We start from the raw sequence: 57,671 nt of genomic DNA on the forward strand, positions 1-57,671 counted from the left end.
AAAGAGCTATTTCCTGAGTCAGAGAACTCTTTCTACCTGAACTACGAAAACGTTCAGTTTGAATTTATTAAGAACGGTTTGAAAGTCGTCACTTTGAATATCTATGCAAATAGTGAACTCGTAGAAAAAGCTCAAAGAGAACAATAGAAACAGTGTGGTAACAGGCACTAGCGCGAATATGCCTATGTGCTTTCTGCCACTTTCTGAGCATCTTGACCGCTTCACTGCCCATTCTGTTACTTGTCTTAAATGTTCTTTCCGAAATATCTAAAGAGCAAGAAAAAATTCTGATACTCATTCAAAATCACAAAAACGATTTAAGAAACTTTTTTAGAGAGAATATTGAAGATGAATTATTATCTGCTCACATTTATTTACTTTTTGAAAGTTCTATTATAGAAAGTCAAGTGTATAAAATGAATTAATTGAAAAATCATACTATCATTTATTTAGCGTTTTCCACAACCTGTTGACTCTTTGTATACATTGTATTATAGTACAGCGTTGTTGGTAAGAGGTAGCTTTGCTACCTTAGATCATAGCTAATTTAGGAGATTCGTCCAAAGACATTTGATCAGTGCTTATTTAGCTAACTAACCTGAATATTTTTAAAATGAAGCTACTTCAAAACCTGTTATTTGTTTTTGCGCTAACCGCAATGGTATGTTCTTGCAACACTTCAAAAGAGAATTCTGAATACGGTAAAGCAACTACAGAATTGATAAGCTTGGTGGAAAGCAATCCTGAACTAAAATCAATGCTGATTACATCCATTCAAAAAACTAAGGAAATTAACCCGGATAGGCGCACAAATCCTGTACAAAATCTTGAAGAATATTATGAATTTATCAACTGGGCTGAAACATCCATGCCCTGGTCAATGTTAAAAAAAGAAGACTACCCGGAGATTTATAATAACATTCTACAAAGTGTCATTTACTTTTATTTTCTGATTGATCAACCATTAGCTGAATTAGAGGGGAAAGCTCAATTCAGAAATTCTTTGCAGTATTATGATCCATTTGCTTCTTGGGTTACAGCGTTTTGTAAGACTTGGGGGAATTACCTAGACTCAGAAATTTCATGGAACGAAGAGTACTATCAAATGGCTTTGGCAGACGTAAAATTTGGACTTCAAAATGACTGGTACGAAAGTCCGAAAAATTGGAAAACATTTAATCAGTTCTTTGCGAGAAAACTAAAATCTGCTGAGAGTAGACCAATATCATCGCCAAATTTAGATTCTATTGTTGTCTCTTATGCAGATTCAGAGCCACAAGGTCAATGGCCTATAGACAGCAGCTCACTCATAATACAAAATGGAGGAGTCAAGGTAAAGTCCGCCACTTTAAGTTCTGTAGCATCCCTTATTGGTGATGATAGTGAATATGAAGATGAGTTTGCAAACGGAACTTTTACACATTCATTCTTAAATGTTAATGATTATCATAGGTATCATTTCCCAATTGGAGGAATAGTGAAGGAGGTTCGAATCATTCCAGGAATAAATCCGATTGGAGCTTCAATTTTTTGGGATGCTAAAAATCGCAGGTATGCATTTGATCCTTCTTTGGTGGGATGGCAAACGGTTGAAACTCGGGGATGTGTAATTTTAGAAACTGATGAATACGGCCTTGTTGCCTTACTTCCAATTGGAATGGCAGTAGTAGGATCCGTTAATTTTGAGGAAAATTTAAAAATTGGAACCAAAGTAAATAAAGGGGATATGCTAGGCTTTTTTCTTTTTGGCGGCTCTGATTTTATAATGATTTTCCAAGAAAATGTGGCTTTTACTTTAGACTCACCAATGCAAGAAGACAGTAACTCTTATAAGCATATTTTGATGGGTGAACGACTAGGTTATCTTACAAAGAAGAAGTAATAACACCATTAAATACTAGAAATGAATATGCGAACAAGATTATTAAAGAGGTCTATGCAGTTATTCAACTGCAGCAGTTCTTAAAACATGACATCATACTCATTTTGCATAGGTACTATCCTACCTTCTCGTCCAACTCCTTATACCAATCTTCCCCATACTTTCGTATAAGTGCGTCTTTCAGAAACTTGTATACAGGGACTTTCAGCTCTTTACCCAGGTCGCATGCAGGGGAGCATATTTGCCAACGGTCGTAATTTAGTGCTTCAAACTCAGGAAGCTTAGAGATACGTATCGGATAGAGGTGACAGGAAATTGGTTTCTTGAAGTCGGTCTTCCCGTCTTTGTGTGCCTGCTCTATGCTGCACTTGAGCGTCTTACTTTCATCGTAGAATGCAAAGGCACATTCCTTACCATTGATAGTTGTGGTGGATAGATCTCCGTCCTCATCTAACAAGTAACCTCCCTCCTTCTCCAATACATCTATAGCTTCTTGTGTGAGATAGGGTTTTACCAACTCGATGGCCTTATCTACTTCTTCCAACTCTTCCTCTAAAAGCGGTGCGCCCAGGTCTCCCTCTACACAGCAAGCTCCTTTGCACTTGGCCAGGTCGCATACAAAAGCTTCCTCTATCACATCATCAGAAACCAGCGTCTTTCCTACCTCAATCATGTTTTTCAAATTTTCTTCAAAATTATGGAACAATTTTCGACTTTAGGCGTTATTTGCCTATACATTATATGTACATACATTTATTTTGAATAAACGAAAACTTAACAAACACGACCATGATTAAAGCATTATTAATTTTCTCAGCATTGCTGAGTACAGAAGCTAAGGAAAATTACAAGGTAAGTACTGAAGAAAGTACCGTAGAATGGGTTGGTAAGAAGGTGACCGGCCAGCACAATGGGGTGATTTCATTGCAAGGTGGAAGACTGGAAATGGAAGGCGGCATGCTTGTAGGAGGAATCTTTACCATAGATATGACCACCATTACAGACCTAGACCTATCAAGAGGATCGAAAGGAAAATTGGAAGGTCATTTGAAGTCTGATGATTTCTTTGGAGTGGAGAAGTACCCTACTTCAACTTTCACAATCACGAAAGCAGTTCCTCAAGGACCTGGAAAATATAAGATTGTAGGAAACATTACGATCAAAGGCAAAACCGAGGAAATTCAGTTTCCTGCAACTGTCGAGGAAAAAGATGGAAAGATCGTGGCATCAGCAACTTTATCGATTGACCGATCGAAGTTTGATGTGAGATATGGATCGGGGAGTTTCTTCGACAACCTGGGCGACAAAACAATTTATGACAATTTCGACTTATCTATAAGTCTGGTTGCTAGCAAGTAAAGGATAGTAGTAGTGATAGGTGATTGGGCCGTTCCGAATATTTGAACGGCCCTTTTTATGACCAAAAGAATCGCTGCTTAGTCTTAGCTACTGCTCCCAACTTTTTGTAGAAATCAATGGCCTGTTTATTGAAGTCAGGTGTTTGCCATTGTATCTGAAAACAGTCTTCCTGCTCTGCGTATGATTTCACCATCTGCATGAGTTTTGAGCCAACTCCTTGTCCTCTGAGTTCTTCTTTCAGATAGATACAATCAAGATACACATAGTAGTCAGCATCCCAGGTCGAGTACTGCTTGATGAAAGTAACATAGCCATTCAGTTTCCCTTGATTCTCAACTACTATGCATTGTAGGTTTTTTGGATTTTCGAAGAGTTGCACTAGCAAATTTTCCTTCTTCCCTCGAACATCATACGTACACTTTTCATATGCAGCATGTAACGCACAAAGCGCCAGAAGCTGATTAATGTCTCGCTCTTCCGCTCGACGTATCAGCATGCACACTGAACAGCAGCCCCTTCGGAAGCCATTACACCTTCCGTAGCATAGCCGTCAAATTTCCACCACTCAATGCCTCCAATCAATTCTTTAACCTGAAATCCGAGCTGTGCCAACTTAAGAGCACCCTTGGTTGAGGCATTGCAGCCAATTCCATCACAATAACAAACATATGTTTTTGACTTGTCCAGATGCTTTGTGCTTTCAACTGTCATTTCGCGATGTGGCAAATTAATAGCTGTAGGAATGTGCTCCTTTTCATAACCAAATGGTTGTCTGGTGTCTACTATAATCAGATTGGTATCCGTTTCTAAAGATGCGAACAGGTCAGATGGATCCATTTCGAACGCAAGTTTGCTTTCATAGTACTTGATTTGCTCATTCATAGTGATATTCATTTATGGTTTAGCAAACCTACCATGCAGAAGCAGCCAATGATAACTATTTGGATGAGAAGAATTTTGAAGTAGAATGAATGTTTTTCATCCTTGATCAGCTGTCAATTTCCAGATTTTTTTGACTTAAATTTCATCACTTCTTCCTTTGTCATTTTCCTAATATATTTTTTATGTGCTAACCCTCGATGAAATCCATCCAGTTGCTTCACATAATACTTTTTCATACTTTTCTTACCGACGATTTTAGCAGCTGTTTCTGACCCGTCCTTTAAAGTGACATAGACATATTGTCCATATTTAAAGTCATCATCCTCTTGCTCTATTCCGCTCGAATTATCAAAAGCGCTGAATCCTAATATGGTTGGATTTGCATTGCTCTCAGAAAACGCTATAGCTAGGCTTAACGCCATAATAAATTTTAGTTTGGTAGTTTCCATAATTATTAATGTTTGATGGTTATTTAACCTTGCAAAGGTCAGAGGGCCATCGTCTCACCAACAAATTATGGATGTGTACATTTGGGCAACAAAATGCCTTTTTTAGGAAATTATGCGCTCAGCGTTTTAGTCAAGCGCTTATTATGGGTCGTTTTCTTGACAGCAATCTAAAAGTGCTTCCAGCCTTGTGCCTGAAGCTCTACTACATTTTGACTTCTGGTCACAAACGTTCGCCCTTTAGACTTAGCTTGCATATATCCGATCGTATGGATATCAGCGTGATTTTTAATCTTTTCAAAATCATCCTGGCCAATGGTGAAAAGTAGCTCATAATCTTCGCCGCCATTTAGTGCGCATGAGTTTGGATCGATACTGAACTCTGCTGCTGTTTCGTAGGCTTGCTTTTCTATCGGGAGTTTATCTTCATAGATAGCAACACCAAGACCGGACTGCTTGCATAAATGGAATGCTTCAGAGGCAAGTCCGTCAGATACATCAATCATTGAAGTAGGTTGGATGCCCAGATCTTTAAACTCATGAATAATGTCCATACGTGCTTTAGGTTTTAGCTGGCGCCCAACCACATAATCGTACGTATCCAGCTTCGGCTGCATGTCTGGATTGGCCATGTACTCTGCCTTTTCACGCTCCAAAATCTGAAGGCCAACAAAGGCACCACCTAAATCGCCTGTCACACACAAAATATCGCCTTCCATCGCTCCGTTGCGGTACACAATTTTATCTCTATCCACCTCGCCAAGTGCGGTTACAGATATAATTAACCCTGACGAGGAAGAGGTAGTGTCTCCACCTACCAGATCGACATTATATTCATCGCAGGCCGCTTTTATTCCCTCGTATAGCGCCTCAACAGCCTCCACCGAGAATCGGTTGCTCAACCCCAGGTTTACCGTAATCTGAGTTGGTGTGCCATTCATAGCTGCTATATCTGAAATATTGACAGCTACAGCTTTGAATCCCAAATGTGGCAGCGGCATATACGAAAGGTCAAAATGAACGCCTTCTAAAAGCATGTCCGTGGTTGTCAGCAAATACTTATCGCCCAGATCATACACAGCTGTATCATCTCCAATACCTTTTACCGTTTTTTGATTCTTAGGCGTAAACTTCTCTGCAATTCTGTCGATAAGACCGAACTCTCCTATTTCACCTATTTCTGTTCTTTTTTCTTCACTCATGTTATTATTTTATCTCTTGACACAATTCTACCAATACACCGTTGGCAGACTTTGGATGTACAAAGCAAACCAGCTTATTGTCTGCTCCTTTCTTTGGTACTTCATTCAAGATTTGAAACCCTTCCTTTCGTAATCGATCCATTTCAGCATGAATATCGTTCACTTCAAATGCGATGTGATGAATCCCCTCTCCCCTCTTCTCAATGAATTTTGCAATTGCACTATCCGAACCACCTTCCAGCAACTCAATTTTGGTTTCGCCTAATTGAAAAAAGGAAGTTGTCACTGACTCAGAATCCACCACTTCTTCTTTGTAGCTCCCCTTATTGAAAAGGGTTTTGAATAATTGATTGGCTGACGAAAGATCTTTAACTGCTATGCCTATATGCTCAACGTTTTTCCACATTTGAATTTACCATTCTAAAATTTACAAAATGAGCTCTTTGGTACAACTTCAATCATGAAAAAACATGAATGTCTCAATGATTGGGTTGAGCTTCAAGCTCAATTATTAGTAAGTTTGCAAAAATGCAGGAACTTTCAGTCGATCTGAAAAGTTTACCCATTAATTGAAAAGAAATGGAGTTACGATCTGATATTCATGTTGAATCTGCAAAGATTCAAAACGAGATAAAAAACTTCCTTGGTCTAAGAAGTGACGAGGTGATATTTGAATTTGCGAATCTCGACGGCAAAGTTAAATTAGATCTTATAACTATTAACCCGCGTCACAATCAGTCATTCTTGTTTAAATCCATCAATGGATTTGATAAAACTGATGTACTACACAAGATGCTGGAGTATGTGCGTACTCACAAGGACAAAGAAAGCTCTTTTACCATTCAATGGATGATGAAAGGAATGAATGAATTGCAGACGTCCTATTTTCGAGCAAAAAATATGTATGATGCCATGGACAAACTTTACTATGGTCGTGATATAAATAATTTGACAGTATTTAGTATTGTATTAAACCCGGTGGCCTGATGATTAATGTGACGGATAAAGCGAGAGAAGAAATAGAGACCCTACTTAATAGTGAGGGGAAATCATTGGAACATAATATTCGTGTCTCTGTAAAGGGCGGTGGCTGCTCTGGATTGATGTATGATCTTTCGTTTGATCCTAAGATTCAAGATGCTGATGAGGTATTCGAAGATAAAGGTGTGAAGATACTCGTTGACAAAAAAAGCCTGCTATATCTTTTGGGCACTACATTGGACTTTTCTGGTGGCCTCAATGGCAAAGGATTTCAGTTTGTGAATCCGAATGCATCCAGAACTTGCGGATGTGGAGAGAGCTTCTCTGTTTAAACGTTTCAAATGATGTGACTATTTTAGTCACATGAAAAAATGGTCTTCTGATCGATGGTTGAGTATCGTTGCCATCATTGCGTCTCTTGGCACCTTATTCACTATCGTTTATCAAACAAATCTTATTCGAAAGCAGCAATATGCTTCTGTATTACCATACCTGGAGATGTGGAATTCTAATCCTGGACGTGAAGGTGAATCCTACAAGTACGTATTAATGAATAATGGCATAGGACCAGCTTTCATCAGAGAAGTCAAAATTCATTGTGGAGATTCTGTTTATCAGGATGATCCGGCAAGTTTTACTCATCGTGTGATCAAGCCAAGGGACGCAATTACAAACTTCTACTATACGAATATCAAGAAAGGAAGGCTTATACCAGCTGGTGATAGATTAGAGCTTGTGGGAGTTTTAAATGACAGTATAAATGCTCCTATATTAAGAAAGTGGCTTTCGATGACAGATTCCATTGAAGTAGAGATTATCTATGAATCTGTCTATGGGGAGCGCTGGAGCTCGCGTGGAATAGCAAACGAACCACGGAGATTAAACTAATGCTAAAGGTAAATTTAGCAGCTATTATAGCTTTTCTTGGTGCCGCCCAAGCTATGCTCACATTTTTGTACATGATTGCCAATATATCAGGCATACAGGAGGGTTTCTTTATTACGTCCTTGATTCTAATGGTCGGTGGCGTCCTGCTTGGTGGTTATCTATTTGTTAGAAAGCAGAGTCAATAATCAATTCATAATTCTTTCTACCACATTGAAACTAAAATGAATTGGTTTTCGTATATTAGTTGTATATACAACCAAAATGAACTTCAAACACCTAGATAGCATTGACCCCTCTACTTGTATCAATGGAAAGATGAATAGAATTAATAGGCTTACAGGGAATATTTTTCGTAGGCACCTGAAGGATTTTGATGTGACCAGCAGTCAGTTGACGCTGTTATTTGTCTTATACAAACGTGGCGGCCTCACGCAAAAAGAACTTACTGACATCCTCTTTATGGAGAAATCTTCTGTAAATCGAAACCTCAGAAGACTTTTTGAAAATGGATACGCTACCAAAAAAAGCTTTCCTATCATTGAAATAACTGATGACGGTAAGATGCTTCTTGAAAAAGTAGTTCCTTCCTGGCAAGCTGCTATGAAAGAAATAAGAGAATCTCTTCAGCAGGATGGGGAATCCGCTGTGGATACGATACTATCAAAACTAAAAACCACACACTCATGACACTACAACTTGGATACATAGGACTTACCATAGCTATTTGCGTATGGTTAATTGTTATTGGATTTAATACCATCGATAAATCGTTTGCGCCAGATCGAGCAAAAAAGAAGAAATTGCTTTTAGTAGCTTCGCTGATCATCTGGCAATTGTATATCTATCTGGTGTCAGTTTCTGGTTTCATTAAAACACTTGAATTTCCACCACGATTTGTTTTGATGATGATATTGCCATCCTTCGTTTTCACTGGAATATTTATCTATCAAAACAGAAAAAATGACTGGATCTTAAACATCATTCCTTCCAGGCTTTTCTTTTTTCAATCTTTTAGAATTCTAGTAGAAACATTGTTCGCAGCATCTGTTGCAGCGGGGATTTTGCATAAAGAGGCTTCCATTCACGGTTACAATTATGACATGATTTACGCTTTTACAATTCCAGCGATAGGTGTTCTTATTTTTGTATTGAATTATCTGAACTTGAAGGTAGCCCGTGCCTGGAATTATCTCGGTTTGTTAGTCATCGCAAGTATCATATTTGTTTTCCAGACGACTGTGTATGCGCCACATCTTTATGGAGCAAGTGAGCCTTTGATGCCATTAGAAGCACTTACATATCCATATGTACTAATTGCAGGATTCTTAATGCCTGTTGCTGTTTTTATTCACGTTCTTTCGATCGTGCAACTCAACAGAATTATTAAAATGAATCAATGATTTACGGAGCCTATGGTTTTAATAGGCTCTTACTTCTACGCCTTTCATGTAGTTTACAAAAGCGCGATTCACCACTTTATTTCCTCCTGATGTTGGGTAGTCTCCTGTAAAGTACCAATCACCGAGATGGTTAGGACAAGCTTTGTGTAAATTATCCACCGTTTGATATACCACTTCCACCTCTGCTTTCATACCTTTCGGCTTCACTATTTCAGTGATTTTCTCTGAAACCTGGTCATACGTGAATGGTTCATATAATTCATTCACATGATTTGCAGGATGCTCTTCAGACTGGCTGGCGAGGCATTTATCAAAGACTACATCTAAAAGATCCTCCTTGTTGTGATCCTTTAACAGTTCAAGCACCGCTCTGAAGGCAAGGAAGTCTTTCATCTTGCTCATATCAATCCCATAGCAATCAGGAAATCGAATTTGTGGCGCAGATGATACAATTACAATCTTTTTGGGCTCAAGGCGGTCTAATAAAGTCAGAATACTTTTCTCTAGAGTCGTACCTCTCACGATGCTGTCATCGATGACTACCAGTGTATCGGTACGTTTGTTAATCACCTCGTATGTGGTATCATACACATGCGAAACAAGCTCATCTCTGCTGCTATCGTCGGTAATGAACGTCCTGAGTTTAGCATCTTTCAAAACCAATTTTTCTACTCGTGGCTGAAAGTTCAGCATTTCTTCTATTGAATCTGCAGAAGGCTTACCTTCAAGAATCACTTCTTTTCTTTTTGCGATCAGGTATTTCTCTACTCCTCGCATCAAGCCTAAAAATGAAGTTTCAGCTGTATTCGGTATGTACGAGAACACGGTGTTTTTTAAATCAAAATTGATCGATTTCAAAACCTGAGGAACCAGTAGTTCACCAAGGGTTCTCCGTTCGTTATATATATCTGGATCGGTACCACGTGAGAAGTAAATTCTTTCGAAGCTGCATGACTTGCGCTCAATAGGTTCAATGAATTGCTTCTGAGCATAACTTCCATCTTTGCCTATGATGAGCGCATGTCCAGGTTTGATTTCTTCAATATCTGTATACTCACAACCAAATGCTGTCTTGATAGCCTGCTTTTCTGATGTTACTACCACTACCTCATCATCTGCATAGTAATAAGCTGGCCTGATACCTGCAGGATCTCGTGCAACAAATGAAGCACCATAGCCAATTATTCCCGCCATAGCATATCCTCCATCAAAATCCCTACATGATCTATGAAGTACTCGCTGCAGATCTATCTCTTCTTCAATTTTGTAGGTAATTTCTTCATTGGAGAGTTGATCATTATACTTATCAAAGATTCGTTGATTCTCTTCATCGAGAAAGTGGCCGATCTTTTCCATCACGGTTACTGTGTCCACTTTATCTTTCGGGAACTGTCCCAGACCTACCAAAATATCGAAAAGCTCCTCAACATTGGTCATATTGAAGTTTCCTGCCATTACAAGGTTGCGACTTCTCCAGTTATTTTGTCTTAAAAAAGGATGGCAATTTTCAATGCTATTCTTTCCGTGAGTGCCATATCTTAAGTGTCCAAGCCACGATTCACCAGTGAATGCATAATTCTCTTTCAGCCACTCAGCGTTCGTCTCATCCCCACTTGGATCGCGCTTTGCCTTTGAATATTTTTTGCTGATCTTCCCGAAGATTTCTTCGATCGGATTCGAATTTATCGTTCTATAGCGAGAGATGTATCTATGTCCAGGTGGTAAATCAACTTTAATACTAGCAACTCCTACTCCATCTTGCCCTCGATTGCTTTGCTTCTTCATGAGCAAGTACATCTTCTTAGCTGCATAAGCAGGCGTACCGTATTTGTCAATATAATATTGGAGGGGCTTTCTAAGGCGGAGGTGGGCTATGCCACATTCGTGTTTGATCGGGTCACTCATGGACGTTGTTAAGCAAATGTTGCATGACTATTACCAGCTTCGGTACAAAGAACAACAATAACAGGCCAATTGTAAAAAGAGTTGCAATAATTTTCGCCCATAAACTGAAATTGATCGACTGATTTTGTTGACCCTTGGCAAGGAAAATATGTTTTGGAATTTGTAAGTAATAAAACAAAGAGCCTACTGTAGCTAATACCGCGATAATCAAATACCATAAAACAGTTATAGAATCAGCAGTAAGGTAATATTCCCATAAGGTTGTAAAAAGGAAAAACTTAGCCATGAAACCTGCAAATGGTGGTAGACCCACAAGAGAGATTAAAATGAATGTGTAGCTCGTACCCATCCATGTGGATTTGCTTGTTGACTTATGATCCGCAAGCGTGTTAACTCCCTTTCTTTCATATTGATCAAGCATGTAGAATACGGCCAGATTCATAAATGCATAAGCTACTGCATACCACCAGAAAGCCTGGACAGCAGTGCCCGTATTAATCAAGGCAAATGGAAGTAAAAATCCAGAGTGTGCAATTGCACCAAAGCTGATCATCCTTCGTGCATGGGTTTGACGGAAAGCACCGAGAGTACCGCTGGTAATTGTCAGCATTCCCAGGATCAAAACTATTTCAAAAATCCAGTGATGAGCATTCAGAGATTCAATGGATAAGACTCTTTGAAGCAAGATCAAACCAGCCAACTTAGGAACAATAGACATAAAAGCAGTTGCATCGGCAGGAGCAGATTGATAGGTTGCCGGAACCCAGAGATGTGAAGGAACGATTGAAATTTTGAAGAATACCCCCATCAACATCATTCCCAATCCCACCTGAGTAATTAGTTCAATAGAATTGATTTCACCCAAACTTGAGATTGTAAACGCTCCGGTAGTTCCATAAATCAGTCCAAGACCAAATAGCATTACGGCAGAACTAATTGCACCAAATAGTAAGTACTTTATACCAGCTTCAAAGCTTTTCTTTTTAAAAGAAAAATTGGTAAGTATATATGCTGAAAATGATACTAGCTCTATGGACAAATAGATGATAAGTAAACTATTAGCTTTCATCATAAACAAGCTTCCTGCTAGCATTGCTAAAATGAAAAAATAGAATTCAGTCGCGTGCTTTTTATCTCTGGGAAAGAGAAGAATCATTAACGCTATTATCAAAAATAGTGATCCGAAATAGATAGAAGGTTTGGATATGAAAATGCTATCCATCAAAAGCAATCCTATCGATTGATTAGAAACATTAAGCCCAATGGCTACAATAATTATAATTGTCATTAAGAGCTTAGTTACTACTCCATTTGATCCGATAAGGCCTATAAGTAGTAAAATGATGGCACCAAGTATCAAAGTAGTTTCTGTCCATACACCTTGCAGGTCATTGAGAATACCATTTAGCTGCTCGGTCAAATTCATGGAGTGGAGTTACTTATCTGCTGAATGAAGAAGTTGATGGATTCATTGCTATAATCCAATACCAGGCGCGGGTAGATGCCTAAGAGAATTACCAAAATCGCAAGCGGAATAAGCATCAGTTTCTCTCTTGTAGTTAAGTCAAACATATTGACCTCCCAGGAAGAATCTCTTACAAAGTACTTACCATAAAACATGCGTTGGATTGTCCATAAGAAATAGGCCGCTGATACCGCAATACCAAGAGTGGCCAGAATCCCAATCCACATTGAGAGCTGTGAACTTCCGAATGCTCCCATCAACACCATCAGTTCGCCAACGAATCCTGAAAGTCCTGGAAGCCCTAACCCTGCGAAAAAGAAGATAGCCATAAAGAAAGTGTACACGGGCATTTTATTTGCTAAACCGCTAAAATTCTCCATCATCCTATTGCCAGTTCTGTCATACACTACACCTGCAATGAGAAACAAGGCCGGAGAAATCAATCCGTGCGAGATCATGTGAAACAAGGCACCTGAAAAACCTATCGCTGTAAGTGAGGCCAATCCAACTAATACAAACCCCATGTGTGAAACAGATGAATATGCAACCATTCGTTTCAAGTCTCTTTGAGCCAATGCATTTAATCCTCCATATAAAATGGATACTACTCCTATTATGGCTACCAATAAGGCATAATCAACCGCAGCGTCTGGAAATATTCCATATGCAATTCGAAGCAATCCATAGGCACCTACTTTTAACAACAATCCGGCAAGAACCACAGAAATAGCTGTTGGAGCTTCTACGTGTGCATCTGGCAGCCAAGTGTGTACAGGTACGGCTGGAAGCTTAATGCCAAAGCCTATTATTAAGAATATAAAAGCTATAGCTCTGGCAGAGTAACCAAAAATGAGTTGCGGAGAGTTCGGATCAAGTACAGAACCTGATGAATAATTACCGTCAAGCATTTGTACCAAGCTGAAGGTATTAGCCCCAACATCAACTACGCTCAGGTACAACCCTATCATTACTACAAGGATGAACAGTGAACCTAACAAAGTATAAAGGAAGAATTTAATAGAAGCATATGATCTTCGATCTCCTCCCCAAATTCCAATGAGGAAAAACATGGGCAGTAGCATGAACTCGAAACACAAATAGAAAAGGAAGAAATCCAAAGCGATGAAGCAACCAATGATGCTCGAGCTAAGAACTAGATACAGAATGAAATAACCTTTTGCTTTCTCTTCGATATTCCAGGATGATATGACTCCTATTAATAGCACAAACGATGAAAGCATCACTAAAGGCAAACTAATGCCATCAATGCCAAGAAAGTAGTCAATACTAATTGAGCCAATAGAACCTAGGGAGATTGTAATCCAATCTGCTTTTTCAACAAACTGAAAAGCGCCCGACCAAGTATCAGCCTTTAATGATTGATCAAAGTTGATCGCAAGGAGTATCGACATGATAAATTGGACTCCTATAGCAGCTAGCGATAGTCTTCTAAATACCTTCCAGCGATCTGCGGGAATGAAAATCATTGCAAAGGCAACGAGCAACGGCAAAAGGAATATGTAGGTTAGGGAGTTTTGCATGCGGTGCTAAAAAAACAGTATCCAACTTAAAATCAAAATGATACCCACTAGCAACCAAGCAAATTGGGTTTGTATATCTCGAGCGCTAAATGAGGCGAGTAGTTTTCCGGTAACTCCTGAAATGTATCCAATCAGGTTAATCGGACCATCTATGATGAATCGATCTACCAAGGCAAATACTTTCGAGATCACTACCCCACCTATACCAGCCAGATGAACCGCGCCATCAACCACTTTACGGTCCATTTGAAAGGTAAGCACTGATAACCTTTCAATTCCAATACCAAACAACTGATATAATGAAGTCAGATGAAAACCATTTAGAAGAATAGGAAATCGATTGTCAGCCATATGAACATAAGACTGACTATATGCTGAGTTTGGCTTAAAAAAGGAAAATCCAAGTACTAAACCAGTTGCAGTCATAAGTAAGGATAAGAATGTGACCATCAATGAGACAATATCTGAAGAAGGTATCGCTTCATTTCCTAAAAAGGAGTCAAACCATGTTACATGGGCGATTGGATTCCAATTGTAAAAGAACCAAAGAGATCCAACTGAAAGAACGATCAGCGGTATCTTTAAAGTAAAAGTTTCCGAGAACTTACTAATTAAGTCTTTCACCCTATTTTCTCCCCAAAAGACCAGCATCACCATTCTGCCAACATATAGTGCAGTCAAGAATACCGTAATCAATGCAATGTCAGGAACTAGATATGCCCAGGTACCAATGTTGCTTGCCCAAATCCATCCTGCAATTATGATTCCTTCCTTTGACATGAAACCGCTAAATAATGGAATTCCGGCTAGCGCCATAGCGCACATTATGAAGGTCAAATATGTCCAGGGAAGTTGCTTTCTAAGTCCACCCATTTTACGCATATCCTGAGTATCTTCTTTTGTGGCTTGATGCATGAAATGGATAATGGCTCCTGCCCCCAGGAATAATCCCGCCTTGAAGAATGCATGTGTAAACAAATGAAACAATGATGCGGTCTGTGCTCCAACACCTATACCCATAACCATGTATCCCAATTGAGAGACTGTGGAATAGGCCAGTATTTTCTTTAGGTCGTGCTGCATCAAAGCACAGACTCCTCCATAAAGTGCTGTAAAGGTTCCAACCAGAGCCACCACCATCAATGCGCTTGGATGTATAAAAGGTGAAACTCGAAACAAGAGATAAACTCCAGCAGCCACCATTGTGGCTGCGTGAATCAGCGCAGAAACTGGCGTTGGCCCCACCATTGCTTTGGTTAGCCAGCCAGAAAAAGGAAGTTGTGCTGATTTACCAAAGGCTCCAATGGCAATTAGAATTGATGGGAGAAACAGCCAGACACTTTTGAATTCAGAGATATTCAAAATATTATTACTCAATAATAAAATACCAGCCAAAAGCGCAACGTCAGCAATTCGATTGACCATGAAAGCCATTCTTGCTGCTGATGGTACTCCTTTCTTGCGATACCAGAAACCGATAAGAAGATAAGAAGCTAGACCAACCAACTCCCAAAAAATAAAGAGTAGAATTAAGTGATCAGCCAACAATAGACCAATCATCGAGAAGGTGAAAAAACCAAGCTTAAGAAAGTAGCGATTTTTTCCATCATCCCCTTTCATGTATTCTAACGAAAAGATGTGGACTAACATCGAAACCAACGCAACAAGTGTTATAAGAACTAGAGCAACACGATCGGCCAGCATATTTAAGGGATAGTTTGGCAGCCAGTGAAAGGATCTTTCGATTGTACCTCCAGAAATACATAAGTAGAGTGAAACAACAAATGAGATTGCCACGCCAGCAACCGAAAGTAAAATGCCTTTATGCCTTAATAAATAGGCTGCCAGACCTCCAACTAACGGTGCAAATAGAACAACAATGATCATCAACATTTCCATCAGTTTCCAACCTTAGTTAGTTCATCCAGATTGGATGCTTTAGTTTTTCTATAAATATTTAGCAGAATAGCTAATGCTATAGAAACCTCACAAACAGTAAGCACTATAGCGAAAATGGCTAAAACCTGACCTCTTAAATTTGGATCATATTGCGAGAATACGGCCAAAACAATGTTGGCTCCATTTAGCATTAATTCAACACCCATCAAAACGAAAATTGAGGCACGCTTTGTCAGAACAACGAAAACACCTGAACTAAAAAGTAAGGCTGCAAAGTAGAGATAATATGGTAATTGCTCCTCACTCATCTCCTGCCGTTTTTGCGAGATATCCTGCGCCTACTAAAGCAACTAGCAATATGAAGGCAACCAACTCAAAAGCAACTGCATGTTCAGTAAGAAAGGAAATGCCAATTTGACGTATCTGATCTTGTTTTTCAACTTCGGAAGTTGAAAAAGTGCTACCTGAAATAAGATAGGCCAACAGACAGAATAGGCCTAAGGAAATGATCGCACCTATAACGGTATTTTCGGATTTCGACAGCACTTTGTCTCCTCTCAGTCTGTTAGTCATCATTACGCCAAAGGCGAGCAAAATAACTACTCCGCCAGCATACAGCATAATTTGTACGACAGCTAAAAGGTCGGACATTAGAATCACATATATTCCTGCTATACCAATTAATGCAAGGCACAATGCGTAAGCTGCATGTACAATATTCTTGGTGAATATGATGATTCCAACTCCAAGCAGAGTTGCTAATAAAAGTGATATTTGTATAAAAATAATCACTATTTTTTCTTTGGAATACGTGGTTTAAATACAGGTTTAGTAGAAGGCTTTTTCGTAACATCTCCTTCTTTTTTGATTGTAGGAAGCTCTGGTTTTGCCTTTATTTTATCTGCCTGATACTCTTCAAACTCTTTCTTCTTTTCAGCAATTTCCTTATTGTTCATTTTACTAAAAGAGAAGTTATGATCCAGAATATCGGTAGTACTAAAATCAAATTCTTTTGTCATGGTAAGGCATTCTGTAGGGCACACAACTGTACACAAGCCACAAAAGCAACATTTAGACATATCGATATCAAATTTGGCAGCATAAATCCTAAGTGGTGTTCCATCAGAAGTTTGACCGAATACTTCAGGTGAACGCACAGGTTCTATGTCGATGCAATCAACTGGACAAATTTTCGCGCATTTATCACATACTATACAGTCATCTATTTCATTATGCAATTGATAACGACCATGGTCAGGAATTGGGATTTCTTCGTGCGGATATTGCACGGTAAACGTTCCGTTTGCTTTCTCGAAATAATTATCCTCTCCAACCCACTCCTTTTTACGGCTCTTTCGAGCTTGAAAAAAATATTGAATGGATAGTAACATCCCTTTCCAGGTGGTCTTCACAGCAGATGATATGTTACCGAAATAGCTCATTGCTTAGCTCATTATCCAAAGTTTCCAAAGTGCACAAACGAATAGCATCACAATAGCTAAAGGTGTTAAGTATTTCCAAGATAAGCTCATGAGCTGATCTACTCTTAATCTGGGTAGTGTCCATCTCACCCACATTTGCACAAAAATCAAAAGCATTGCTTTTGATAGCAACCATACTGCGCCCCAAATAGGTCCTTGACCAAAAATTGCTAGCGGTGAACTCCATCCACCAAAGAATAGAATTGTGCCAAGAATTGATAGCAATAACATCATTCCATATTCGGAAAGCATGAACATGCCCCAGCGAAAACCGGAATACTCCGTGCTATATCCACCTATCAACTCTGATTCAGATTCCGGAAGATCAAACGGGGCACGATTGGATTCAGCAAGAGTTGCAATAAAAAAGATGAAAAAAGGAATAATTAAAACCGGATGGGTAATAATATTCCAGGTAAACATCCCATCCCTACTTTGTATCAGACTCATTTGATTCAGATCTAGGGTGCCTGCTATTATGACGACACATAGCACACTCAATCCTAGTGGTACCTCATACGATACTATCTGAGCTACAGAGCGCATGGCTCCATAAAGACTATATTTATTGTTTGATGCCCAGCCTGCCATTAAAATTCCCAATACATCTAGCGATACAATCGCCAATAAGAAAAATACGCCACTTGATATACCTGATCCCTCCAAATCTGAATTAATGGGCAATACAGAAAACCCGGTGAAAACGGCAGCAAAAACAATCAAGGGTGCAATTAAGAAAGGGATCAAATCTACGGCATTTGCTCTAATATCTTCCTTTTGAAGCATCTTTAGCAAATCAGCTATCGTTTGGAGAATTCCTTTTGGCCCAACCTCCATTGGGCCTAATCTATTTTGAATAAATGCTGCAGTTTTTCGCTCTGCATATACAGCGAAAACTACAAAAATCAACAGAAAGGCCAGGTAGAAGACGAACGAAATCACACTCGAATTTACGCCTCGAAAGCTTTTAAGAAAATGTTCCCATGAAAATTGTCAGGGCCTATCCTGGAAGCCACCCAACATTTATATTGTCCAGACGGAGATAATCTATTGATATAGACTCAAAAACCACATTTTTAAGAATAATGGTGGCCTTATATGGCTCATTATTATTTGCTTTTTCTTGTTCCACTTCGCTGACAATTAGATCCACTACTCCATCCGTAGCCACCTCTTCGAGTAGCTCCTTTGGTTTTTTAGCAATCATAACATCGTTGCAAAGTGTTTCATTGATGGCTCCCTCATATTTCTTTCTCGTCACTTTAATTATCTCAGACTTTCCAATTCCGTAGGATTGTCTTGCCTCCAACTCTATTGAAGAAACATCTACTATTATCGAAACAAACTCTTTGTTGTCTTCAGTTAATTTATAGACAATGAAATTTCCACAGCCGACACTATCACCAGAAAATGGATGCATAGTCTTAGTGCTTTTAGAAACAGAACAACTTGCGATTAAGAAAATCAAGGTGATATAAGAAAGTTTTTTCATGATGTAAAGCTAAGTTAATTCATCCCAAATGGGAATTTGCTCAAGATGAACTTTCTCACCAAAAAATGTTTTCGTTGTACGTTCAAACGAATCAGTGAAATCAGAAACATAAAATTTATCATCCGTGACTTCTGATCTATTGCAAAGCTGATTGTATTCTAAGAAGGACCTTAATGCTTTAGCTACAGTATCCGCTGAATCTATGATTTCGACTGCCTCATTCAAATCATTATAGTAGTCCTTAATTTCTTTCTGAATAATCGGATAATGAGTACATCCTAAAATTAGAGATTTGATGCCAACCAATACAGAATCATTCAGGTATTTACTAATGATATTTTTGCTAATCTCATCTTCATAGATTCCTTCTTCAATCATTGGAACCAGTAAAGGTGTCGCTAATGCCTTAAAGTCAATATTTTGATCTAATTCAGCTATTTTTTTAGCATATACTCCCGCACTAACTGTTTGTTTTGTTCCAATCAATCCAACAATATCATTGTGATGATTTTCTCGAATAAAATCCACCGTAGGATTTATTACGTCAAACACTTTTGCACGTTTGCCAACATATTCTGTAACTAATTCATACGCCGCTGAAGAAGCCGAATTACACGCTATTAAAATAACTTTGCATCTATGCTTTAGCAGCATCTCAGCAATCCTCACAGAATACGCTTGAATGGCCGCAGTGGACTTATCACCATAAGGCAGGTGTGCTGTATCACCAAAATAGATAACTGACTCTTGTGGTAATATTTTTTTTACAGCCTTAGCTACTGTAAGGCCGCCTATTCCACTATCAAAAATCCCTATTGGTTGATTCGACTTCATTTATACAATTAAAAAATCCCGACGATTTACGCCGGGACTGCAAGTAAAGAGTTAAAGTTTAATTGTGCTATTCAAATTTAATCAATTCGTCATTGCAACCAAAAGGTCACTTTGAGTTATAATATGCACATTATTTTTATCGTCTCTTACAAGAAGTGCTTTCGTTTGCTTACCAAGCATCGAAGACATCACATCCAAGGTATCATGTGGAGAAACAAACTGAAAAGCTCCATCCATTACTTCGGATACTGGCTTGTCTTTCATTTCTGGATTTTCAATTAAGCTTCCCAAAATCTTACTATCAGATATGCTTCCTACAAAGTGATCTCCGTTGATTACCGGAGCTTGATCTATCCCTTTTTGGCTCATAAGTTTTATAGCCTCTCCTACTTTCAAATCCTGACCAATTGTCACTAGCTCAGATTGCCCGTTCTTATTTGTAATAATGTCTTTAGCAGTAGCGAACTTTCGCTCCTCCAGAAATCCATGATCCTTCATCCAATCGTCATTATAAACTTTACCGAGATATCTGGTTCCATGATCCGGTAAAATAATAACCATTACATCGTCTTCTTTAAGATTTTCTTTAGCATACTCAAGTGCGCCGTGCACAGCAGATCCGCAAGACCATCCCACAAATAAACCCTCTTCTCTTGCTAGTTTACGCGTCATAATTGCAGCATCCTTATCTGTTACTTTCACAATGTGATCCACCATATCGAAATTGACATTTTTTGGTAGAATATCCTCTCCAATACCTTCGGTCAAATATGGATAAATCTCTTTCTCATCGAAGACACCTGTCTCCTTATACTTCTTAAAAACAGATCCATACGAGTCTAAACCGACAGTTATAACACCCGGGTTCTGCTCTTTGAGATATTTTGATGTTCCACTGATTGTACCTCCTGTACCCATACCAGCTGCATAATGTGTGATTTTTCCATCTGTATCCTTCCAGATTTCTGGTCCGGTAGTTTCATAATGCGCCAAAGTATTTGACTCATTGTCGTATTGGTTGGGATAAAATGAATTTGGAATGTCTTCATTGAGTTTTTTTGCCACAGAATAGTACGATTTTGGATCTTCAGGAGAGACATTTGTAGGGCATACAATTACTTCAGCTCCCATTGCTCTTAAAACATCCATTTTTTCCTTACTCTGCTTGTCTGCCAACGTGAAAATGCACTTATAACCCTTTGCAATGGCTACAAGAGCAAGCCCCATTCCAGTATTTCCAGAAGTACCTTCAATGATAGTTCCCCCAGGCTTTAAAACACCATCCTTTTCAGCGTCCTCGATCATTTTCAAAGCGATTCGATCTTTGATTGAGTTTCCAGGATTGAAATACTCAACTTTGACCAAAATGGTCCCTTTTATTCCTTCATTAACGTTGTTTAGCTTCAGTAAGGGTGTATTACCAATTCCTTCAGTAAGGTTATTTAAATAATTCATTTGTGGGTTATAAGATTGAAGTACAAAGGTAGAAAAAAGCATTTCAACAAGCCAAAAGAAAGTTATGTCGAATAATGGCATCTAACCAATGAATTTAATGGTTAATTAAAATCTTTAGATACTCTTTACTGCGTAATTTCGCATGTTATCCAAAACAAATATGAAAACTAGATTCATCTGTTTACTTGCTTTAATTGCAAGCTTTTATGTTTCTGCTCAAACAACCACCGCTGACGGGTCATGGCAAGTCAATGGAAACTGGGATGCATCCTACCCTGGAAATGGAACTGATGGAGACGGGACGTTAAACCTCGATGGTGAAACGATCGATATAAATGATTACATCACTCTTGGCTCGAATATTAGCGATGTAAATGTGAACGTAGCCAATAGCAATTTTGCCGGTGAGTTCACGGTAAATGATACACTTGTAATTTTCGGTGATGTAGTATTTGAAAATAAGTCCATGGAGCTAACTGTTACCTCCAATGGCGTATTGATCATTTTCGGCGACCTCACGATGAATAACAAAATCTCTGTTGATTCAGACGGTTTGATAGTAGTAACAGGCACTTTTACTATGTCTGGTTCAACAGGAAATAATGATTACTCTGGAGATGGGAATGTTTACGCAGGAAGCTATGGAGGAAATGCTGAATCTGAGATTGACGATAGTGGAGATGGGTCAGGAGATTCATCATTTCTGCTGGATGATTTATCCGATGATGGGTTCGGTCCTATCGAAGAGTATGTTAATGGAGGTGGAGCTACCCCTTTGCCCGTAGACTTGCTCTATTTCAATATAGATGCTACTAATGGTATAAAGCTAACATGGGCAACTGCGTCAGAAATAAATAACGACTTTTTTACAATTGAACGATCTGAAGATGGCATCTACTTTTATGAAGTAGGGAAAGTGGAGGGTAACGGAAATACAAATGAATTAATAGCTTATGAATTTTCAGACAATTTTGCCTTTGCTCCGATTGAATTTTACAGGTTAAAACAAGTCGATTTTGACGGTCAATATGAATATTTTGAAGTAAAGCGAGTGAGTACAGGCCTCATAAAAGAAAAGAGAGAAATTGTAGCATATCCTACAATTGTCAAAAATGGAGCATTAATACTCTCCTCGACCAAACCAATCCTTATTAAAGAAGTAATGTTTTATAGCATATCTGGCGGTACTGCAAAAAGGTTAACTCAGCAAGTCGTGCAACAAGATATGCTTAGTTATCATGTGAACCTTTCAAAACTTAAAAAAGGAATCTATTTAATGAAGGTTCAGTCAACGGAAGGCGATGAGCACACTTCTAGAATTATAGTGGAATAAAAAAGGGCGTCCAAAGGACGCCCCTACCACCAAAATTACTCCGCTTTCAGAGTAACGTCTTCATAATCAAAACCTAATATTATTTAATAGAAGACTTGCAAATATCAATTGGTGGCTCCTCGTGTCCTAGCTTTACAGGTGTACAAGAGGTTGACTTCAACGTCATTCAGGTTTACGAGAGGTCTACTTAGCGATGGGACCGCAAAAAGAGGCTGCCAAGCGTATCATTTCCGTCGGACTATTCTCCACGATTTGTAATTCGAGATCTTGACGCAAATCCTCATCGATACGAGAGAACTTTAAAATTATATCTGAAAAAGACCAAGCAATTTCTAACTGTTGCCTTACTTTTTTTGCTTCTGCATGTCTATTTTGAGCAACCAAACTGTGATATAGACCATTTAATGCAAACCCATTTTTGGGGAAATTTTTAAGGTCTTGCTTGTATACAATCTCAGCATCATTGAACCGATTTTGTCTCATATAAAGCTCACCAAGAAGATGCCTAACTGAAAAGAACCAATCGGGTGGTTCATTATAGCTCATACTATCTTCGATTTCAACAGCTTCTGTGAGCAGTAATTCTGCTTTTTCAAAATCAAGTGTTTTTTGAGCTATTTCAGCCTCCAATACCTTACTGGCTATATTCACTACTGTTTGACCAGAATTGATTCCAAAAATCAAAAATTCATCAAACCCGGCACCATTCTGCACATCATTAAGGTTTTGCAGTTCTTTACTAGCACTTGAAAGCTGATTTAAATTAGCATAGGCCATACCTCTGGCATAGTGCCAAAGAGTTGTTAAATAAGGAAATCTTACATCCGGAGCGCTCAATATTAATATTCTTTCCCATTGAGCAAATTTTACTAATACATTATATGGAATGGTCATAAAATGCTGAGTTGTTTCAAAACCTGGTACTCCAAGTAATGATTGATCGATGGTTTGTACCATTTTAAAAGAAGATTCAATGGCTAGCGCTCCTCTTCCTTCCAACGCAGCGCAAGCAGCCAGGAAGTGGTAATTATGATAATAGTATAATGGGAATGCTCCCTGAGCTACACACTGAGCACTATAGATACTATCAGCTTCAACGGCATCAAGATTAACCAAGGTTCCAAGGTGATAATCTCCTGTGTTTATATATGTATGAGATGGCATATGAACCAAATGGCCAGCACCTGGAATAATCAAACTTCGTAATTCTCCTGCTGACTTCATACCTAACTCAGGCCAGCTAGCCGCCTCTGTGGCATGAATATTCAAATGATTCGCAAGTGGATGTTTTGGATTGATGTTCAAAGCCTGATCAAGTGCTCTCTTGATTTCAGGGGTCCAATCTCTGGCAGGGCCACCTTTGTATTCATACAAATCCCACGGATGCTGTAGCATCAATGCTTCAGCGTATAAAGTTGCAACATCTGCATTTTCCGGATATGCCATGCTTAGATCTTTCATAGAGTTGGCAAATGAAACTAATTGTGGCTCCTCAATATCTGCTGAATATTTAACAGCCGATGCTTCTACTAATCTTCTTTCAAGATCTGCAACGGTGTGCTTAAGCGAGAGAGACTTATTTACAGCCCACATTATTTCTTTTCTGGAAGCTATATCCAATGGCGCATTATAATTTGGTCCCAAAGTGTACGCAAGCCCCCAGTATGCCATTACAAAGTTACTATCCAGACGTATAGCTTCTCTAAATGATCTTGCTGCTTCACCGTGATTAAAGCCATAGGTGAAAATCATTCCTTGATCAAAGAAACGTTTGGCGTCCTCGGATGCGGTTGTTGCATTCATTCGATAGTCACCAATGGTTTCGAATAAAGGAGCCTGAAATGTTGTTTTTTGCTCAGCGCAAGAGGATAGTAGTAAAACTGCGGTTGCAATTCCTAAGCAGACAATCAACCGGTTGAAAAGCGGGATATTAATTGATTTTTCCATGGTATAGTGTGATTTTAAAACCATCACAAAAATGGATATCTAAAAGTCAACACTCTTTATATAACCGTGTACTAAAAGTGACGCTTCCATTCTCACCAGTAGACAAAAGGTCACAAGCAAACGAAAGAAACTAGCTCACAGTATTTAAAAAGTCGTTTATCGACATCTCGCCCGGTAGATTCAGTTTCTTTTTAAGGCGATACCTGGCAGTTTTTACACTCTCTGTTGAAATGCCCATCATCTCGGAAATCTCCTTGATAGAAAAATTCATTTTCACCAGTGCACACAGTTTTAAATCATTACCCGTTAGTGATGATTCACGATCCAAAATTTTATCAAAAAAACCAGTGTGCAAATTTTCGAATCTCATTTTAAAATCTTCCCAATCTCTATCGATTTGTAGATGTCTTTTTATGGTACGCTCCATCCCAATTAAATTTTGCCTTGCATCATCTACTGAGGTCTTTTTCATTTCTGAAACAGAATCCATTAGTTCTTCAAAAAGTCGATTTTTTTGAACAAAATTTACTGTGTACGATACCAATTCTCTGTTTTTAAATTCCAGTTCTTGCTTTGCTTCGTCTGCTTCTTTCTTAGCCAATTGTTCATTTCGCTGAGCGGCCAGCTGTCTGTTTCGAATAATAAGTGCTGCAAAAACAATCACAGTAACCATAAGAATGATAAGAACAAAAATTCGTGTGTTCTGGATTTCAGACTTTTGCTCTAAGATTACAATCTCATTTTCTTTTGCTATCAATTGTCTTTTTTGTTCGGCTGTTGCTAACTCTGCTTCAAGCCTGGAAATATTATTTAAAGTTTGTTCGTTGAAAATGCTATCCTTCTGCTGAACGTACCTATCGTAATAAATTATCGCTCTTTCAAGATTCCCTTTTTCTCTGGCAATTTGCTGCAGTCTATCATATATCTCTTTTAATAGCTTATGTGATTGGACTTTTCTGGCGGCGACAAGAGCTTTATTTAGAAAATCTTCAGCTTTGTTAATCCTATTGGTAAGTATTGCTACATCAGCCAGATAGAGATAGTTACGTGTGACACCATCAATGTCTTGAATTTTTTCACTCACCTCTAGCGAATGATTCAGATATAAAGCTGCACTATCATACTCTTCCGTTTTTGTTTTTAGAAGTCCGTATCTATTCAGTATTTCTGACATCCCATACATAAATTGATCGCTACCATGGATGTATTCAGCACGTTGCAAAAAGTCATATGCTGCATTAAAATTTTCTTGACGAATGAATATAGTAGCCACTTTTACATATGTAGTTGCAGATCGGTTGGTTGCTCCAACCTTTTCAAAAAGTTTGAGTGCATCAAAATAGTACTCAAGTGCCAATTCATCATCTGTACGATCTGAATAGATCAATCCAATATTCATCAAACAGTTAGCCTCACCTAGCGTATCACTCATGTTACGGTACAGCGATAATCCATCCAATAGGTATTCGAGCCCACGATCATAACTACCTCGTGCCCAATGTGCTACACCTATTACCCTATTAGAAAATGCCAGACCGTTTGAATCGTTTAAAATTTCTGCAAGTGCTTTGGCTTGCTGACCATATATAATCGATTGCACTGGATTGATGATCCAATATTCATAGCCTAGACTGTTAAGTAGTTGAACCTTTACGACATCTTCGGAGGTATGATTAAATAGCTCGTACTTTAAACTATCAATCCTAGGATTCGCTAGCATATAAAGCGATAGAACAGTTAGTAACGATGCAGATATCAGCCTCATAATTAGGTATTGGTGACAAACTAATTTCGTAAAAACGCATCAAAACCCAGTTGTGTTTCCCATTTCTCGTATCTTAGACGGGTATAAGATTTTAACCCATGAAAAAAATTTTTATAGTCATTTTCATCCTGTTTTCATCTTTTATTAATGCGCAAAATCCGTATACACCGAAAGTTCTTTCTATGCAAGAACGAGCAGAGGTGATCGATCAATGGTTGAAAGAGCGAGTAGAGACAGTACTTCCACCAATCATGCGCCGTTCTGGAATTGACATGTGGGTAATCATTGCCCGTGAGTACAATGAAGATCCAGTGATAAAAACATTACTTCCTGCTACATGGCAATCCGCCAGGAGGACGACCATGCTTATCGCTTATGATCCAGGCGAAGGCAAGCCTCTAGAAACATTTGGAATGTCCAGATACAATACTGGTGAATTATTTAAGACTATATGGAACAAGGAAGAGCAGCCAGACCAATGGAAAGCTTTGGCAGAAATGATTGTAGCTAAAAATCCCAAAAAAATTGGAATTAACAAATCTGAAACTTTTGCATTAGCTGACGGAATTTCATCTACTCACTATGATCAGCTAATGAGGGTACTTCCCAAAAACTATCAGTCTCGGGTTGTAGGAGCTGAAAATGTTTCCATTGGCTGGTTAGAGACACGGACAGAAAGTGAGATGATTGTTTATCAAAACATTGTCCGAATAGCGCATCAAATCATTGCTGAGGGTTTTTCTGAAAAAGTAATTCAACCCGGAATCACAACCACCAATGATATCGTTTGGTGGTATCGTGATAGAATAAGGAAATTAGGATTTACGGCATGGTTTCATCCCTCGGTTTCTATCCAACGAAAGGATCCCGAGTCGTTTGACCACCTGCGATCATTTTCAGAAAGACCTGAACAACAAGTGATCTACCCTGGTGACCTTTTACATGTGGATTTTGGAATTACCTACTTAAGATTAAATACGGATACTCAGCAGCACGCGTATGTGCTAAAGTCTGATGAAAGGGAGGTACCAAATTTTCTGATAGAGGCATTTAAGAAAGGTAATCGAGTGCAGGATATCCTCACATCTAATTTCAAGGTCGGGAGAAGTGGAAATGAGATATTGAAAGCTACACTAGATCAGTGTAAAACTGAAGGTCTGAAAGGTGTAATCTATACTCATCCAATCGGATTTCATGGGCATGCAGCAGGCCCAACAATCGGACTTTGGGATCAACAAGGAGGCGTTCCTGGAAAAGGTGACTATCCGCTTTATCCAAATACCGCCCATTCCATTGAATTAAATGCAGGAGTTTATCTCAAAGAATGGGACAAAGAAATTCGAATCATGCTCGAGGAAGATGCATTTTTCGATGGCCAGAATGTCAAATATATTGATGGTAGGCAAACCGAGATAATGACAATTCCACGTTCACTCTTCCCTAATGAATAGATGAATTTTCACCTACATCAGCCATCAGGTTTTCTTGCCCAATTTATTGAGTCAATAGTCTATTTTGACAAATACTCTCCCACTCACGATGTGGAACAGATGCTGCCAGATGGCTATCAGGACTTAGTCATCGACTTAACAGATCAGCCGAAATACATATTCGATAATCATTCGTTGCTAGTGAAACAGAAATGCTCTGAGGCATGGTTGTCAGGAACACGTACTAGCTTAATTACGATTGATGCCGGAGGTACAGATTCTTCAATGATGGTGGTACGCTTCAAGCACGGCGCAGCTTTTCACTTCACCCAATTTCCAATAACAGAAGTGAAAGATCAAGTACTTGATTCAGACCTGATATTCGGTGATAAAATCAAAATACTACGCTCGGATATCAAGACTGCTTCTCTAGTTTCAGACAAAATTGACACGGTTGAGCGATTTCTTGAACAGCAACTCCTCCCTGAAGAAATACCATCAGCTGTCACCTTTGCTGTGGAGGCTATAAAATCAAATCCTTCTACTCAAACCATTGAGTGGGTGGCCAGCAAGACCGGCTACAGTCAGAAGCACTTTATCAATTTATTTAAGAAACACCTTGGAATTACACCAAAGGGGTTTCAAAAAATACAGAGATTTCAAAAGGTAGTATTGGAAATAGATTCCACTTGTCAAATCAATTGGACTCAATTATCACTTGATTGTGGCTATTATGACCAAGCGCATTTTATCAATGAGTTTAAAGCCTTTTCGGGTTACAGTCCCAAGCAGTATTTGACAGTAAAAGGGCCTTTAATCAACTACATTCCGGTTAGGTAAATTTTTTCCAATATTTCTTTTAAGAAGGCCAATACATTTGAAAGAAAAAATTATGGAAGAAATATATATTAATCATTGGGCTGTTATTGCAGCCGCTGTTTCTAATTTAATTGTAGGTGCTATCTGGTACTCACCTGTCTTATTTTACAAAGGCTGGAAAGAAGCTAACAACAAGACCGATGACGACTTTAAGAATGTTAATGTTGGGAAACTGTATGGGATATCTACACTGCTCTCATTAGCCATTTGTTACAATATGGCTTTTTTTCTTGGTGACGTTGATACAGATTGGGTTTGGGGTACGACAGCAGGTTTTCTGGCTGGCTTTGGATGGGCAGCATTAATATTCATCATAATTGCCATGTATGAGCAAAAGCCCATTAAATATATGCTTATTAATGGAGGGTATATCACTCTCTATTTTACATTAATAGGCTTTATCTTAGGTATTTGGAGATGACACTATGAAACACCTTACCTATATACTAATAACTACTGGTTTACTCTTTGCTTGTGCTACGGAAGTTAAAGATGACAATGCAAAATCAAAGATCTATCGTGCAGCATATAATGTTCTCACCGATCAGGAGAATGACAATTACGAAGTATTTTCTGCAAACTTGGATGGAACTGACGTAATTAACATTACAAATCTTGATGGAGTTGAATGGACTTACCGCTCAATGAATGATAAGGTTCTTTACATATCAGATCGTGACACGTGCTACAGATGCTATTTCCTCTACGAGACAGATGCATTAGGCCAAGAACATAGGCGAATTGGGGGGCCTCAGCTCAAAGATAGTTGGATGGATTTTCGAAAAGGTGGAGATGAAATAATAGTGAATCCGAAGGTAGAAAATGATAGTGCTTTTTACATCATTAATCGCAATGGTGAGCTCATCCAAAAAGTATATACAGGTATGGCTTATTTCAGTGATCCTTCTTTTTCACCTGATGGATCGAAGATTGTATTCCGTGGATCTAACAAGCGCTTCAAGGCGAATATTGGTTATCAAGATGAACTATACATTATTGGAGTAGACGGTCATAATTTACGGCAGTTGACAAATTACCCAGAGAGTGACACCACAGCAAAATGGTGGCAATATCATGCGGGACCTCCATACTGGGAGCCTACAAGAGATCTTATTACTTTTCATTCCGTTCAACAAGGAGGCTCTTTCTTGTTTCAAATCAATCCTGACGGTTCTCAGTTAAAAAAACTAACACCAGATTCTTTAAAAGTTGGATGGCACAACTGGTCGTCGGATGGAAGTTTGATAACCTTTGACGTAAATACTACAGGATCGGATGGTAAAATGAATTTTGATATTTTCGTCATGAACTATAACACCGGCGAAATTACCCAAGTAACAAATGAAACTCTTTTTGCTCAATCAGCAGTTTTAGTAGAAATGAAAAACCCCGATTAAATCGGGGTTAATTCTTTTGTGTCACATGATTGTCAAAATCACACCCATCAATGTCAAGAGTACCACAAAGTAAAATGCATTGATAAACCATAGTTTAAGTGAAGCCCGTGAAAATAGTGCGTTTACGCCCATTGCAGCTGCTATAAAGAACAGCCCAATATGCAATCCGTAAGCTGCACCCTGTCCTACTGACGGATCTGTGTTGCCATGACCAAGAAAGAAAGCTAGTTGAAGTGCGATGATAAACTCAAGAATGAAAGCAGTTCCATAAACCTTTGCCATATTGGCCTCTTTAAGATCATCTTCCGTAAATCCCATTTCAGCCATCCAAGCCTTGCCAAAAATGGGGCCATACCAAAGACCTCCAACGATGAATGCTGATACCGTAGCTACCAAAACAGCTAACCAATTAATTGATGAAAAATCCATAAGTGTTGTAGTTAAGTTAGTTTTTGAAGAAAACAAGATAAAAATTTTCATCCATTAATTTGCAATTACTTCTCCATCTCCAAGGTCTGATATTACCTTTCATTGACATTTGGCTAATGTTGTTAATTTTATCACTTATAAAGCAGGAAAAGAAACCACCATCACTGTTGTGAAAAAGTCATTCTTCAAAGCCAACAACTTTATACTTATTATTGAGGTGATTTTGTTTGTAAGTTTTTTAGCATTCGTTGTGCTCAACAAGTTTTTTCATTTTGTCGGCTGATTTAGCCTCTCGTCAAAATTTATTCTTCTTCAAATCAAATAGATTTGCCACATGGCAGAAGCGAAGGCAGATTACCTTGATCAACTCAATCCCCCACAAAAAGAAGGTGTAGTAAATGTAGAAGGACCATGCATGATCATTGCTGGAGCAGGGTCTGGTAAGACACGTGTTCTCACTTACAGAATTGCCCATTTAATCAAGGCACATAATGTTGACCCTTTCAATATTATGGCGTTAACCTTTACCAACAAGGCAGCGCGAGAAATGCAGAAACGGATAGAAGAGTTGGTTGGTAGTGAAGCTAAAAATCTGTGGATGGGGACTTTCCATTCTGTTTTTGCGAGAATACTGCGAGCTGAAGCGGGTAAGATTGGTTATCCGAGCAATTTCACGATTTACGATACAGATGATTCAAAGTCGCTTATAAAACTCATCGTCAAAGAATTCAACCTGGATGACAAAGTATACAAACCTAACATTGTATACAATCGGATTTCTAGTGCAAAGAATAGGCTCGTCTCCTGGCATGAATACCAAAACAACCCGATCTATCAAGAAGATGACGCGCAGAATATGCGACCTGAAATGGGACGTATCTACAGAGCCTATTCCGAGCGATGCTTTGCAGCAGATGCCATGGATTTCGATGATCTGCTGTTTAACACCAACATTCTATTTCAGAATCACAATGATGTACTGAATAAGTACCAGCAGCGGTTCCATTATGTGATGATTGATGAGTTTCAGGATACAAACATCTCGCAGTACCTGATTGCAAAAAGGCTAGCAGCAGTCCGTCAAAATATTTGCGTGGTAGGTGATGACGCCCAAAGCATCTACGCCTTTCGTGGGGCGGACATTCAAAATATTCTAAACTTTGAACGAGACTACCCAGACATAAAAACCATAAGATTGGAGCAAAACTATCGATCGACTCAAACGATAGTGAACGCAGCAAACTCCGTCATCAATAAAAACACAGCTCAACTGAAAAAAAGTGTCTGGACTGCCAATCAGGAGGGTGATTTAATTGAGTTGATTAAATCTACCTCAGACAATGAAGAAGGAAAGTTGGTGGCTTCTGCCATCTTCGAAACCAAGATGCATAATCATTCTTCTGAGAAAGAGTTTGCAGTATTATACAGAACCAACAGTCAATCAAGAGCCATTGAGGAGGCACTTAGAAGGAACAACATCAAGTATCGAATCGTGGGTGGACTTTCATTTTACCAACGAAAAGAAATCAAAGACCTTCTCGCCTATTTCCGATATACAGTAAACCCAAATGATGAAACTGCTATGCGTAGAATCATCAATTTGCCAAAGCGAGGTATTGGACCGGGTACTATTGACAAGATGGTAGTTGCTTCAAATGAAGAAGATAAAACACTGTGGGAGATTATGGAAAAAGCCAGCTCCTATGTAGGTGGCAAAGGAGGAATTCAAGTTGAAAATTTTTCTACACTCATTAAATCATTCCGATTAACCAATGAGAAGAAAGATGCATATGATACAGCCTCTCAAATAGCTAAAACTTCTGGGCTATTGAAAGAGCTCTATGAAGACAAGACCATTGAAGGGATGAACCGCTATGAGAATACGCAAGAGCTTCTTAATGCGATAAAGGAGTTTACCGATGATGCTGACCGTGAAGATAAAAGTCTCGGCGCTTTTCTTCAGGATGTAGCACTTCTCACGGATGAAGATCGAAATCAGAAGTCTGATGACGCGGTAACTTTGATGACCATTCACATGGCCAAAGGTCTGGAGTTTCCTTATGTCTTTATCGTTGGCCTGGAAGAAGAGCTCTTTCCATCGCAAATGATGCTGAGTAGTCGTGCTGACCTTGAGGAAGAAAGAAGATTGTTCTATGTGGCAATAACTAGAGCAGAAAAGAAATTGTATTTGAGCTACGCGCTCAACAGGTATAGGTATGGTAGGCTTAAAAACTGTGAGCCAAGTAGATTTTTAGAGGAAGTAGATCCTCAGTTTATAAAAGTAAATCGTAAGTTTTCATCCAATGATCCAGTCTCCCCTGGCATCAACTATGTGACTAAAAACTTTGTGAACAACATAAAGAAAGAAAATACTACGAAACGATTTGCTACAAAGGTCAATCACAAGCCAAGTGCTGATTTTGAACCCAGTGATACATCCAATTTAGCTGAAGGAATGAAAGTGGAACACCCTAAGTTTGGTTTCGGTGTGGTAACCAACATCGATGAGCAAGGCGCCAATAAAAAAGCAAAGGTAGATTTCGAAAAGGCAGGGGAGAAAACTCTCTTACTAAGCTTTGCCAAGTTGCGCATTCTTTAATCTATTCTTTATAAGAACTACTGCAACTAAAACCAGAAATAGCAATACAACGACTCCAGAAATCAATGCTAGGTTATTGCTAGGAGCCTTGTTTACTGAGATTATTCCTTGACCAGTAAATTTCAAATTTGCAGAAAAATCATTATCTGTGCTGAGGAAGAATTTGGAGAATTTATCTCCTCCTCGATAAATTCTAAACAAGTTGGTTTGGTTATAAATGTGCTCAAACATGGGTAAGTACACACTCATGTTTTGAGGATGTCCCGAGATTTCAGGCAGGATGTATTTCACATCCGTTTGATGACTTCCAAGCAAAATGCCCCCGCTCACGAATTTGATTTTCTTTCCATCTACTCTCAAATGGATGTTCTCTGTCAAGTACTTCAGAAAAGACTTTTTGTAGTCATCCTTATTCATTTTTGAAAGTACTTCTTTGTCATGCATCTTGAGCATTTGAGCATCAACGGCAGCCTGGGCAAAGTTCATCTCGATAAACCAGCCAGCTCCTGTATCTCTTAATGTATACGTAGCAATCTTAGCATTGTGAGCCATGGTTTGAAATGCTATAGCTCCAGATAAAACAACTACCAGAAATAACCTAGTCATTTTTTACATTGGTTTGTCAAACGAATCAATAGACTGCTTACCCAAGATACATGGAGGCACATTGGTAATATCGGTAGACGCATGGTAATGATAGATTCCATCTGGGTAGTCCGCTGTAACGGCTGTGTGACCGTTGCATCCATCTAGACCTGTTGGTGTTACATCGCCATCATCATTTCCGGAATATATTGGATAGCCATCTCTGGCATAACCGACCAACGCTGTTGAGCTCTGAGTCTTATTTGAGCATTGGATGCCATTATCAGTATCTAACAACCCATTTGCGTCGAGTGTCGCATCCATATGAGCAGCCAAAAAGTGCCAATGATAATATCCTGCTGGATCATGATGCCCACCACAGCGATCTAATGATGGAATTTTTCCACTATTTCCAACCACGGATGGAGGTGCTCCATTTATAGGCACTCCATCTAACGCTAAACCAACATATTCAACACTTTCTATATTGTCTGGGCTTCCTATCAATGTGGGGATAACTGGAATTTGGAATGTCAAAGTGAGACCATCGTCTGGTGTTGGTTCCAGACATGCAGCGGTAGATCCTCCACCACCCATATTGGCTATACCTCCGCCAGGAACCACTGTTTCAATATTGATGTCGAAGCTTCCATCCATGTTGGCTACATCAGCTATAATATCGTATCCATCCATTTCCATTGCTTCAAAAAGTGCTGCTTTCATAACTTGGAATCCGGGATTTGTATCTCCATCGTAGTTTCCAAACCCTCCAACATCAAAAGTTGTCTCAGGACAAAATGGTCCATCATCATTTACAGGATTACTGTTAAAAGTGATTTCATAGCATTTACCAGAACCTCCCTCTGAATAACTGCAATCAACTAAGCTGTGAGTTACGTATCCAGGCATGCTTGTATATTGAGTTATATCTACCACATATGATGTGAAGTCAAATGCTGCTTCAGCGGTGCCGCCGTTACCATCATCTGCGATTACTTTACCTCCGAAGCTGACTCCAGAAGCAAGGCTTGTGAGCGAGTAAGTAGTGCCTGTTTCTCCTGTGGAAATTTCCTCAGAATTTAATTCAATTGTGTATGTAACATCATCACCATCTGCATCAACAGATGCAGTCCAGGAAATATTCGCTGCGTTGTGTGATATTGTTTCAACAGTAACCGTAAAAGATTCTGGATTCTGATTTTCCCCTACTGTCGTTGTTGTGAATGAAAAATTGGCAGTCGCTGTTCCTCCATTTCCATCTTTGGCCACTACACTCCCACTATAATCTGTGCTTGAATCTAAGTCAGTGAAGTCATACATGCGTATGCTCTGACCTTCGGAAACCAGGCTTGTACCAAGTTGTACATCATAGGTGATTTCATCACCATCTCCATCATTTGAAGCTGTCCAGCTTATTGTGGCTGATGTACTTCCTGTGGAATTTACTGTAACTGTAAACGATTCAGGATTTGAATTGGATGCTCCTGCTTCATCATCTCCTCCACAGGAAATACATAAAAGCATAGCGGTAACCAGCAATGTGGAAGGAATATTTTTCGTAATCATCATCTAATTAATTTCTATTTAGATGACAGAAGGGTCAACAGACTTGCGGCTTGCATTTAATTCATCCTCCAGCAAGCTGAAGCAATTTTTCATATTCTTTAATTCGGTCTGCGTCACCCAATCGTTTAGCTATTGTAAGCAAATCTTCGATGATTTCCTTGGAGAACGGATCGTCATATCGCGCCACTTCATAATATTCAAGGGATTTCTCATAATATTTCCTGGCTTTTTGCAACTCTATTAAATCTGAGGAATTATCGAATATTAAATCACCGGCCTGCTTATTGGTTTGGCCTAAATACAACACAGGCATAGATGATACCTCAAGATCTTTAGCCATCTCTAAATAGTTGATCCTGGCATCTAGCAATGTTAATTTGGAATTCAACTCATCCTCTTTCTTTTCAAGTTTTAAATAGAGATCTGCCTCCTTGGCTATTAGCGAATAAAGTATGTCATAGGCTTCTTCAATATGTGGCTTCCAACTTTTATCTAAGTAAGTGACTTTAGTCAAGTCTTGATAACTTAATTGTAATGGATCTTCTTCAGCAAATTTACCAGACGACTTTTGAGCTTTTTTAAGCCAGATCATCCCGCGGTAATAGTATAGTTTGGCTTTGGAAGATTCAGTTATCATACTTACTATTTCTTCCGCGTTTTTAAAATCAATCATAGCTTCATCATACTCTCCTACAGCAAAGTGTCTAATGCCTAAATCGACGTAACTTTGAGTAAATACTAATGACGAGTATAGAAGAAAAAATACAACTAGCAGTTGCTTCATAAAAAGTTAACAAGCGGTGTAATGTAAATACTTTGAAAACCCATCGAGTAACCAAAAACATCCCAACTATTGTAAATGTCTAAAAATGATCCAATCATACTACCTGAAAAATACTATTTAGACTACTTCAATTACGTATTAGAATTTGTAGAACGCCAATATGACCATATTTTGGATCAGCCAGAGCATTTGTTTTATCAATCTTTTCGCAGTCTTTCTGAACAGGCGCAGTGCCTTTATTTACGATTCTCTAATCGTAGAGGAGATTTCTTTCGAATCAGCAAAATAGCTTATGCTGAAATACCAAACCTTCATGATGCAAAAGATGAATTGATCCATCAAGGGTTTATTCAAATCAATGAAAGCAATGATCTATTACAGTTTCGACTTTTTACAAAATCAGAATTGACATCATGTTATGAGTTTCTTCTTGCCTCACAAAAAAAAGAAGACATCATGAACGAGCTTACAGAAGTGGATATTCCTATTATACATGAAAAGGAAGAAATTGCCCAAGTTTTAAAAAATGAGGAGGTAGAATTCATTAAGCTTCTTTTTTTTGGTCATAGAGGTGGTCGCATGACGGACTTTGTAATTAGAGATGTTGGCAATGTGAAAATTGAAAAGCTTGATGAATCCAACTTCAGCCCCTGGTTTCAATCCAGAGAGGAGGCTCTTTCGGTGATGCATTTATCTCAGCTTAAGCGCATGATCTATGAAATACAGGAAGCTAATCTTCCGCTGGAAGATTACATCGAAAAAATGCCGTGGGAAATTTGGCTTTCATATCCACGCTCTGCTAAATCTGCTGAAAAGCTTTTGCTCAAAATCGCCTATTATTTTGAGCAAGTTCAACTTCCAGATCAAGCGCTGAGTTATTATTCATATACTGATCGTCATCCCGCCAGGGAACGAAAAGTAAGATTATTAGATAAGCAAGATCGTAAACAAGAAGCTGTAGAACTAGCGAAAAGAATGTTGGAAGAAGCAGCAAATGCATCTGAGCTTACGTTCGCTACTGATTTTTTGAACCGAAAGGGTGTTCGAATTGATCGCAGCATGACGCAGCGCCTGAAAAATGCACCTTCGATCTCAATAACAACACCTACCGGTCGTGTAGAAAATGCAGTGCTTGAATACTTTGAAAATGAAGGATGGGATGGAATACACGCTGAGAACTTCTTGTGGAGAGGCTTATTTGGTCTTGTATTTTGGTACGTCATTTTTGATACAAACCACGGCTCATTCCATCACCCGCTTCAGCGGCAACCTTCAGATTTGAATGATGCAGCCTTTTTTGAGTCCAGACAATTGCTACTTGAGGAACAGCTCAAAAAGTTAAGAACCAGGAAACAAATGTCAGCATGGATTTCTAGCATACATGATGAGAAATATGGCGTAGCCAATCGGTTTGTCGTGTGGCATGAAGCGCTACTTCCTGCCCTGAAAGTAATGATAGAAAAGGTACCTCTAAAGGGGCTCAAGTCAGTATTAATTGAAATGTCCAAAAACATGAAAGAAAATAGTGCCGGGTTCCCGGATCTTTTTATATGGTCTAAAATGGATTACCACTTTTATGAAGTAAAATCACCTAATGATCATCTTTCTGCGCAGCAGCTGTTTTGGCTTGATTTTCTAGCATCTGTTAAAATCAAGTCGGAAGTATTACGCGTCAACTATACTGATTAGTTAAATTCAAAACCAAAATCAAATTTCAGTGCATAGTCTTTGGGAAAAACAATCATTTCTTACTCCAGATGTTTTAGTAATTGGTGCTGGCATCACGGGTCTATCAGCAGCGGCAACACTTAAGGAGCAATCTCCAGACCTGAAAGTATCTGTGCTCGAGCGAGGCGTACTTCCATCGGGTGCAAGTACAAAAAATGCAGGTTTTGCTTGTTTTGGGAGTGTTTCTGAATTGATGAATGATGTAGCTACGCTAGGTGAAGATGGCATGATCAAATTGGTAGAGAAGAGATGGGATGGTTTGCAAAAGACATGTCAGCGATTGGGCCGGCAAATGATTGATATCCAGGTAAAAAGCGGATATGAATTAATTTTTGGAGAAACGGAGGTAGATAGTCATATTGAAAAAATAAACCAGCTAATTAATCCTTTCTTCCAAACTGATGTCTTCAAACTATCAGATTCGAAGATCGATACCTTTGGGTTTAATAACACAAGTCACTTAATTGAAAACCACCTGGAAGGCCAGTTGGATACTGGAAAGCTTATAGCCACTCTTTGGAAATACTGTGCTGAAATAGGTGTTCAGGTTCATACAGGTTGCGAAGTACTAGACATCATTGAAGAAGAAGATGGAGTCATCGCCCAATGCAAAGACGTGAAATTCAAAGCCCCTAAAATGGCTGTATGTACGAATGCTTTCACGAAATCTCTGCTACCTCTAGATTTAGATCTTGCACCTGGAAGAGGAATAGTTATGAGCATCCACACCGAAAAACCAATAATGTTTGAAGGAACATTTCACTATCAGGAAGGCTACTATTACTTCAGAGATTATTATGGTATGCTCCTATACGGTGGAGCCAGAAATCTCGCTATGGATGAAGAGACTACCACTGAGTTTGGTGTCAATACACGCATTAAAGAAAAGTTGATAGCTGACCTAGAGACTATTATCCTTCCCGGTCAGCCATATGAAATAAAAATGGAATGGTCGGGCATTATGGCATTTGGGCAGACTAAAGCCCCAATCATTGAAAAAGTATCTGAAAGAGTAGCTATAGGTGTCCGTTTGGGCGGTATGGGAGTGGCTATCGGCAGTTTGGTCGGCGAAGAAGTCGCTGAAATGCTACTAAATTAGAAAACCCTAATCTCAAATTTTACAGTCATTATCTACACATCTTATAGGTTGGACGAACAAAATTGGAAGTGGTTTTTTAAATACCGTACTTCATATTGCAATCAAACGACACCTTTCCATGGCTTTACTTAAAATTTCAAAGGAACAAAAAGACTTCATCAACTTAAGTTTTGTGATATGCACGACGGGATTAGTCTTATCGCTATTAGTAGTTAAAATCCTCTTCGGCTAATTTCAAAAGAGTTTACTACCGTCAAACATTCTGCTTTCAGAAACGGCTACTCATTGAGTAGCCTTTTTTTATTTCCAATTATGGGATAGCAGGAACTAACTTTACCTCATGGAAATATTCACCAATTTCGTTGATAATCTTGAGGCAAACTACTTAGTACAGGCTGCTCTTAGTGGTGTCATCATCATTCTATTTATAGCTTCTAGATGGGTTATTCAAAAAAGTATCAATCGCCTTGGAAACAAGTTTTCATACGACTTAAACCGCACCGCGGCTACTAAGCGTATCCTTACATTCTCTTTATATGTTTTTGTCTTTCTTTTACTGGTCATCATTTGGGGTGGAGATCTAAACAATATTTGGGTCTCTCTTGGAAGTATATTGGGAGTTATTGCCATCGGCTTTTTTGCCATCTGGAGTATTCTGAGCAACATTGTTGCCGGCATAATTATTTACACAATCAATCCATTTAAGATCACAGATACGCTTGTGTTGGTAGAAAAAGATGTAACAGGCAAGGTGATAGATATAGGACTTATCTATACAAAACTTCAAGATAAGGACGGCATCATTACCGTCCCTAACAATGTATTCTTTCAGCAATTAGTTAAAGTTAAAAGCAAAAAGTAGCTACTCTGTCCGAAGCGATTCGACAGGGTTTACTCGTGCTGCTCTAATGGTGTGATAACTGATCACCATTGTGGCCACAATAATAGAAGCCAGGCCACTTACTACAAATAGTCCTACGCCAATTTCTGTTCGATAGGCAAAATTCTCAAGCCAGCTATTCATCATCCACAATGTAATTGGCACAGAGAGTGTAATAGCTATTAGTATTTGAATAGAGAAATCTTTTGCTAAAAGTCTGAAAATAGAGATCGGAGAAGCGCCCATTACTTTTCGAATGCCTATTTCTTTTATTTTACTATTCACTACCAAAAGCGAAAGACCCAATAGACCCAATGCCGCAATCAGAATTGAAAGGAAAGTGGCAATTGCAATTAGCTTATTCATACGTATCTCGCTTTCGTATTGAGACTTGATTTGCTCATCTAAAAAATTAAAATTCCAACTCTCGTTCGGAAACAAACTCTCCCATTCCTTCTTCAGTATCTCCGTGGCCTCCAAGAGGTTTGATCCACTATAAGTAAATACCAGTTTCGGTGTAATAGTATCAACAAAGTCCGCATCTGACACACCTGTTGCAATGGGAATTATGTTTTGAACGATGACTAGAGGTTCTACTTCAGAATGTAGCGAGGTGAAATGAAAATCTTCTGTGACTCCAATAATTTGATGATCACCGAATTCACTACCTGGTAATTTTCCACCTATCGGATTCTCCAAATTAAAATGCTTAACAGCCGTTTCATTTAAGATGATGGATTGTCGTTGGTCTAATCCATTTTCTGCTTCAAAGGCCCTACCTTCTATTATATTAATCCCAAAGGCTTCAATATAATTTGCATCCACTGCAAGCATTCTAAACCATCTAAATATTCCATTGTCATCTGTATACGCAAGGTTGGCCCAGCCACTCGTTCCAAATACATGAGTTCCCATAGCGACATTGGATATTTCAGGATATTTTTCTAATCGCGCTTTCAATAACTCGCCATTCTCCATGCCTGTAGATATAATCTCTGAAAGTCTTTGCGCAGATGGATCTGCTTGCAGATTTGTTGAAACAACCGCTTTATAGTTGAACCCAAGATCTTTATCCTGAAGGTATTGAAGCTGCTTTCTCATTATCAAAGTTGTTGTAATAAGGAATACAGTTATTAAAAACTGGAGGACAACCATTCCTTTACGGGTGGTTAAATTTCCAGTCGATTGATTGCCACCTCTTAAAATATTGATCGTTTTAAAACCCGATAGTATAAGCGCAGGATACGAACCAGCAATTGTTCCAATCAATACTGCCATCAAGAAATATATGATTAGGTGCCACCACTCGAATTGGAGGAAAATTTCTGTCCCGGTGAGTGCGTTGAATACAGGTATCAATAAATATGAAATTATTGCTCCTATGAGCATCGCCACCATACAAAGCAAGATACTTTCGCTGAGGTATTGGTAAATAAGCCCCGCTTTACGCGCTCCCAATACTTTTCGCATCCCGACTTCTTTCGATCTATTCAGCGACTGGCCCGTGGAAAGTGTTGTATAATTAATACAAGCGATTATTAGTACAAGCAATGCAATCCCACCCAAAATATATACATATTGGGGGTTGGCTACTGGTGCATATCCTAAAGGAATGTCAGGATCCAGGTGGATATCAGTAAGTGCTTGTAAGCCAATATTGTATTGATCTCTTTGCATAGGACCATCACCGTAGCCCACATCTCCCATAAGTTCCAAAACCACATCCTGCATCTTGCCATTCACAGCATCCACATGTGCATTTTCCTTTAGCAAAACATAGGTTTCTGCAACAACATTGAACCATGCCCTGAAGGCTCTTTCGCCAAACAGATCACGACTATTCTCTGTTGAGAAAGCAATATCAAATTGGATGCTGGACGTTTTGGGAATGTCCTGATAAATGCCTGCTACATTAAATTCTCTCGAATCTTGACCCTGCTGAAGAGTGAGTACTTTGCCGATTGGATCATTCTCACCAAAATATTTTTTTGCATATGTCTGCGACAACACAACATCATTCCTCGTGGGAAGTGGATTATCAATGTTGCCTTCAAGCATTGTAAAATCGAACACATCAAAGAAGTCAGCACTAATGATAGCCACTCGCTCATTTATTCTATTCTCACCTTTCCCCACCAGATACGTTTGTTCGATGTATTGAACGGCCTTCTCTACTTCAGGGAAATTCTCTTCAAACAAAGCCTCAAAACGCAGAGGTGTTTGTGAGTTGAAGAAAATTTGACCCTCACCGTAATCTTCCTTCAGCCAACTCCTATAAATTCTATCTTTTTTAGAATGAAACTGATCATAGCTCATTTCTTGCTTCACATAGAATCCGAGAAGTAAAAAACATGTTATTCCGATAGTCAATCCAATAAGATTTACAGCACTGTTGAATTTATCTCTCCAAAGTACTCTCAAGGCAATTTTGAAATTGTTTTTAGTTATCATAAGTCCAGATTTTTTGAGTTTTTTGTTTTTTTTGAGTGCTGACCATCTAAATGATCGAATCACAAGCCACCAATAGAGTAGGCTCGCTTGCTTCTTTCCCTCTCGTGACTTTGCATCATAGATTTCATGCAAATCGCCTTGTAGATCCTCTAATAAGTAAGGATCACAAAACCATTCAAGCAATCGGTCTGCAAGTCTTGGAGGATGTGTCATCTTAAGGTGGCAAAAGTCAGCTTAGGCAATTTCTGATATAGTGAATAGCGTAGCTCCATGGATTGATCCAACACGCGCCTTCCAGCTTTAGTCAACGTGAAAAAACGCTTTCTTCTTCCTCCTCTTTCTTGAGAAGCGCCACCCATTTCAGAGCTTACGAATCCTTTTTTCTCAAGACGTCTAAGCACAGAATGAATGGCGGTAACATCCATTTTTCTATTCGTGTTATTTTTAATCTCTTCTACTATGATTACTGCGTAAGCTTCGCTCACCAGGGAGCCAACGGTAAGCAGTACCAGTTCTTCAAGTTCACCTAAGTGTTCTCCTTTCATATCTTCTTTAGTTTAATGTAGGGTATATTGGTTCTCCTTCTTCCATTCCATCTACTGAATCAATTGTGAATCCAAGTAGACGATAAGGTCTGGATTCTTCAAAGTAGAATTGCATCTCAAACCATTGATTTGATTTCTTTCCTTTCACTTTCAATTTATACTGAGTAACCTTTTCTCTCTTCGCCTTGTACACCAGCAGTACTCCTTCCTTTTGCTGAAGGTCAGTAATCATATTTTTTAATTCGTCCAACCCCATTTTCTCAATCAGCTTAGGAGCAAACTTTGTTTTAATCACCTCGTCTGAGATAGCTTCTCCACCTTTCACTACGTCCATGAACCAAAGAATTTTTGATCCAGCAGGACTTTCCTCCAACTGTGCTACTGATTGCTTACCCATTGTTTGACCAAACATGGATGTGTATAATCCTATCAGAATAAAGTAAGTAATTGTTTTCATAAAAATCTTGATTTGTTGTACAAACGCACAAGTTATTTAATTAGTTGTTGTTTTGTACAAGTAATTTGTTAAAGCATGTTAAACCTGAATTTTAGCTCCTTCAAACAATATTTTTAATAAAAACTGCAATTACGAATAATATTTGTAACTATTTTTACTGCAATTACGAATAATATAAGTAAATGCTTAAGAAATTGCTGTTATGAAGAAAACAAAGCTGGGAGAATTTGAAGAACTGGTATTGCTATCTGTGATAGTACTGAAAGAAGATGCATACGGTGTGGAGATTAAGAAAGAACTCGAAAAGAGAATGGAAGAACAGCTCAGTGTTGGATCCATACAATCAGCATTGAAACGAATGGAAGAAAAGGGATTTCTCACGTCAGAGTTTGGAGAGGCTACACAGAAAAGGGGAGGAAAACGCAAGCGGATTTACAACGCCACGCCATATGCTCATAAAATATTGAGTGAAATCAAAAGTATTAGGGAGGAATTCTGGACGCAGATAACTGCGGAAGGACTAAAAACTATCTGATAATGAGCGAGATAGTACCACCAAATTGGTCTCGAAGACTCCTTCGACTGTTTATTCATGGTGAATACCTGGAAGAAATTGAAGGTGACCTGGAAGAGGTTTTTTATGATGACCTTGAATTCTTCTCACTAAAAAAAGCACGAAGACGCTACAATCTTGGTGTCTTAAAACTCTTCAGACTTAGCCTGCTCAAAAACTTAAAATGGATATATAAAATTGGACTAATCATCACTATTATGAGAACAATCAGACTTGCTTTTAGAAACCTCATCAAGTTCAAAACGCACTCTGCCATTAATCTGATTGGGCTTTCCATAGGCTTGGCTTTTGGTAGCTTGATTTTGCTTTATGTATTGGACGAAACATCCTTTGACAACTTTCATACAAAAGGCAATCGGATTTATAAAGTGGTTACCTCTTCACCCCAAGGAGGCATGGAAACAAATGCGCATCCGGTTGGTTATCAGCTGCGAACTAAGTTTCCAGAGGTGGAGTCTGTCTTGTACACCAGATGGGCGGATCCGAGCTTCAAACTTAATCATAAAGACAAGCGCTATGAGCACAAAATTTTCTATGCAAGCGAAGAGTTCTTCCATATTTTCTCTTTTCCACTTAAATCAGGAAATCCTGAAACTGCTTTAAAAGATCCATACACTATTGTGATCACCGAAAGCATCGAAAACACATACTTCGATGGTTCCGCATTAGGGCAGACTTTAACATTGAGAGATTCTATAGATTTCAAAGTGACGGGGGTTGTGAGAGATCTACCGAAGAACTCCCACATTCAATTTGAGATGTTGATGTCGTTCTCAACCTTTCCCAATTTCCGTTACTTTAATTACAGTGAAGGCTGGGGAAATTTTGATATCAGAAATTACCTTTTGCTTAAGAAAGGAGAAGATCCTAAAAAGTTTCAGACAAAAATCGCCAATATTTATAATGAAAACATTGGTGAGTGGCTTGAAGAAATGGGAGTCGAATTCTCGACTAAATTAATTCCACTTAATGAGATTTATTTAGGTGAAAGATTTTGGAACGGCTTTGGCCCGAATGGTTCAAAAAAGCGAGTGAAAACAGTTTCGATAATTGCCATTTTCCTGATCATCTTAGCCTCAATTAATTACATCAACCTCAGCACGGCACGTTCTGCTAACAGATCTAAGGAAGTCGCCATGAAAAAAATAGTTGGCTCATCCAGAAAGGGAATTATTGCTCAATTCATGACTGAGTCTTCCCTCCTTACACTTATCGCCTTTGGCTTTGCGGTGATTCTAATTTTTAGCATACTCCCATTTTTTAATGACCTGATGCTTAAAAATTATGATTTGAGTTCGTTCTTCAATTTTAAATTTTTTCTGGGTGTTTTAACTCTACTCGTATTGGTTTCATTTCTTTCCGGATATTATCCTGCAATGGTCATATCCAGACTTAAACCGCTCAATGCTTTGAATGGGAATTTGAATAAGACTTATCAAGGATTGAGCTTAAGAAAGATGCTTATCACCATCCAGTTTTTCATTTCATCTTCTCTTGTTTTGGCCACCATTTTGGTAATCAGTCAAATTAATTTCATGCGAAATCAAGAGTTGGGATTTGAAAAAGAACAGCTGTTAATTGTGGATGCAACAGATGTACCTCGCAATGGAGCCAGAGAAGTCTTAAAAAATAATCTAAAGAATTTGCCGGGTATAAAAGTTCTTACGCATACAAATGCGCTTCCCGGAAGGCCCGGATGGCAAGGACAATGGGCTTATCCTGGAAAGCAAGAAGGCCAGCAAGTAGATACCGAGTATATGGCTATCGACGAAAATTATGTTGATGCATTGGGTCTAAAACTAATTGCAGGTAAAAATTTTGAGCTGAGTAGACCGTCTGAGCTGAGAGATGGCCTAATAATAAATGAATCGTGTGTTTTAGCCATGGGTTGGAAAAGTGCAGAGGATGCTATCGGTAAGCTTATAGTATCACCATCAAAAACTCCAGAAGGAACAGTAATTGGCGTGGTGAAAGATTATCATGGTCTTGGACTGCAAGACAAAATATGGCCAAAGGCTATGGACTTTGCCAGCGATCAATATGGCCGTTATTATGCAATCAAATATGATGCGACACAGACATACGATTTGATTAAAGCAATTGAAAAAGCCTGGGATGAGTCTTTTAAAAGCTATCAGTTGGAATATTTTTTCCTCGACGAAGATTTTGATCGGCAATACCGGGAGGAGAATCAGTTGGCCAAAGTGCTATCCATTTTTGCAGTAATGGTGATCATTGTATCTGCTATAGGCCTCATGGGCTTGATTTCCTTTGTTGCTTTGAGTCGTACCAAAGAAGTAGGCATTCGTAAAACCATGGGAGCTAGCATTCCTCAAGTCATTCTGATCCTTTCAAAGGAGTTTATGTATCTGGTTTTCCTAGGAAACATCCTTGCTATTCCATTAATCTACTACTATGGTAATGAGTGGCTCAACGATTTTGCTTACCACACCTCTATCGATCCGCTCATTTTTATCATAACTGCCGTTATTACTTCGGTGATCGCTTTCCTAACAGTTGGTTTCCAAACTTACAAAACAGCAAAGATGAATCCTGTTAATGCTTTGAGATATGAATAGTTTACAGAGCCAAGGTATCGGTTAGGTTGATTGATTTATAAATACTCCTTTTATAAATTGACCAAAAAATGTCATTTAATTTATTGAGATGGGAAGAATTGTTATAACCTGTTATCGTCCTAAAAAGGGCAAAAAAACAACTCTTGAGGAGCTTACAAACGAACATTATGGAATCTTAAGAGAAGAAGGACTAGTAACGAACCGAACGCCTATTATTATGAAATCAGTTGATGGATGTATCATTGAAGTGTTTGAATGGAAATCAAAAGATTCGATAGATCAAGCACATTCCAATCCTAAAATTCAAAAATTATGGGAACGATATGGTGAAGCTTGCGATTTTGAGAAGCCAATCAATATTGCAGAATTTGAAAACATCTTTTCAGAATTTGAACCGTTTAACTAAACCTAAACATTTAAGTATCGTATCTTTGCATTAGTGCGCATTTTTAAAAACATAGCGAATACATTTCTAGCAATCACGTTGCTGGTTGCTACTACAGGTATTACCCTAAACAAGCATTACTGCATGGGTAGACTGAAATCTATGGCTGTGAATGAACATGCGGAGCATTGTTTTGAAGGTGAAGAGGAGCAAATGCCTTGCTGCAAAGACATAAGTGAAGAACTGAAGGTAGAAGAATTCACGACCGTAGGGTTTGATTTCGATGCTACTCCAGATCTGTACCAATTAGCTGTTGTTCATTTTGTAATGCTGCAGGATATTGATTTCAGCGGGCAAACCGATCATCCTCAGTTCCAACACTACAGCCCACCACTCCCCGACCGGGACATACCTGTACTTGTACAGTCCTTTCTGATATAATACTGATTGTGATTTTCTCTCAGGGATAGTGTTATCCCTCATTTTCATATTCACAATCAAAATTTAAAAATCATGTATATAAGATTAGGCTTAGCAGTAAGCTTAGCAATATCAACCTTACTTAGCTTCGGGCAGATCGTGCGAGGTATGGTGGCTGATCAAAGTCACCAACCATTGATAGGCGCTACAATTATGGAACTAGGTACACAGAATGGAATTGTAACTGGAGTTAACGGTGACTTTACGCTAAAGCTCTCAAACAGAGATAGCAAAATAGTGGTTTCGTATTCCGGCTTTTTGGCGGACACGATAAATGCTGATTTATCTCAGATGATGCATATCATGTTAAAGGAGAATACTTCAGAACTAGACGAAGTAGTTGTGCAAGCAAGCAGTACCTTCATGGACAACTTGGAATCCAAGCACATAGAAGTGATTACCGAAGCGGAACTGACCAAAGCTGCTTGCTGTAACTTATCCGAAAGCTTCGAAACCAATGCATCGGTGGATGTTTCGTTTACAGATGCGGTAAGTGGTGCGAAGACGATTCGTATGCTTGGACTGGATGGGAGATATGTGCAGATCAATCGCGAAAACATTCCTAATGTAAGAGGGCTTTCCGGAAGATATGGGCTTTCGTACGTGCCTGGTACTTGGGTACAATCCATCGATGTGGGCAAAGGTGCAGGTACTGTTGTCAATGGCTTTGAGTCGATGACTGGACAGATCAACGTGGAACTTAAAAAGCCTGAGACCAGCGAAAAACTGTATCTCAATGGATATATCAATTCATTTGGCAGAGTGGAAATCAATGCAAACCATGCAAGAGACATCAACGATCAATGGAGCACGGCGGTACTACTGCATTCCAACTATTTCAACAATGAGGTTGATCAAAATGAAGATGGATTTATGGATCTACCAAAAGCACGACAAATCAATGTGATGAATCGATACAAGTTCAGTGGAAAGAACATGGAATCCCAGATTGGATTCACTGTCATGAGAGATGAAAAAGCAGGAGGCCAGTTGGGATTTGACTTTGGCGATGACTACCGCTCGTCTACACAATATGGATTTCAAAATAAAACCACGCGAGCGGAGATCTTTGGAAAGACAGGACTACTGTTTCATAACAAGCCATATAAAGGCTGGGGATTCATCTATTCAGCTTCTTACCTGGACATAGATGCTGGATTTGGAAGAGACAATTATGAAGGAACAGAAACCACGCTTTATGGAAATGTCATCTTCCAAAACATCATCGGAAACTCTTTTCATCAATATAAAACAGGTGTAAGTATTCTTTATGATGACTTTGCAGAAGTGTATGCTGATTCAGCCTTTAATAGACAAGAAGTGATACCAGGGCTATATTATGAATACACCTATGCTCCAGGTGATAAGTTTACTTTGCTTCTCGGAGCTCGCAGTGATTTCCACAACCTTTATGGTACTTATTTCACCCCGCGCCTCCATTCAAGGTTTCAGTTTTCTGAAAACACAACGCTTCGAGCGGCTATCGGCAGAGGGTATCGGACGCCCAATACCATTGTGGAAAACAGTAACATTCTGGTCTCTTCGCGAAGGCTGGTGATCGAGGAAATACCAGAGCCTGAAGTATCCTGGAATATGGGCGGCAGTTTAACCACCGCTTTAAACGTTGGTGATAAGAAGCTTAATTTAATAGTTGATTACTTCTACACACGATTTGAAAATCAACTGATCTATGATATGGATCAAAATTCAAGTGAATTGCGTGTGTATAATCTGCGTGGAGATTCGTATGCTCATAGTTTCCAACTGGAAGGAAACTACCAATTTTCCGATCGGTTGAGTGCTAAAGCTGCATACAAATTTTATGATGTACGTGCTACCATTAACGGCGAAGTAAAGGAAGTTCCATTCAACTCCAGAGATCGGTTTTTTCTGAATACAACATATGCTACACGATTTGACAAATGGGAAGCTGATGCTACGCTTCAGTGGTTTGGATCAAAAAGATTACCGGATACCTCTGACAAACCTGCGGAGTTTCAACGTGATTCTTCCACACCAGATTTCTTTTTGCTAAATGCGCAAATCAGTCGTGGATTCCGATGGGGTAATATTTACTTGGGCTCTGAGAACCTGCTTGGGTTTACCCAGAACAATCCAATCATTGATGCTCAAAATCCGTTTGATGATAACTTTGATGCATCCATTGTTTGGGCTCCGGTGGCGGGAAGGATGGTGTATGCTGGATTTAGATATAAGATCAAGAGATAATTTAAAAATTTAAGATTAATAATTAATAAAATGAAACTATTACTTTCAATACTAGCAAGCATGATTCTTTTCACTTCCATGGCTCAGAAAGAGCCTTTGGAGGTTGATGGTGGATTTAAAGTTGAGATTAAAACCTCTGCGATTTGTGAAATGTGCCAATATACTTTAGAGAAGGATTTAGCATTCGAAAAGGGCGTAAAAGAAGCTACACTTAATCTGGATGATAAAGTAATGAGCATAGTTTACAACCCAAAGAAAACGGATGCCCAGGCATTGCGAAAGCGTATCACTATGGTAGGATATCATGCGGATACGCTAGCAAGAGATGCTAATGCATATGATAAACTACCTATGTGCTGTAAGGATGGCTCTCACGGAACGCCGATACCTCAGGTACCTTTAAAAGCCAAAGGTGGAAACTAGATTAGTTATTTGATACGAAGCTTGGAATAATTCCTGGCTGCACTGCAATAATCGAGGAAAGATCTATTTAATGATTCGTCATTAAGTCTGGAGACATAACTGGCGACGGACTCTTCATTGTCTGCCAACTGATCGTTCCGAATATGGCAAGATTTATTGAGATCCGAAACGAGTCTCTTGATCGACTTCCTCAATTCCCCTTGTTGGGATGAGTGCTTTAGGTGTATCATGTAGTAGCTGGTTATCTCCAGCCAAAAGAAAGGTAAATCTGGTAAAAACACTACCAGATTTGCTTCTATTTTTCCTCATCACCTGTTTTTTATTTTTTCGTACCCATTCGGCAAAAGATCATGGAGGTTTCTAGGTAGATTTTTCAACTACCTGACTTCACTGTCCTGCAATACAAAACCTTTGCCATGAACATTCACAATTTGTACCGATGGATCTGCTTTTAGGTATTGGCGTAGCTTATGAATGAAGACGTCCATGCTTTTCCGATTGAAGAAATCGCTTTTTCCCCAGACGTTTTTCAAGGCTTTATTTCGATCCAACACTTCATATTTACTCTCGCAGAGTAATTGGAGAATCTTTGCTTCTTTCTCTGTCAGTCTATGTGACTCTTCACCAAAAGTTAGAAGTTGATTATTACAATCGAAATAGTATTTGCCAATGTGATAGGTGTTGTTACGCTCGGTAGAATCACTGGCTGTTCGTTTAATCAAGGCTTTAATCCGAGCAATTAACAACTCTTGATCAATCGGCTTTACGATATAATCATCACATCCAAGTCGGAATCCTTTGAGCTTATCTACTTTGAGAGCCTTTGCTGTAAGAAACATGAACGGGATATCCGGATCAAGCTCGCGAATCTCTTTTGCCAAGGTAAATCCGTCTTTAAGTGGCATCATTACATCCAGTAAGCAGAGATCAAAAGTTTGCTGCTGAAATGTACGTAATCCCTCCTCTCCGTCTTTTGAAAGTGTGACATTAAAATCATGAAGTTCCAGATACTCTTGCAGAATGTACCCAAAGCTCTCGTCATCTTCTACCAATAGTATTTTACCCATGTTTTATCCAAATGGAAAGTATAACCGAAACTCACTGCCCTGGTTGAGTTTACTGCTCAAATCAATGCTGCCTTTATGTTCTTCAATGATCTTCTTCACATAGCTCAGTCCAAGCCCAAAGCCTTTTGCATTTTGAATATTGCCGGATTCTGCACGGTAAAATTTATCAAAAATGTATCGTTGAATCTCCTCACCTATCCCAATTCCATTGTCCTGAATGGATATCTCTATTCCCTCCGTGTGATCTGAAGTCGAAATTGCGATCAGCGGAACATCAATAGTATACTTAAGCGCATTGTCTATCAAATTGTAAATGATATTTACCAAATGTGTGCCGTCTGCCATCACCTCAGACTGAGTGGCGTGGAGATGAAGTGAAATAGCTCCTTTACGCTTGCTGACTATGAGCTCCATGCTGTCCACTACTCTCTGAATGACCTCATGTACATCCAGTCGTTTCTTCTCCAGAGTGAAATTTCCTGAATCGATCATCGCAATTTGCAATACTTTATCCACCTGGCCTTCAAGTCTTTTAGCTTCTAGCTCAATCAGATTGAGGTAGTTAGCTCTCTTTCTTTTTTCAATCTCAGGATGGTCACTTTTGAGCATGCTCGTAGCCAATGCTATTGAAGCAATCGGTGTTTTAAACTCATGCGTCAGGTTATTGATGAAATCATTTTTGATGAGTGACAGTCGTTTCTGTTTTCTGATGACAATGAGTGTGTAAGCGAAACATCCAATCAACAATAAGATAAAAATGAGAGACATCATAAGTGCACCACTGGACTGTGCAAAAACATATTCGTCTTGATCGGGAAAAAACAATGCAAGATGAAGATTGCCCCCGGCTGAACATGTGAGATTAGCCCAACCATGACCTCTTTCCTTCGGATTTTCGCAACTCACAAGTTCAAAATCCAGGCTTGCGCCATCATCACCCATGACAAAGTTGAAACCATCTGTATCCTCTTTGTGGACGTAAACTGCATATTCGTAAGCCAGGTCAATTCCATGTGCTTCAAAAATAGGTTCGAGTATATTTTTCATGTGACGATCCATGACTGGATCGTTCAACTTATTGCTCTGTCGCATGCGATGCTCTGCCTGTCTCAGTTGCTCTGAATAGTGAGGATTTGTAAGAAATTCTTTTGAGATTTTGCTTGCTGCCAAATCGACTTTTTGAAGAAAAATTTGCTTATTAGTTGTCAGGGAAGACCTCAGATTTTGAATCTGTAAAACAGAAAGCCCAACCAACGCCAGAGAGGCTAAACCAATAACAATGAAAATCGCTCTTTTAGATAATTGCATTGGACATGCATTTTATTATATGGTATTAATTAACGGATTGTTTGTCTTTAAATCAAGCTATTTCGACCATTTAACTCTTTTTTAACCAATTTAACTTTTCATTATACCTATTTAACCAACCGTTATTCTTCTTACCTTAAATCGTGTCGTATTGTTACACAAACAATTTCGACTATGAGCATATTTTTTAATCTTAGCCTACGAAATTTTCTTAAGTCTGTCGGACTAAACAGCCTCAATATCCTTGGTCTTTCGCTGGGAATCATCGCAGCATTACTCATCACCGCATATGCAGATCACGAATACCACTACGATCAGTTTCATCAGAAAGCTGCCAATATCTATCGGATGGAAGCTAAAACCAATGGTGAAGCTTGGTTTTCTAATTTGGGAGTGGAGCATTCCAGAGAACTCATGGGAGGAGCTTATCCAGAGGTTAAAAATCGTGTGCTGGTAAATCGAGCCCCAAAAGCTTTCTTAACTAATGGTGATACCAAGTTTGCTGAAACGAACATTATTCAAACCAATCCGGGTTCGGATTTTTTTAACTTTTTTGATTACGAACTGGTAGAAGGAAATAGAGAGAATCTGCTGCAGGAACCAAACACAATTGTCTTAACCAAATCAACTGCAGAAAAATACTTTGGCGATTCATCACCTGTTGGAATGGTGCTTACACATGATACCATTCAGTATAAGGTGACCGGTGTGATCGCAGACTTACCTACCAATACTCACCTCAGTTTTGATATTATCTATATCAATTCAAGTTTATATGAGAGGGATCATCATCATTCTCAAAACTATTTTGAGTTGGTCAATGATGTCAATATTACTCAGCTTGAAGAAAAAATCGAGGCGATGGATGTAGCGCTCAACGATTTTCACAAGCTATCGGAAGTGAAGCTCCTGCCGGTTTCTGACATCTACCTTGAGTCAGATGCAGCTTTTGGTGCTGGTGGAAAAGGAGATCCGCTGCAGTTAAAGGTATTTCTCATTGTTGGGGCGCTAATACTTCTTATATCGATCACCAATTATGTAAATCTTTCGTTAGCAATTTATCTCGGCAAAGGAAGGGCTGTTGGAATTAGGAAAGTTTTTGGTGAGTCTAAAACTCAGATTGTTCTTGCATTCATATACGAATCTCTTACTACGATTATTTTGACCATTCCTATCATATTAATCGGTTTCAGTTTTGCCCTGCCAGCCTTGAATATCTTATTGGATGTTAATCTTGAAAACAAGCTATTGACATCCTCAGTCTATATTTTGGGCACCCTTGGCTTTTTGGCACTCATCAGTATTCTCACAGTGCTCTATCCTGCTGTCGCGCTGAGCAATACGGATGTAAACTCACTATTGAAAAGTAAATCTGCGATGAACATCACCGGAGGAACTAAATACAGAAATGGCTTGATTTTTTTACAGTTTATTCTACTCTTCACATTGGGTATTTCTGGCTGGTTTATGAATCAACAAATCCGATATCTTGACAATAAAGACATGGGTTTTGATCCGGTCAATGTCATTAAGATCAATAACGCATATGAGATAGGTGAATTTGCAAACTATGAGCTTTTTAAAACCAAGCTTCTCACCTATCCTCAGATCGGTGGCGTTGCTTTCGGGCCCATGATGGGCGATGGAATGACACCTTTGGCCTATAAAGTAGAAGGCGTAGATGAAACTTATGAAAACCTGCTATCATACGGGGTAGACATAGACTACTTCGAAGTGATGGGCATGGAACTGACGCACGGTGACTTCAAACGTGTATTGCAATCATCTGAAGCCGGCCAAATAGTGTCTCTTGTAAACCATAATTTCATCAATCGCTATGGCTGGCAAAATGATCCTCTTGGTAAGAAAATTACCTTACGCCCAGGCACAGAAAACGAGCTCAATAGAAAGGTTTCTGGAGTTTTTAAGGACTTTCATTTTTATACGCTCAAGGAAAAAATTACTCCTCAGATAATATCGCTGAGGACCGACCCTCAATTTGTGAATACCAACATTCTTATAAAATCTAATACTGACAACCTGGAAGAAGTAATTAATATCATTGAAGATCAGTGGTATCAGATTCAACCTAATGTGCCTATGGAATACGATTTGATGGATGAGGCAGTCAAACAAATGTATGCCAAAGAAAGACAGACCGGCCAGATCAGTATTTCATTTTCCATTTTAGCTATAAGTCTATCGGTGCTCGGCTTAGTGGGTTTCATGATCTACATCATTGGCTTAAAGTCGAAAGAGCTCACCATTCGCAAAGTACTAGGAGCTTCGCTTCTTCGTATCATTGGGGTGTTGAATCAAGACTTATGGTTCATCGTATTCACAGCCGCCATTTTAGGTAGCCTCTTTAGCTATCTGGTCGTCAGCTCCTGGCTGGAGGATTATGCTTATACCATCGATATGAATCCATGGGTTTATCCATTTGCATTGATTTTGGCTTATGTTTTGATATTTGTGATTACTGCTACGAGATCGATCAAGTGGTCAAGGACCAATCCAGCACTTAATCTCAATGACGAATGATCGTCCATCCATCAAATTTTACAGATTAATTCACTGGGATACTTTACCTAAGGCATAGAGAATTGTTATTCTTGCTTTTTGAAAAGCATCGTGGTGAAAGTTTACGAAAACTACCTAAAATTATTTCAAGAGAAATCTGCCCAACTCGCTGCTAGCGATCGGAGAATCAGCATTTACCGGTTCATGCTGATATTAGCTGTGATTATCCTTGGTTATCAATATTTTGAAGCAGAGCAAAGCATACTATTAATTGCTGCACTTCTTATCCTGATTTCATTTGCATCGCTAATAAGCAAACACAAAGCTGTACGTTGGGAAAATGATCTAACAAAAGCTAAAATTTCAATCAACAAGGAAGAGTTGACTTATTTGAGCAATGGCCTATTACCTTTCGAAAATGGCAAAGAATTCATTGACACAAGTCATGACTATTCGTACGACCTAGACTTCTTTGGAGATCATTCACTTTACCAGCACCTCAATCGAACAGGAACAGTAACCGGGAAGCGTGTGCTGGCAGAATCGCTCCTGCATATTCTTTCCAAAGATGAAATCAATAAGAATCAGAAAGCAGCAGCAGAATTGAAAGACCGTCTTGAGTGGCGACAAGAAGTTTTGGCACTTGCACGATTAAAACCTGATACGTCGGAAAGCGTTGAGGACTTAATAAGCTGGTCACAAAAAAAGCCAGCCCGGATTGCAGGTGTGATCAATCTACTCTCATATGTCAGCCCAGTACTTATTTTTGTCACACTTCTGGCTTATTTATTTACTCCAAATGAACTGATGGGTCGGATTAGCTTGCTGATTTCAATTATTAACCTGGGCATTGTAGGCGCATTCTTTAAGTCCATCAAAAATGAGCTTGTAACAACAACCAGAATCGAACAGATACTCAAGCAGTATTCACTCCTATTCAAACAAATTGAAAACACCACTTTTGAATCTGAAAAGCTACAAAAACTAAAGCAACGACTCATACAAAGAGACCATAGAGCAAGCGCAAGCATTCATCATTTATCACTACTCTTTGGCCGCTTGGAGCACGTTCAAAATATTTTTGCCAGTCCAATTTTAAACGGAATTTTTCTCTACCATCTACATGTGCTTCGCGGACTTTCCAATTGGCGGAAAAGCTATGCTACTCATATTGAGGATTGGCTTGAGGTGATTGGAGAATTTGAGAAATTCAGCAGCATAGCCAACTTCAGCTATAACAATGAAGACTTCACATTTCCAGAAATTAACGATAACCAGCAAATTGTATTTGAAGAGCTAGGACACCCACTCATTCAACGCAAGAAAAGTGTAACCAACTCCATCAATCTTCAGCCTCAATCCTTCTTTATACTCACAGGTTCCAATATGTCTGGGAAAAGTACCTTTCTCCGCACACTTGGTATCAATATGGTTTTAGCAGGAATTGGAGCTCCGGTATATGCTCGGAAAGCCTCTATACATCCTATTCCAGTACTTGTCTCAATGCGTCTATCAGATTCGCTCACAGACAGTGAATCTTACTTCTATGCAGAGGTAAAGCGTCTCAAATACATTATGGATCAATTGGAAAGTCAACCGTGTTTCGTACTCCTGGACGAAATACTAAGAGGTACAAATTCAGACGACAAGCGCGATGGCACGATAGAAGTGATTAAGAAAATGGCTGAAAAAAAGGTATTTGGAGGAATTGCAACACATGATTTAGAAGTGTGCAAAGTAATGGATCAATACCCTGAGACTTTAACCAATAAGCGGTTTGAAGTAGAGATCATAGATGAGGAATTGGTATTTGATTACAAACTCAGAGATGGGATATGCCAGAATAAAAGTGCTTCCTTTATCATGAAAAAGATGGGTGTGATATAAGGAGTCATTCCTTATACATAACTTTATCTTATGCGATTCATAATCACCACAACCCTCCTCTTTACACTCAATTGCTCTTTTACACAGAATAAAGTCGATAACGATTCCAGAATTACCGAATTAGTAATGTCTATGTCTCAGCGTTCGCTGGTTATGCCAGGTTATCTGACGGATTTAAAAGCATTAATTGCCATTCAGGCTTACCATTTCTGGAAAAATGGAGATATAGAGCCATATGTCTCCCACTTAAATGTCTACAAAGCACTTTACGAAGCAAACAAATACCTTGGTTATGATTCGATTCGCAACAGGGTTTATAATCAGGTGGGCCTACATTCCAACAGAGTTACCAGTGTAGTTTTCGGAACTGACCCCAATTACTACTATTCTTCATCTGCTGATGGTAGTGTGCTCAAATGGGACTTAAGTAATCCTCATGGTATCCCTGAAACAGTTTACGATTCAGATAAAATCATTCAATCCATAGAAATGTCGAAAGACGGGAAAGTTCTAATGGCAATCTTTTATCAGAATGGACTCGCACTTATACCAACGGATGAAAATATTCAAGAAGATTTAAGCATCATAGAAGATCCACAACCTGTACAAACAGCCACTTTTATTCCGGGCCAAAGAAAATACCTAAGCGTCACACAAGACGGAAATCTACTGATGAAAGGATTTGATGCTAAAACTCAGCATGTAGGTAAGACCGCATTAAGAGTCAATCAGTTGAAAGTGGACGAGCAAGATGGCACCATATACGCTGGAACCGAACAAGGAGTGTTAGAGGCTTGGGAAAAACCTTACGAGGTTAAAGAAAGCCCTGTGAAAGACATTATGCAGTACTGGAAGCAACAGTCCTACTTCGGCTACAAGCTAGGCTCATTTTCTATCAACTGTATGGATATAAGTCCGGACGGAAAAACTTTAGCTATTGGAAGGGATCGTGGTGATGTGATCCTGTGGAACATTCAAAAAAAAGAACTCATTCGTATCATCTCAGGGCACCAAAGCACAGTCACAGATATTCAGTTCAATCCAAAAGGCAATTTACTTTTAACGACAAGTCGAGACGGAACTGCAAGAATCTGGGATCTAAGAGAATCAAAAAAACTCCCCATCATCCTGGATGATCATGACGATTGGGTTTTCACCGGGAGTTTCAATCCCAGCGGAACACAAGTAATAACAGGAGGTGGAGATGAATTCATTCGCACCTGGCCGGTTGAC

55 protein-coding genes (1 of these 55 running past the window's edge) are annotated in these 57,671 nt (G+C 39.0%); 26 read left to right on the plus strand and 29 right to left on the minus strand.

Annotation, left to right across the window (positions count from 1 at the left end):
• Positions 1-613: 613 nt before the first annotated feature.
• Positions 614-1,882 (plus strand): phosphatidylserine decarboxylase, encoded by a 1,269-nt coding sequence (locus tag ABJG98_RS05405; protein ID WP_348278465.1) that lies wholly within the window; start codon positions 614-616, stop codon positions 1,880-1,882.
• 115 nt (positions 1,883-1,997) lie between these two features.
• On the opposite strand, the gene ABJG98_RS05410 is transcribed toward ABJG98_RS05405, so the two are convergent.
• Positions 1,998-2,555 carry a DUF3109 family protein gene (locus ABJG98_RS05410; RefSeq protein WP_348278466.1) on the minus strand — a complete coding sequence of 186 codons (558 nt, stop codon included), beginning with the start codon at positions 2,553-2,555 and terminating at the stop codon, positions 1,998-2,000.
• 116 nt (positions 2,556-2,671) lie between these two features.
• Here ABJG98_RS05410 and ABJG98_RS05415 point away from each other — a divergent pair, with 116 nt between their 5' ends.
• Positions 2,672-3,241 (plus strand): YceI family protein, encoded by a 570-nt coding sequence (locus tag ABJG98_RS05415; RefSeq protein WP_348278467.1) that lies wholly within the window; start codon positions 2,672-2,674, stop codon positions 3,239-3,241.
• 55 nt (positions 3,242-3,296) lie between these two features.
• Here ABJG98_RS05415 and ABJG98_RS05420 read toward each other — a convergent pair whose 3' ends face one another.
• The 5 genes from ABJG98_RS05420 to mce form a co-directional block, all read right to left on the minus strand.
• Complete coding sequence (locus tag ABJG98_RS05420; protein WP_348278468.1) at positions 3,297-3,737, minus strand: GNAT family N-acetyltransferase; 441 nt, start codon at positions 3,735-3,737, stop codon at positions 3,297-3,299.
• Positions 3,731-4,123 carry a rhodanese-like domain-containing protein gene (locus tag ABJG98_RS05425; RefSeq protein ID WP_348278469.1) on the minus strand — a complete coding sequence of 131 codons (393 nt, stop codon included), beginning with the start codon at positions 4,121-4,123 and terminating at the stop codon, positions 3,731-3,733. The genes ABJG98_RS05420 and ABJG98_RS05425 overlap by 7 nt, the downstream gene beginning before the upstream one ends.
• Before the next feature lie 113 nt (positions 4,124-4,236).
• A complete protein-coding gene (locus ABJG98_RS05430; protein WP_348278470.1) occupies positions 4,237-4,545 on the minus strand; it encodes a hypothetical protein in 309 nt (102 codons plus the stop codon).
• A gap of 194 nt (positions 4,546-4,739) precedes the next feature.
• On the minus strand, positions 4,740-5,771 hold the full coding sequence (gene thiL, locus ABJG98_RS05435) for a thiamine-phosphate kinase (protein WP_348278471.1): 1,032 nt from the start codon (positions 5,769-5,771) through the stop codon (positions 4,740-4,742).
• Between the two features lie 4 nt (positions 5,772-5,775).
• Positions 5,776-6,177 carry a methylmalonyl-CoA epimerase gene (gene mce, locus ABJG98_RS05440; RefSeq protein WP_348278472.1) on the minus strand — a complete coding sequence of 134 codons (402 nt, stop codon included), beginning with the start codon at positions 6,175-6,177 and terminating at the stop codon, positions 5,776-5,778.
• A gap of 173 nt (positions 6,178-6,350) precedes the next feature.
• Here mce and ABJG98_RS05445 point away from each other — a divergent pair, with 173 nt between their 5' ends.
• The 6 genes from ABJG98_RS05445 (at position 6,351) to ABJG98_RS05470 (ending at position 9,040) form a co-directional block, all read left to right on the plus strand.
• Positions 6,351-6,758 carry a hypothetical protein gene (locus tag ABJG98_RS05445; protein ID WP_348278473.1) on the plus strand — a complete coding sequence of 136 codons (408 nt, stop codon included), beginning with the start codon at positions 6,351-6,353 and terminating at the stop codon, positions 6,756-6,758.
• The gene (locus ABJG98_RS05450; protein ID WP_348278474.1) at positions 6,758-7,084 is read left to right on the plus strand and encodes an iron-sulfur cluster assembly accessory protein; all 327 of its coding nucleotides are present in this window, start codon (positions 6,758-6,760) and stop codon (positions 7,082-7,084) included. Before ABJG98_RS05445 ends, ABJG98_RS05450 begins: the two co-directional genes overlap by 1 nt.
• A 31-nt stretch (positions 7,085-7,115) precedes the next feature.
• Complete coding sequence (locus ABJG98_RS05455) at positions 7,116-7,640, plus strand: hypothetical protein (RefSeq protein ID WP_348278475.1); 525 nt, start codon at positions 7,116-7,118, stop codon at positions 7,638-7,640.
• Positions 7,640-7,825 carry a hypothetical protein gene (locus tag ABJG98_RS05460; RefSeq protein ID WP_348278476.1) on the plus strand — a complete coding sequence of 62 codons (186 nt, stop codon included), beginning with the start codon at positions 7,640-7,642 and terminating at the stop codon, positions 7,823-7,825. The genes ABJG98_RS05455 and ABJG98_RS05460 overlap by 1 nt, the downstream gene beginning before the upstream one ends.
• A 76-nt stretch (positions 7,826-7,901) precedes the next feature.
• The gene (locus ABJG98_RS05465; RefSeq protein WP_348278477.1) at positions 7,902-8,327 is read left to right on the plus strand and encodes a MarR family winged helix-turn-helix transcriptional regulator; all 426 of its coding nucleotides are present in this window, start codon (positions 7,902-7,904) and stop codon (positions 8,325-8,327) included.
• The gene (locus tag ABJG98_RS05470; protein ID WP_348278478.1) at positions 8,324-9,040 is read left to right on the plus strand and encodes a hypothetical protein; all 717 of its coding nucleotides are present in this window, start codon (positions 8,324-8,326) and stop codon (positions 9,038-9,040) included. The genes ABJG98_RS05465 and ABJG98_RS05470 overlap by 4 nt, the downstream gene beginning before the upstream one ends.
• Before the next feature lie 18 nt (positions 9,041-9,058).
• Here the strand turns inward: ABJG98_RS05470 and ABJG98_RS05475 are convergent, their stop codons facing one another.
• The 11 genes from ABJG98_RS05475 to ABJG98_RS05525 all read right to left on the minus strand — a co-directional run bounded on the left by ABJG98_RS05475 (position 9,059) and on the right by ABJG98_RS05525 (position 21,112).
• Positions 9,059-10,945, minus strand: a complete 1,887-nt coding sequence (locus ABJG98_RS05475) for an amidophosphoribosyltransferase (RefSeq protein ID WP_348278479.1) — start codon at positions 10,943-10,945, stop codon at positions 9,059-9,061.
• On the minus strand, positions 10,938-12,371 hold the full coding sequence (locus tag ABJG98_RS05480; RefSeq protein WP_348278480.1) for an NADH-quinone oxidoreductase subunit N: 1,434 nt from the start codon (positions 12,369-12,371) through the stop codon (positions 10,938-10,940). Before ABJG98_RS05480 ends, ABJG98_RS05475 begins: the two co-directional genes overlap by 8 nt.
• A complete protein-coding gene (locus ABJG98_RS05485) occupies positions 12,368-13,951 on the minus strand; it encodes an NADH-quinone oxidoreductase subunit M (RefSeq protein ID WP_348278481.1) in 1,584 nt (527 codons plus the stop codon). The genes ABJG98_RS05480 and ABJG98_RS05485 overlap by 4 nt, the downstream gene beginning before the upstream one ends.
• A gap of 6 nt (positions 13,952-13,957) precedes the next feature.
• Positions 13,958-15,838 (minus strand): NADH-quinone oxidoreductase subunit L, encoded by a 1,881-nt coding sequence (locus ABJG98_RS05490; RefSeq protein ID WP_348278482.1) that lies wholly within the window; start codon positions 15,836-15,838, stop codon positions 13,958-13,960.
• Positions 15,839-15,849: 11 nt separating this feature from the next.
• Positions 15,850-16,158 (minus strand): NADH-quinone oxidoreductase subunit NuoK, encoded by a 309-nt coding sequence (gene nuoK, locus ABJG98_RS05495; protein WP_348278483.1) that lies wholly within the window; start codon positions 16,156-16,158, stop codon positions 15,850-15,852.
• Positions 16,151-16,642 (minus strand): NADH-quinone oxidoreductase subunit J, encoded by a 492-nt coding sequence (locus tag ABJG98_RS05500; RefSeq protein WP_348278484.1) that lies wholly within the window; start codon positions 16,640-16,642, stop codon positions 16,151-16,153. Before ABJG98_RS05500 ends, nuoK begins: the two co-directional genes overlap by 8 nt.
• The gene (locus ABJG98_RS05505; RefSeq protein ID WP_348278485.1) at positions 16,642-17,241 is read right to left on the minus strand and encodes a 4Fe-4S dicluster domain-containing protein; all 600 of its coding nucleotides are present in this window, start codon (positions 17,239-17,241) and stop codon (positions 16,642-16,644) included. Before ABJG98_RS05505 ends, ABJG98_RS05500 begins: the two co-directional genes overlap by 1 nt.
• A gap of 54 nt (positions 17,242-17,295) precedes the next feature.
• Positions 17,296-18,273: an NADH-quinone oxidoreductase subunit NuoH gene (gene nuoH / locus ABJG98_RS05510; RefSeq protein WP_348278486.1), complete on the minus strand. Its 978-nt coding sequence runs from the start codon at positions 18,271-18,273 to the stop codon at positions 17,296-17,298.
• 58 nt (positions 18,274-18,331) lie between these two features.
• Positions 18,332-18,823 carry a hypothetical protein gene (locus ABJG98_RS05515; RefSeq protein WP_348278487.1) on the minus strand — a complete coding sequence of 164 codons (492 nt, stop codon included), beginning with the start codon at positions 18,821-18,823 and terminating at the stop codon, positions 18,332-18,334.
• Between the two features lie 9 nt (positions 18,824-18,832).
• Positions 18,833-19,657 carry a glutamate racemase gene (gene murI / locus ABJG98_RS05520; protein WP_348278488.1) on the minus strand — a complete coding sequence of 275 codons (825 nt, stop codon included), beginning with the start codon at positions 19,655-19,657 and terminating at the stop codon, positions 18,833-18,835.
• Positions 19,658-19,738: 81 nt separating this feature from the next.
• Complete coding sequence (locus ABJG98_RS05525) at positions 19,739-21,112, minus strand: cystathionine beta-synthase (protein ID WP_348278664.1); 1,374 nt, start codon at positions 21,110-21,112, stop codon at positions 19,739-19,741.
• Positions 21,113-21,272: 160 nt separating this feature from the next.
• Here ABJG98_RS05525 and ABJG98_RS05530 point away from each other — a divergent pair, with 160 nt between their 5' ends.
• Positions 21,273-22,445, plus strand: coding sequence for a hypothetical protein (locus tag ABJG98_RS05530; protein ID WP_348278489.1), 1,173 nt, complete (start codon positions 21,273-21,275; stop codon positions 22,443-22,445).
• A gap of 183 nt (positions 22,446-22,628) precedes the next feature.
• Here ABJG98_RS05530 and ABJG98_RS05535 read toward each other — a convergent pair whose 3' ends face one another.
• Both ABJG98_RS05535 and ABJG98_RS05540 read right to left on the minus strand, forming a co-directional pair.
• On the minus strand, positions 22,629-24,392 hold the full coding sequence (locus ABJG98_RS05535) for a hypothetical protein (RefSeq protein ID WP_348278490.1): 1,764 nt from the start codon (positions 24,390-24,392) through the stop codon (positions 22,629-22,631).
• 130 nt (positions 24,393-24,522) lie between these two features.
• A complete protein-coding gene (locus tag ABJG98_RS05540; RefSeq protein WP_348278491.1) occupies positions 24,523-26,157 on the minus strand; it encodes a hypothetical protein in 1,635 nt (544 codons plus the stop codon).
• 98 nt (positions 26,158-26,255) lie between these two features.
• Between ABJG98_RS05540 and ABJG98_RS05545 the strand changes: the two genes are divergently transcribed.
• Genes ABJG98_RS05545 through ABJG98_RS05560 form a run of 4 tightly spaced genes read left to right on the plus strand, consistent with a single transcriptional unit; the run spans position 26,256 to position 29,863 of the window.
• Entirely contained in the window at positions 26,256-27,608 is a 1,353-nt protein-coding gene (locus ABJG98_RS05545) for a M24 family metallopeptidase (protein WP_348278492.1), read from the plus strand.
• A complete protein-coding gene (locus tag ABJG98_RS05550) occupies positions 27,609-28,427 on the plus strand; it encodes an AraC family transcriptional regulator (protein ID WP_348278493.1) in 819 nt (272 codons plus the stop codon).
• A gap of 52 nt (positions 28,428-28,479) precedes the next feature.
• Positions 28,480-28,887: a DUF1761 domain-containing protein gene (locus ABJG98_RS05555; RefSeq protein ID WP_348278494.1), complete on the plus strand. Its 408-nt coding sequence runs from the start codon at positions 28,480-28,482 to the stop codon at positions 28,885-28,887.
• A 4-nt stretch (positions 28,888-28,891) separates the two neighbouring features.
• Complete coding sequence (locus ABJG98_RS05560; protein ID WP_348278495.1) at positions 28,892-29,863, plus strand: hypothetical protein; 972 nt, start codon at positions 28,892-28,894, stop codon at positions 29,861-29,863.
• Positions 29,864-29,884: 21 nt separating this feature from the next.
• On the opposite strand, the gene ABJG98_RS05565 is transcribed toward ABJG98_RS05560, so the two are convergent.
• Positions 29,885-30,292 carry a DUF1761 domain-containing protein gene (locus tag ABJG98_RS05565; protein WP_348278496.1) on the minus strand — a complete coding sequence of 136 codons (408 nt, stop codon included), beginning with the start codon at positions 30,290-30,292 and terminating at the stop codon, positions 29,885-29,887.
• Between the two features lie 334 nt (positions 30,293-30,626).
• Between ABJG98_RS05565 and ABJG98_RS05570 the strand changes: the two genes are divergently transcribed.
• The gene (locus tag ABJG98_RS05570; protein ID WP_348278497.1) at positions 30,627-32,891 is read left to right on the plus strand and encodes a UvrD-helicase domain-containing protein; all 2,265 of its coding nucleotides are present in this window, start codon (positions 30,627-30,629) and stop codon (positions 32,889-32,891) included.
• Here the strand turns inward: ABJG98_RS05570 and ABJG98_RS05575 are convergent.
• Genes ABJG98_RS05575 through ABJG98_RS05585 form a run of 3 tightly spaced genes read right to left on the minus strand, consistent with a single transcriptional unit; the run spans position 32,862 to position 35,826 of the window.
• Positions 32,862-33,497, minus strand: a complete 636-nt coding sequence (locus tag ABJG98_RS05575) for a hypothetical protein (protein WP_348278498.1) — start codon at positions 33,495-33,497, stop codon at positions 32,862-32,864. The two genes, ABJG98_RS05570 and ABJG98_RS05575, sit on opposite strands and share 30 nt — an antisense overlap.
• A gap of 3 nt (positions 33,498-33,500) precedes the next feature.
• Entirely contained in the window at positions 33,501-35,045 is a 1,545-nt protein-coding gene (locus ABJG98_RS05580) for a YHYH protein (protein ID WP_348278499.1), read from the minus strand.
• A gap of 58 nt (positions 35,046-35,103) precedes the next feature.
• The gene (locus ABJG98_RS05585; RefSeq protein WP_348278500.1) at positions 35,104-35,826 is read right to left on the minus strand and encodes a hypothetical protein; all 723 of its coding nucleotides are present in this window, start codon (positions 35,824-35,826) and stop codon (positions 35,104-35,106) included.
• Positions 35,827-35,901: 75 nt separating this feature from the next.
• Between ABJG98_RS05585 and ABJG98_RS05590 the strand changes: the two genes are divergently transcribed.
• From ABJG98_RS05590 to ABJG98_RS05600, 3 genes are all read left to right on the plus strand, one after another.
• Positions 35,902-37,515: a VRR-NUC domain-containing protein gene (locus ABJG98_RS05590; RefSeq protein ID WP_348278501.1), complete on the plus strand. Its 1,614-nt coding sequence runs from the start codon at positions 35,902-35,904 to the stop codon at positions 37,513-37,515.
• Positions 37,516-37,543: 28 nt separating this feature from the next.
• Complete coding sequence (locus ABJG98_RS05595) at positions 37,544-38,653, plus strand: FAD-dependent oxidoreductase (protein ID WP_348278502.1); 1,110 nt, start codon at positions 37,544-37,546, stop codon at positions 38,651-38,653.
• 340 nt (positions 38,654-38,993) lie between these two features.
• On the plus strand, positions 38,994-39,515 hold the full coding sequence (locus ABJG98_RS05600; RefSeq protein ID WP_348278503.1) for a mechanosensitive ion channel domain-containing protein: 522 nt from the start codon (positions 38,994-38,996) through the stop codon (positions 39,513-39,515).
• Here ABJG98_RS05600 and ABJG98_RS05605 read toward each other — a convergent pair whose 3' ends face one another.
• The 3 genes from ABJG98_RS05605 to ABJG98_RS05615 are packed head-to-tail and all read right to left on the minus strand — an operon-like array spanning position 39,516 to position 42,986.
• Entirely contained in the window at positions 39,516-42,197 is a 2,682-nt protein-coding gene (locus ABJG98_RS05605; protein ID WP_348278504.1) for an ABC transporter permease, read from the minus strand.
• Complete coding sequence (locus ABJG98_RS05610) at positions 42,194-42,529, minus strand: helix-turn-helix transcriptional regulator (protein WP_348278505.1); 336 nt, start codon at positions 42,527-42,529, stop codon at positions 42,194-42,196. The genes ABJG98_RS05605 and ABJG98_RS05610 overlap by 4 nt, the downstream gene beginning before the upstream one ends.
• Before the next feature lie 7 nt (positions 42,530-42,536).
• Complete coding sequence (locus ABJG98_RS05615) at positions 42,537-42,986, minus strand: hypothetical protein (protein WP_348278506.1); 450 nt, start codon at positions 42,984-42,986, stop codon at positions 42,537-42,539.
• A gap of 202 nt (positions 42,987-43,188) precedes the next feature.
• On the opposite strand from ABJG98_RS05615, the gene ABJG98_RS05620 reads away from it, so the two are divergent.
• The 6 genes from ABJG98_RS05620 to ABJG98_RS05645 all read left to right on the plus strand — a co-directional run bounded on the left by ABJG98_RS05620 (position 43,189) and on the right by ABJG98_RS05645 (position 49,656).
• Entirely contained in the window at positions 43,189-43,521 is a 333-nt protein-coding gene (locus ABJG98_RS05620) for a helix-turn-helix transcriptional regulator (protein WP_348278507.1), read from the plus strand.
• A 2-nt stretch (positions 43,522-43,523) separates the two neighbouring features.
• On the plus strand, positions 43,524-46,139 hold the full coding sequence (locus tag ABJG98_RS05625) for an FtsX-like permease family protein (protein ID WP_348278508.1): 2,616 nt from the start codon (positions 43,524-43,526) through the stop codon (positions 46,137-46,139).
• A gap of 88 nt (positions 46,140-46,227) precedes the next feature.
• Positions 46,228-46,545, plus strand: coding sequence for a hypothetical protein (locus tag ABJG98_RS05630; protein ID WP_348278509.1), 318 nt, complete (start codon positions 46,228-46,230; stop codon positions 46,543-46,545).
• A gap of 123 nt (positions 46,546-46,668) precedes the next feature.
• The gene (locus ABJG98_RS05635) at positions 46,669-46,965 is read left to right on the plus strand and encodes a hypothetical protein (RefSeq protein ID WP_348278510.1); all 297 of its coding nucleotides are present in this window, start codon (positions 46,669-46,671) and stop codon (positions 46,963-46,965) included.
• Positions 46,966-47,037: 72 nt separating this feature from the next.
• Positions 47,038-49,233, plus strand: coding sequence for a TonB-dependent receptor (locus ABJG98_RS05640; RefSeq protein ID WP_348278511.1), 2,196 nt, complete (start codon positions 47,038-47,040; stop codon positions 49,231-49,233).
• Between the two features lie 30 nt (positions 49,234-49,263).
• Positions 49,264-49,656 (plus strand): cation transporter, encoded by a 393-nt coding sequence (locus ABJG98_RS05645; RefSeq protein WP_348278512.1) that lies wholly within the window; start codon positions 49,264-49,266, stop codon positions 49,654-49,656.
• Between the two features lie 153 nt (positions 49,657-49,809).
• Here the strand turns inward: ABJG98_RS05645 and ABJG98_RS05650 are convergent, their stop codons facing one another.
• The 3 genes from ABJG98_RS05650 to ABJG98_RS05660 form a co-directional block, all read right to left on the minus strand.
• Positions 49,810-49,965 (minus strand): hypothetical protein, encoded by a 156-nt coding sequence (locus tag ABJG98_RS05650; protein ID WP_348278513.1) that lies wholly within the window; start codon positions 49,963-49,965, stop codon positions 49,810-49,812.
• A gap of 68 nt (positions 49,966-50,033) precedes the next feature.
• A complete protein-coding gene (locus ABJG98_RS05655; RefSeq protein ID WP_348278514.1) occupies positions 50,034-50,723 on the minus strand; it encodes a response regulator transcription factor in 690 nt (229 codons plus the stop codon).
• A 3-nt stretch (positions 50,724-50,726) separates the two neighbouring features.
• Positions 50,727-52,031 (minus strand): HAMP domain-containing sensor histidine kinase, encoded by a 1,305-nt coding sequence (locus ABJG98_RS05660; RefSeq protein ID WP_348278515.1) that lies wholly within the window; start codon positions 52,029-52,031, stop codon positions 50,727-50,729.
• A 174-nt stretch (positions 52,032-52,205) separates the two neighbouring features.
• On the opposite strand from ABJG98_RS05660, the gene ABJG98_RS05665 reads away from it, so the two are divergent.
• From ABJG98_RS05665 to ABJG98_RS05675, 3 genes are all read left to right on the plus strand, one after another.
• Positions 52,206-54,572, plus strand: coding sequence for an ABC transporter permease (locus ABJG98_RS05665; protein ID WP_348278516.1), 2,367 nt, complete (start codon positions 52,206-52,208; stop codon positions 54,570-54,572).
• A gap of 93 nt (positions 54,573-54,665) precedes the next feature.
• Entirely contained in the window at positions 54,666-56,438 is a 1,773-nt protein-coding gene (locus ABJG98_RS05670) for a DNA mismatch repair protein (RefSeq protein WP_348278517.1), read from the plus strand.
• A gap of 30 nt (positions 56,439-56,468) precedes the next feature.
• Positions 56,469-57,671: the 5' portion of a hypothetical protein gene (locus ABJG98_RS05675; protein WP_348278518.1), read on the plus strand. Its footprint extends 111 nt past the window's final position; only the first 1,203 of its 1,314 coding nucleotides appear in the window; its start codon is at positions 56,469-56,471; its stop codon lies beyond the right edge, outside the window.

The sequence above is a fragment of the Ekhidna sp. genome (assembly GCF_039960695.1).
GTDB lineage: Bacteria > Bacteroidota > Bacteroidia > Cytophagales > Cyclobacteriaceae > Ekhidna.

Coding starts and splice junctions, on each gene's coding strand:
- ABJG98_RS05405 (WP_348278465.1), top strand. CDS start 614: ATGAAGCTACTTCAAAACCTGTTATTTGTTTTTGCGCTAACCGCAATG.
- ABJG98_RS05410 (WP_348278466.1), bottom strand. CDS start 2,555: ATGATTGAGGTAGGAAAGACGCTGGTTTCTGATGATGTGATAGAGGAA.
- ABJG98_RS05415 (WP_348278467.1), top strand. CDS start 2,672: ATGATTAAAGCATTATTAATTTTCTCAGCATTGCTGAGTACAGAAGCT.
- ABJG98_RS05420 (WP_348278468.1), bottom strand. CDS start 3,737: ATGCTGATACGTCGAGCGGAAGAGCGAGACATTAATCAGCTTCTGGCG.
- ABJG98_RS05425 (WP_348278469.1), bottom strand. CDS start 4,123: ATGAATGAGCAAATCAAGTACTATGAAAGCAAACTTGCGTTCGAAATG.
- ABJG98_RS05430 (WP_348278470.1), bottom strand. CDS start 4,545: ATGGCGTTAAGCCTAGCTATAGCGTTTTCTGAGAGCAATGCAAATCCA.
- thiL (WP_348278471.1), bottom strand. CDS start 5,771: ATGAGTGAAGAAAAAAGAACAGAAATAGGTGAAATAGGAGAGTTCGGT.
- mce (WP_348278472.1), bottom strand. CDS start 6,177: ATGTGGAAAAACGTTGAGCATATAGGCATAGCAGTTAAAGATCTTTCG.
- ABJG98_RS05445 (WP_348278473.1), top strand. CDS start 6,351: ATGGAGTTACGATCTGATATTCATGTTGAATCTGCAAAGATTCAAAAC.
- ABJG98_RS05450 (WP_348278474.1), top strand. CDS start 6,758: ATGATTAATGTGACGGATAAAGCGAGAGAAGAAATAGAGACCCTACTT.
- ABJG98_RS05455 (WP_348278475.1), top strand. CDS start 7,116: ATGAAAAAATGGTCTTCTGATCGATGGTTGAGTATCGTTGCCATCATT.
- ABJG98_RS05460 (WP_348278476.1), top strand. CDS start 7,640: ATGCTAAAGGTAAATTTAGCAGCTATTATAGCTTTTCTTGGTGCCGCC.
- ABJG98_RS05465 (WP_348278477.1), top strand. CDS start 7,902: ATGAACTTCAAACACCTAGATAGCATTGACCCCTCTACTTGTATCAAT.
- ABJG98_RS05470 (WP_348278478.1), top strand. CDS start 8,324: ATGACACTACAACTTGGATACATAGGACTTACCATAGCTATTTGCGTA.
- ABJG98_RS05475 (WP_348278479.1), bottom strand. CDS start 10,945: ATGAGTGACCCGATCAAACACGAATGTGGCATAGCCCACCTCCGCCTT.
- ABJG98_RS05480 (WP_348278480.1), bottom strand. CDS start 12,371: ATGAATTTGACCGAGCAGCTAAATGGTATTCTCAATGACCTGCAAGGT.
- ABJG98_RS05485 (WP_348278481.1), bottom strand. CDS start 13,951: ATGCAAAACTCCCTAACCTACATATTCCTTTTGCCGTTGCTCGTTGCC.
- ABJG98_RS05490 (WP_348278482.1), bottom strand. CDS start 15,838: ATGATCATTGTTGTTCTATTTGCACCGTTAGTTGGAGGTCTGGCAGCC.
- nuoK (WP_348278483.1), bottom strand. CDS start 16,158: ATGAGTGAGGAGCAATTACCATATTATCTCTACTTTGCAGCCTTACTT.
- ABJG98_RS05505 (WP_348278485.1), bottom strand. CDS start 17,241: ATGTTACTATCCATTCAATATTTTTTTCAAGCTCGAAAGAGCCGTAAA.
- ABJG98_RS05515 (WP_348278487.1), bottom strand. CDS start 18,823: ATGAAAAAACTTTCTTATATCACCTTGATTTTCTTAATCGCAAGTTGT.
- murI (WP_348278488.1), bottom strand. CDS start 19,657: ATGAAGTCGAATCAACCAATAGGGATTTTTGATAGTGGAATAGGCGGC.
- ABJG98_RS05525 (WP_348278664.1), bottom strand. CDS start 21,112: ATGAATTATTTAAATAACCTTACTGAAGGAATTGGTAATACACCCTTA.
- ABJG98_RS05530 (WP_348278489.1), top strand. CDS start 21,273: ATGAAAACTAGATTCATCTGTTTACTTGCTTTAATTGCAAGCTTTTAT.
- ABJG98_RS05535 (WP_348278490.1), bottom strand. CDS start 24,392: ATGGAAAAATCAATTAATATCCCGCTTTTCAACCGGTTGATTGTCTGC.
- ABJG98_RS05540 (WP_348278491.1), bottom strand. CDS start 26,157: ATGAGGCTGATATCTGCATCGTTACTAACTGTTCTATCGCTTTATATG.
- ABJG98_RS05545 (WP_348278492.1), top strand. CDS start 26,256: ATGAAAAAAATTTTTATAGTCATTTTCATCCTGTTTTCATCTTTTATT.
- ABJG98_RS05550 (WP_348278493.1), top strand. CDS start 27,609: ATGAATTTTCACCTACATCAGCCATCAGGTTTTCTTGCCCAATTTATT.
- ABJG98_RS05555 (WP_348278494.1), top strand. CDS start 28,480: ATGGAAGAAATATATATTAATCATTGGGCTGTTATTGCAGCCGCTGTT.
- ABJG98_RS05560 (WP_348278495.1), top strand. CDS start 28,892: ATGAAACACCTTACCTATATACTAATAACTACTGGTTTACTCTTTGCT.
- ABJG98_RS05565 (WP_348278496.1), bottom strand. CDS start 30,292: ATGGATTTTTCATCAATTAATTGGTTAGCTGTTTTGGTAGCTACGGTA.
- ABJG98_RS05570 (WP_348278497.1), top strand. CDS start 30,627: ATGGCAGAAGCGAAGGCAGATTACCTTGATCAACTCAATCCCCCACAA.
- ABJG98_RS05575 (WP_348278498.1), bottom strand. CDS start 33,497: ATGACTAGGTTATTTCTGGTAGTTGTTTTATCTGGAGCTATAGCATTT.
- ABJG98_RS05580 (WP_348278499.1), bottom strand. CDS start 35,045: ATGATGATTACGAAAAATATTCCTTCCACATTGCTGGTTACCGCTATG.
- ABJG98_RS05585 (WP_348278500.1), bottom strand. CDS start 35,826: ATGAAGCAACTGCTAGTTGTATTTTTTCTTCTATACTCGTCATTAGTA.
- ABJG98_RS05590 (WP_348278501.1), top strand. CDS start 35,902: ATGTCTAAAAATGATCCAATCATACTACCTGAAAAATACTATTTAGAC.
- ABJG98_RS05600 (WP_348278503.1), top strand. CDS start 38,994: ATGGAAATATTCACCAATTTCGTTGATAATCTTGAGGCAAACTACTTA.
- ABJG98_RS05605 (WP_348278504.1), bottom strand. CDS start 42,197: ATGACACATCCTCCAAGACTTGCAGACCGATTGCTTGAATGGTTTTGT.
- ABJG98_RS05610 (WP_348278505.1), bottom strand. CDS start 42,529: ATGAAAGGAGAACACTTAGGTGAACTTGAAGAACTGGTACTGCTTACC.
- ABJG98_RS05615 (WP_348278506.1), bottom strand. CDS start 42,986: ATGAAAACAATTACTTACTTTATTCTGATAGGATTATACACATCCATG.
- ABJG98_RS05620 (WP_348278507.1), top strand. CDS start 43,189: ATGAAGAAAACAAAGCTGGGAGAATTTGAAGAACTGGTATTGCTATCT.
- ABJG98_RS05625 (WP_348278508.1), top strand. CDS start 43,524: ATGAGCGAGATAGTACCACCAAATTGGTCTCGAAGACTCCTTCGACTG.
- ABJG98_RS05630 (WP_348278509.1), top strand. CDS start 46,228: ATGGGAAGAATTGTTATAACCTGTTATCGTCCTAAAAAGGGCAAAAAA.
- ABJG98_RS05635 (WP_348278510.1), top strand. CDS start 46,669: ATGGGTAGACTGAAATCTATGGCTGTGAATGAACATGCGGAGCATTGT.
- ABJG98_RS05640 (WP_348278511.1), top strand. CDS start 47,038: ATGTATATAAGATTAGGCTTAGCAGTAAGCTTAGCAATATCAACCTTA.
- ABJG98_RS05645 (WP_348278512.1), top strand. CDS start 49,264: ATGAAACTATTACTTTCAATACTAGCAAGCATGATTCTTTTCACTTCC.
- ABJG98_RS05650 (WP_348278513.1), bottom strand. CDS start 49,965: ATGAGGAAAAATAGAAGCAAATCTGGTAGTGTTTTTACCAGATTTACC.
- ABJG98_RS05655 (WP_348278514.1), bottom strand. CDS start 50,723: ATGGGTAAAATACTATTGGTAGAAGATGACGAGAGCTTTGGGTACATT.
- ABJG98_RS05660 (WP_348278515.1), bottom strand. CDS start 52,031: ATGCAATTATCTAAAAGAGCGATTTTCATTGTTATTGGTTTAGCCTCT.
- ABJG98_RS05665 (WP_348278516.1), top strand. CDS start 52,206: ATGAGCATATTTTTTAATCTTAGCCTACGAAATTTTCTTAAGTCTGTC.